Source organism: Micromonospora sp. CPCC 205539 (assembly GCF_036906815.1).
In the GTDB taxonomy this organism is placed as follows: domain Bacteria; phylum Actinomycetota; class Actinomycetes; order Mycobacteriales; family Micromonosporaceae; genus Micromonospora.
The window spans coordinates 56,754-110,188 of sequence record NZ_JBAKHW010000020.1 but is presented as its reverse complement, the minus strand read 5'-3'; the positions used below and the strand labels follow the sequence as shown (position 1 = coordinate 110,188).

Below are 53,435 nucleotides of genomic sequence, written 5' to 3'. Positions count from 1 at the left end.
CACCCTGATGACCCCCGCCAGCACGTCGGCGCGGCCGGATGGCCGTCCGCAGGGTCTGCTGGCGCGCGCCGACGAACGGTCCTACGTCCGGGTCCTGGTGGTACTGGACACCACCGTCCTCATCCTCGCGTTGCTCGTCGGCTACGTCGCTCGGTTCGGTGACGACGAGCCGACCGGCTCGGAGATCCCGTACGTGCTGGTGGCCCCGGGGCTGGTGCTGGCCTGGCTGATCTCGCTCAAGGCGCTCGGCTGCTACGACGACCGGGTGGTCGGCTACGGCGCGGACGAGTACCGGCGGGTCACCACGGCCAGTCTCCGGCTGGCCGGCGCGATCGCCATCGCCGGTTACATCGCGGACGTGGGGGTCTCCCGGGGCTTCCTGGGCATCACCTTCGGGGTGGGCACCATCGGCCTGGTGGTGGCCCGCTTCGCGGCCCGCAAGCGCCTGCACCGGGCCCGCTCGCGGGGCGCCGGCTGGTCCCGCAAGGTACTCGTGGTCGGCGACACGGCACACGTGCTCGAGTTGGTGCACACGCTGCGCCGCGAGCCGTACGCCGGCTACCAGGTGGTCGGGGCCTGCATTCCGGACGCGTTGCTGGCGCCGGTGGCGCAGCGGCTCGGCGACGTGCCGGTGGTGGGGTCGTTCCGTGGCATCCCGGACGCCGCCACCGCCATCGGCGCGGACACAGTCGCGGTGACCGCCTCTGGCGAGCTGACCGCGGCCCGGCTGCGGCGGCTCGGCTGGCAACTGGAAGGCACCGGCGTCGACCTCGTCGTGGCACCCGCGCTGACCGACGTGGCCGGTCCCCGGATCCACACCCGCCCGGTCGCGGGGCTGCCGCTGATCCACGTCGAGGCACCCGAGTTCCGTGGCGCGCGCAAGCTGGTCAAGGGCTTCGTCGACCGGTCCGCCTCGTCGTTGGCGCTGGCGCTGCTGTTCCCGCTGATCGTGTTCATCTCGCTGGCCATCAAGCTGGACAGCCGGGGTCCGGTGCTCTTCCGACAGGTCCGGGTCGGCCGGGGCGGGCAGGAGTTCGGCGTCTTCAAGTTCCGCACGATGGTGGTCAACGCCGACGCGCTGCTCGCCGAGCTGGCCGCCCGTAACGAGACCGACGGCCTGATGTTCAAGATGCGCGACGACCCCCGGGTCACCCGGGTCGGTCGGCTGTTGCGCAAGTGGTCGCTCGACGAGCTGCCGCAGCTGGTCAATGTGCTGTTGGGCCAGATGAGCATGGTCGGGCCCCGTCCACCGCTGCCGTCGGAGGTGGCCCGCTACGACGGCGACGTGGCCCGCCGGCTGCTGGTCAAGCCCGGCATGACCGGTCTGTGGCAGGTCAGCGGCCGGTCCGACCTGAGCTGGGAGGACGGCATCCGGCTCGACCTCTACTACGTGGAGAACTGGTCGCTGGCCGCCGACCTGACCATCCTCTGGAAGACCTTCGGTGCCGTGCTGAACAGCCGCGGCGCGTACTGACGGTCAGTGCTGCGGCCCGGTCCAGTCCAGGCAGACCACCACCGCGTCGTCGACCAGATCGCCGGCCACGAACGCGCGCAGGTCGCCGATCAGTGAGCGGACGGCGTCCAGCGGCTCCATCGGGCCGGTTCGCCGGACGAACCGGTCCAGCGCCGTCTCCCCGTACCGCACGTTCCTCCCGGTGGCATCGACCACCCCGTCGCTGACCACGAAGAGCCGGTCGTCGCGCTCCAGCGTGAACCGCTGGTCCTGGTAGTCGGTCGCCTCGAACATGCCAAGGGGGAACTGCGCCTCCAGCGGCTGCTCGGTGACCTCTCCGCCGCGCAGCAGGACCAGGCGGGGCGAGCCGGCGTCGACCACCGTCATCACCCCGGAACGCAGGTCCAGCTCCATCAGCAGCGCGGAGAGGTGTTGCTTCCCTCGGTACAGGTCGAAGATGGCCTGGTCGGCGAGAGCGGCCTGATCGGCCAGGCCCAGCCCGGCCCGCCGGGCGTTGCGCAACGCGTGGGTGGCCAGCGAGGTGAGCAGGGACGCGGCGACCCCCTCGCCGGTGCCGTTGATGGTGGAGAGCCAGAGCCGGTCCCCGTCGTCGGACCAGTCGAAGCTGTCGCCGCGCACCGTGTACGCCGGCTCCAGTTGCCCGGCGAGGCTGAACGAGGGCCGGATCCGGCTGCGGCCGGGCAGGAGGTCCCACTGCATCTCCGCGGCCAGCGTGAGCCGCTGGCTGCGGCCCGCCGTGCGGTAGACGTCGGTGCCGGCGGCGACGGCGTTCAGCTCGTGGGCGAGTGCGGTGGCGATCTCGGCGAGGTCCCCGAGGAGGGCCGGGTCGTCCGGGACCGGCGCGAGTCGCAGCACCCCCCGGCGTTCGCCGCGCATGCTCACCGGAAACCAGCCGACGCCGTCAGCGAGTATCGGCGACTGGTGGTCGAAGGAGCGCCAGGCGGGATGTCCGGGGCCGGTGATGGCCTCACCCTGGGTGAGCGGCAGCAGCTCGGAGAGTCGGTAGTCGACCTGGAACAGCTCGGCGTCGGTGATCTGGTACGCCTCGTCGAGAACGTCGTTCACGCCGTTGACGAGCAGGTCGGCGGGTGTCTCATTGAGGGCACGTCGTGCCCGGTTGACCGGTTCGCTCATGGCCACTCCCTTGATCAAATCTCGACCACCAGCGGGTTCGGAGTAGTCTCGGGCCACCATGGCCGAACTGCACGGTCCGCCGGACCCTGAGCCGAGTATGGCTGCCGCGTTGGATACCGCGGCGGTCGCCCTGCTGGGCGTGTGGGAGTCCGCTCGGGAGGGCACTGCCAGCCGCGTCTCCGGCGCCCAGCTACGGGCCGTGACGGTGGTGGAGCAACACGACGGGATCAACCTGCGCGGGCTCGCCAGCCGGCTCGACATGCTGCTCAGCTCCGCCAGTCGGCTCTGCGACCGGTTGGTCGCCGCGGGGATGCTGGAGCGCGAGCCGGGTCGCTTCGACCGGCGGGAGATCTCCCTGCACCTCACCCCGGATGCCCGTCGGCTCCTCGCCGAGCTGCGAGCCGACCGCCTGGCGCAGCTGTCCGCCGTCCTGGCCGGGATGAGCCCGGCGGGGCGTACGGCCCTGCTGCGCGGGATGCGGGAGTTCGACGAGACCGCCCGCCAGCAGCAGGGGCAGAGCGCGTCGACCGGCGCGGATGACCCGAATCACCCGACCGGGCAAGCGCGGGACCGGTCGGTCGAGCCGGGCCGGGCGTGGCCCGGTGGTCCGGAGCGCCCGGTGGGCACGCCCCGCGAGCGGCCGGCCGGCGACTCCCCGGTGGCACGGACCGCCTGACCCCCGCGCGGCCCGTTGGGATCGCCGGTTGCGACCGGGCCGGCCTGGATCGGGTCAGCCGGAACGGGCCAGCCACCCGGCGGGTTGGGCGACGATCCGACGGACCACCGAACCGGCAGCGCCCACCGTGGCGGCCTCCGCGCCGAGCGTCGCCGGGCGGACCGTGACCGGCGACCAGGCGGCGGTGAGCACCCGGCTGGAGATCTCGGCGAGCACCGGCGGGCACAGCCAGGGCGCGAGCGGGGCGTATCCGCCGCCGAGCACGACGGTGTCCAGGTCCAGCAGGTTGACCACGCTGGCCACGGCGACACCGAGTGCGGTCCCGGCGTCCCGCAGTGCCCGTAGGGCGTCGGCGTCGCCCGCTTCGGCCAGCTCGGCCAGTCGTACCGTCGCGGTGTCCGCGGGAAGCTCGGCCCGTGCCAGCCCGGCGGCGGCGACGATCGCCTCCTGGCCGGCGTACTGCTCGAGACAACCCCGTCCGCCGCAGCGGCACGGGCGGCCTTGCGGGTGGACCGGAAGGTGCCCGATCTCGCCGCTCCACCCCCGGACGCCGCGGAACAGCGCCCCGTCCAGCACGATCCCGGCACCGATGCCGACCTCGCCGGAGATGTGCAGGAAACTGGCCGGGCCGGGTGGCCGGGAGTGCAGCTCGCCGAGCGCCGCGAGGTTGGCCTCGTTGTCCACCACCAGGGCCGGTACGCCGGTCACCTGCTCGGTGAGCGGCGGGTGCCCGGCGAGCAGCGCGGGCACCGGCACGTCCCGCCAGCCGAGGTTCGGCGCGAGCCGGACCAGCCCGGCGTCGTCCACCAGGCCGGGTACGGCGAGCGCGGCCCCGGCCAGGGTGAGGCCCTGTCGGGCGGCGTCGGCGCGGGCTCGGCCGGCCAGCTCGACGAGCCGGGCGATGGCGTCGGCGGGGGCGACCGGGCGCAGGTCGGCTCGCTGCACGGTGCGGTGCCGGATCTGGCCGGCGAGGTCGACCACGCAGACCGTCAGGTAGTCGACGTTGACCTCCAGACCGAGCCCGGCCGGGCCCTGGTCGGCCAGCACCAGCCCGCGGGCCGGACGGCCGGCGCCGGCCCGAGGTGCGGGGTCGGCCTCGCTGACCAGCCTTCCGGCGAGCAGGTCCTCGACCACCGCGGAGACGGTGGCCCGGGTCAGGCCGGTCGCTGCGGCCAGGTCGGCCCGGGAGGGGGGTCGGTCGGCGGCGGCGATCCGGCCGAGCACCAGTGCGAGGTTGAGCTCGCGCAGGCTGCCCTGACGGACGGCGCCGGGGGCGTTGGTGAGGCTCACCTCTTGACAGTGCCACAGGCCACACAAATAATTCAATCGTTGAACAAATAGTGGCCACACCACCCTCGGAGGTCCCTCATGGCACCCCGTCCCACCCCCGCCGACAAGTTCTCCTTCGGGCTCTGGACCGTGGGCTGGCAGGCCCGCGACCCGTTCGGTGACGCGACCCGCCCCGAGCTGGACCCGGTCGAGGCGGTGCACCGGCTCGCCGAGCTGGGCGCGTACGGGATCACCTTCCACGACGACGACCTGGTTCCGTTCGGCGTCGACGCCGCCACCCGCGACCAGCACATCGCCCGGTTCCGTAAGGCCCTCGACGAGACCGGCCTGGTGGTGCCGATGGTCACCACCAACCTCTTCACCCACCCGATCTTCAAGGACGGCGGCTTCACCAGCAACGACCGCGACGTCCGCCGCTACGCGCTGCGCAAGGTGCTGCGTCAGGTCGACCTGGCCGCCGAGCTGGGCGCGAGCACCTTCGTCATGTGGGGTGGCCGCGAGGGCTCCGAATACGACCTCGCCAAGGACGTCCGCGCCGCGCTGGACCGCTACCGCGAGGCTGTCGACCTGCTCACCCAGTACTCGATCGACAAGGGCTACAACCTGCGGTTCGCGCTGGAGCCCAAGCCCAACGAGCCGCGCGGCGACATCCTGCTGCCGACCATCGGGCACGCGCTCGGCTTCATCTCCCAGCTCGCCCACCCGGAGCTGGTCGGCCTCAACCCGGAGGTCGGCCACGAGCAGATGGCGGGGCTCAACTACGCCCACGGCATCGCCCAGGCGCTCTGGCAGGGCAAGCTGTTCCACCTGGACCTCAACGGCCAGCGCGGCATCAAGTACGACCAGGACCTGGTCTTCGGTCACGGTGACCTGATGAACGCGTTCGCCCTGGTGGACCTCCTGGAGAACGGCGGCCCCAACGGCGGGCCGGCCTACGACGGGCCGCGGCACTTCGACTACAAGCCCTCCCGCACCGAGGACATGGCCGGCGTGTGGGCCTCGGCGGCGGCCAACATGAGCACCTACCTGCTGCTCAAGGAGCGGGCCGCGGCGTTCCGTGCCGACCCCGAGGTGGTCGAGGCGCTGGCCGCCAGCAAGGTCGGTGAGCTGGGCGCTCCGACGCTGAACGCGGGCGAGGGGTACGACGACCTGCTCGCCGACCGGTCCGCCTTCGAGGAGTTCGACGTCGACGCGGTGGCCGCCCGGGGCTTCGGCTTCGTCCGGCTCAACCAGCTCGCCGTCGAGCACCTGCTCGGCGCCCGCTGAGGCCCGCCATGCCGCTGGTCGCAGGCGTTGACTCGTCCACCCAGTCCTGCAAGGTGGTGATCCGCGACGCGGAGTCCGGTGCCCTGCTCCGGCAGGGCCGGGCACCGCATCCGGACGGCACCGAGGTCGACCCGGAAGCCTGGTGGCAGGCGCTGCGGGCGGCCGTCGACCAGGCCGGTGGGCTGGCCGACGTGGCGGCGGTCTCCGTCGCCGGCCAGCAGCACGGCATGGTCTGCCTCGACGAGGGCGGCCGGGTGGTCCGCCCGGCGCTGCTCTGGAATGACACCCGCTCCGCCGACGCCGCCGTCGACCTCATCGAGGAGGCCGGCGGCGGCGCGGTCGGACGCCGGTTCTGGGCCGAGGCCGCCGGCAGCGTGCCGGTGGCCAGCTTCACCATCACCAAGCTGCGCTGGCTGGCCCGGCACGAGCCGGAGCTGGCGGCGCGGGTGGCCGCCGTCTGCCTGCCGCACGACTGGCTGACCTGGCGGCTGGCCGGGGCGGCGGGTCTGGCCGCGCTGCGCACCGACCGGGGCGACGCCAGCGGCACCGGCTACTGGTCCCCGGCCACCGGTGACTACCGGCTGGATCTGTTGGAGCGGGCCTTCGGCCGCCGGCTGGTGGTGCCCGAGGTCCTCGGTCCGGCCGAGTCGGCCGGCATGCTGAGCGCCGAGGCGTTGGGCGGTCCCGGCGGCGCGCTGCTGGGTGCGGGCACCGGGGACAACGCGGCCGCCGCGCTCGGGGTCGGCGCCGGTCCGGGCGACGTGGTCGTCTCGATCGGCACCTCCGGCACGGTGTTCAGCGTCGCCGACGTGGCGGCGGCCGACGAGAGTGGCGCGGTCGCCGGCTTCGCCGATGCGGCCGGCCGGTTCCTGCCGCTGGTCTGCACCCTCAACGCCGCACGGGTGCTGGACGCCGCCGCCGCCCTGCTCGGGGTCGGCCTGGACGAGCTGGCCGAGCTGGCGCTCTCCGCGCCGGCGGGGGCGGACGGGTTGGTCATGGTGCCCTACCTCGAGGGGGAGCGGACGCCGAACCGGCCGCTGGCCACCGGCGCGGTACACGGGCTGACCCTGCGTACCTCGACCCCCGCGCACCTGGCCCGGGCCGCCGTGGAGGGAATGCTCTGCGCGCTCGCCGACGGCCTGGACGCGCTGACCGCGCAGGGTGCCACCGTCCGCCGGGTCATCCTGGTCGGCGGCGGAGCCCGGTCGGCCGCGGTCCGCCGGATCGCTCCGCAGGTCTTCGGCTGCCCGGTGGTCGTCCCACCGGTCGGAGAGTACGTCGCCGACGGGGCCGCACGGCAGGCCGCCTGGGTCGCCCTCGGCGGGGACGCGGCGCCGGAGTGGACGCTCCAGGGCACCGAGGAGTACGCGGCCGAGCCCGTCCCCGCCGTCCGAGAGCGGTACGCCACGGCGCGTGACCTGGTCGTCGACCGCAAGTGACCGGAGCTGCCATCCATCGTCACTCATCGAATCGTGATCTGTCCGTTATGGACACCGTGGGCGACGCCCGACCCGCGCGCGATCGGTCGGGGCGTCCGGGTGAGCAGGGCCGCGCCCGGGCGGATGAGGCGCTGGCCGAGACGGTGCGACTGCGGGTCACCGTCCGCTAGGAAGCGGACGGTGACCGGGGCTCCAACATCGACATCCGCCAGTTAGCGTTCGGGCTCCGCTTCTCCCGAGGAGGATGTGTGGCACCTGTATCGCGTACCAGAAGGACGGTCGCCCTGGTCGGCTCGGCGGCGCTGGTCGGCTCGCTGCTCACGGTCGGGTTCACCGCCGGCCCGGCCCAGGCCAAGTGCGTCGAGTCTCCCCAGCAGCAGCAGATCAGCATCGGTGGCCGGGTGGTCGGCATCGAGGAGGCCCAGTCGTCCGAGACCTGCGAGGGCAACGGCGTCTACTACGGGCGGATCCGGGACACCTACAGCGACGGCTCGTGCGTCGCGGTGCTCTACTACGACCCCTCGCTGATCGGCACGTTCGCCACCAGCTGTGACTCGGCCGGCTACCGGTACACCTACCGGGACACCCACGGCAGCCGCTACTCCTCCTACTTCCGCGGCAAGCTCACCGCCACCGGCGCGTTGAGCGGTGAGTACCTGAACGTCGGCTACTGACGGGCCGGCCCGCCGCCGTGACCACGTCGGTCGCGGCGGCGGGCGCCGAGCGAGTTGCGGATAGCGAGGTGCCGATGACGCGCAGACCCCTGCTGCTCCTGGCCGCCGTGGTGCTGGCCCTCGCCGGCTGCGGCGACGAGCCGACCCGGCAGCCCGACTCCGCCGAGGTGGCTCGGCAGATGACGCTCACCCTGGAGCGCGGCGACGACGACTACGGCGAGGCGCTGGCCTACTGGGGTCGGGTCAATGACGCCCTCGTCCGGTGCATGGCCGATGGCGGCCAGACCTACCAGCCGTACGTCGACCAGTGGGCGGTGGACCGCCGGATCGCGCTCGGCGTGAGCCGCGAAGAGTTCGTCGAGCGGTACGGCTACGGTCTCACCACTCTGATCGACTACCTGCCGCCCGGCGTTCGCCGGGTCGATCCCAATCTGGCGACGCTGCGGCGGATGACGCCGGAGCAACGCGAGACCCACCAGTCCCGGCTGACGTCCTGCCGGCGGGAGGCCCGGCAGGAGTTCGGCCCCGCGCCGCACGTCGACACCAGCGCGATGACCGCCGAGGAGGGCCACCGGAGGGACGAGATCCTCGCCGCGGTGGACAAGGATCCCCGGCTCGTGCGGGCCTCAGCCGACCGCGCCCGGTGCATCGAGGCGAAGGGGTTCGCCAGCGCGGACAGCCGGTCGTTGGCGCTCTCCGGTGCCGCCGAGCGCTACCGTGACGGCTTCCAACGGGCCGCCCTCGCCGCGGAGGAGGCCGGACGGGACAGCTCCGCGCTTCGGCTGACGGACGTCTTCGGCGTGGCGGACCTCGCCGAGCTGAAGCAGTTGCAGCAGCGCGAGATCGCCGAGGCTCGGCAGGTCGAACCGTGCCAATGGACCTACGACGACACCTACCAGGTGGTCTACCGGGAACATCTGGACCGGGTACGTGAGGGTCGGAACTGATCGGCGACGCCCACCCGCGTGACGCCCCCGTCACCGGAGTCTGGTTGGCTGCCGGACATGACCGTGACCAGTGGCGAGCCCCGGCGGACCCGGGGTGGCGGCCGAACGCACCGGCTGTACAGCGTCGTGGTGTTCGTGCTGCTCGCCTCACTGGACAACGTGGCGATCGGGCTCGTGCCACCGCTGTACGGGCCGATCTCCGACGCGTTCGCCGTGTCGGGGCGGCTGCTCGGCCTGGTCACCGCCGTCAGCTTCCTGGTCAGCGCGGTGGCCGCCGTCGGCTGGGCGTACGTCGGCGACCGGACCAACCGTAAGCCGCTGCTCATGGTGGGCACGCTCCTCTGGGCGGCGGGCACCGGCGGCAGCGCACTCGCCGGCAGCTACCTGACCTTCGTGGTGGCGCAGATGGTCGCGGCGGTCGGTCTCGGCGCGGTCGGCTCGGTGGGCTTCTCGGTGGTCACCGATCTGATCTCGCCGGGCCGGCGAGGGTTGGTGATGAGCTTCTGGGGGCTCTCCCAGGGGGTCGGCACGCTGGCCGGCACGCTGGTCGGTGGGCTGCTCGGAGCGTCCGACTGGCGACGGCCGTTCCTGGTGCTGACCGGCGTCGGCCTGCTCGCCACCGTGGCCTACCTGTTCACCTACGACATCCGGCGTGGCCAGAGCGAACCGGAGCTGGCCGACGCGCTGGACGCCGGCGGCGAGTACGACTACCGGATCAGCCGGGCGGATCTGCCGCGAATCCTGGGGAGACGGACCAATCGCTGGCTGATCCTGCAGGGCCTGACCGCGCAGGCGGCTTTCGGCTCGCTGGTCTGGCTGCCGTTCCTCTTCGCCGAACGGGCCGAGGCCCAGGGCTACTCGGAGTCGACCGCGGTGGTGGTGGGCAGCGTCTTCGCCACCCTGTTCCAGCTCGGCGGGGTGCTCTCCATCGTGGGAGGGCTGATCGGCGATGCGGTGCAGCGGCGTACCCCACGGGGCCGGGCGTTGGTCGCCGCGGTCGGCATCCTGGCCGCGCTGCCGTTCTACCTGGTGTTGTTCTTCGTCCCGGTGACCATCGACGTGCCGGACGGCGGCGGTGCCGGCGCGGTGGCCGGCGCGGTGCTGGCCAGCGTGTTCACCGAGCCGTCGGTGGGGCTGAGCCTGCTCACCGCGGTGGTGGCGCTCGCGCTGACCTCGGCCAACTCCCCGAACTGGTTCGCGCTGATCGCCGACGTCAACCCGCCGGAGCACCGGGGCACCGTGTACAGCCTGGGCAACCTGGTCAACGGGGTCGGCCGGGCGGCCGGGAACGGGCTGGTCGCGGCGGCCTTCCAGGGCCTGCGCGCGGCGTTCCCGCCGCCGTTGAACTTCGCCGTCGGCCTGGCCGCGTTCCAGCTCTTCTTCATCCCCACCGGCGTCATGTACTGGCTCGCCTCGCGGACCTCACCGGCGGACATCGACAACGTGAACGACCTCCTGCACAAGCGCGCCAACCGCCTCTGACCGCGCTCACCCGCGGCTCGCGCCCGCCGACGCGGCAAGATCCGCGCAACATCCTGGAGAGAGTGGTCTCACAGCAGCGTGAGGGGACTACATCCCTGATGTTGCGCGGATCTTGTGCCCGGCGGGCGGTGCGGGTGAGGTCAGGCGTGCAGCCAGACCGTCACGTCGGTGGGGACCGCGCCGTCGTCGGTCAGCGGCGCACTGGCGGCGAGCACCTCGGCGCCGGCCGGAACCGGTACCGGGGCGTCGCCGAAGTTGGTCAGCACGGTCAGCTCGCCGTTGCGGAAGGTCAACACCTCGTCGCCCGAGGACAGCCACTCCAGCGTGCCGCGGCCCAACCCGTGGGCGCGGCGCAGCCGCAGCGCCGTGCGGTACAGCTCGTACGTCGAGCCGGGCACGTCGCGCTGCCGGTCGAGCGCGTACTCCGCCCACAGCGAGGGCTGCGGCAGCCAACTGGCGTCGGTCGGCCCGAAGCCGTACGACGGGGCGTCAGCTTCCCACGGGATCGGCACCCGGCAGCCGTCCCGGCCACGCTGGGTGTGCCCGCTACGCGCCCAGGTCGGGTCCTGCCGGGCCTCGTCGGGCAGCGTGGTGTGCTCGGGAAGCCCCAGCTCCTCACCCTGGTACAGGTAGGCCGAGCCGGGCAGGGCGAGCATCAGCAGGGTCGCCGCCCGGGCCCGGCGCAGGCCGAGGGCGGCGTCCGGCTGCGGGTCGCCGATCCCGATGCCGTTGGGCCGGACGGTGCCGATCGGCAGGCCGAGCCGGGAGGCGTGGCGCACCACGTCGTGGTTGGACAGCACCCAGGTCGTCGGCGCGCCGACCGCGTCGGTCGCCTCCAACGAGCGGGTGATCACCGCGTACTGGGCCGGTGCCGTCCAGGCGGCGAGCAGGTACTCGAAGTTGAACGCCTGGTGCATCTCGTCCGGGCGGACGTAGCGGGCCAGCCGCTCGGCGGGCTCCACCCACGCCTCGGCGACCAGCACCCGCTCGCCGGGGTAGCCGTCCAGGATCTGCCGCCACTGCCGGTAGATCTCGTGCACGCCCTCCTGGTCCCACATCGGCGGGCGCGGCTTGTCGACCTCGTTGCCGGAGAGGATCTCCTGTGGCTCCTGCCAGTCGGCCAGATCCGCCTGCTTCACCAGGCCGTGTGCCACGTCGACCCGGAAGCCGTCCACCCCACGGTCCAACCAGAACCGCAGCACGTCCAGGAACTCGGCGTGCACCTCCGGGTTGTCCCAGTTGAGGTCCGGCTGGGCCGTGTCGAACAGGTGCAGGTACCACTGGCCGGGCCGCCCGTCCGGGTCGACCGTCCGGGTCCAGGCCGGGCCGCCGAAGACGCTCTGCCAGTCGTTCGGTGGCTGCTCGCCGGCCGGGCCCTTGCCGTCCCGGAAGATGTACCGGGCCCGCTCCGGGCTGCCGGGCGCGGCGGTGAGCGCGGCCTGGAACCAACGGTGCGCCGAGGACGTGTGGTTCGGCACCAGGTCGACGATCACCCGCAGGCCGCGGGAGTGCGCCTCGCCGATCAGCTTGTCCGCGTCGGCCAGGGTGCCGAACAGCGGCTCGACGTCCCGGTAGTCGGCCACGTCGTAACCGGCGTCGGCCTGCGGGGACGGGTAGAACGGCGACAGCCACACCGCGTCCACACCGAGCTCCGCCAGGTGGTCGAGGCGGGCCGTGATGCCCGGCAGGTCGCCGATGCCGTCGGAGCCCGAGTCGGCGAACGAGCGGGGGTAGATCTGGTAGATGGTGGCTTCGGTCCACCAGCCGGTGATCGGCTGACCGGAGGTGGTCTGCTGCGTCGAATCGGTGTTCAGGGTCGTCTCCCGTGTCGAGCCGTGGGGTCGGGTGGTTCCGTTCAGTGTGCCCGGGGTGGTGCGGTCGAGTCCCGGACGACCAGCCGAGTGGGCAGGATCACCGGCGTGTCGGGACCGGGGGGCCGTTGACCGACGATCGGCCCCAGGCCCCGGGCCCCGAGCGGGTCGAGCAGCATCCGGGCGGCCAGCCGGCCCTGCTCGGCGGCGGGCTGGGCGATGGTGCTGAGCCCGAGCACACCGGCCAGGTCATGATCGTCGATGCCGATCACGCTGACATCCTGGGGTACGCGCAGCCCGGCGTCGCGCAACGCCGTCATCGCGCCCATCGCCATCTCGTCGCAGGCCGCGAGGATCGCGGTCGGCGGCTCACCCCGGGCCAGCAACTCCGCGGCGGCCCGGTTGCCGCCGTCGATGGTGAACGAGGACTCGATGTCCAGGCTCGGATCGGGACGCAGGCCCGCGGCCCGAAGCGCCGCCTGGTAGCCCCGGCGCCGGTCCAGGTGGGTGGTGAAGGCCAGCTCGTCGTCGGGGTCGCCGGAGATGTGCGCGATCCGGCAGTGGCCGAGGTCGATCAAATGCTCGGTGGCGGTACGGGCGGCGGCCACGTCGTCGATGCGTACGCAGGGCCAGTTGGGCACTCTGGTGCCGGAGCTGATCGTCACGCCGGGCAGCTCCAGGGTGGCCAGCGCGTCCAGGTCGGCCGGCCGCAGCGGCGTGGCGACCAGCATGATGGCGTCCGCACGTTTGTGCAGGTTGGCGGTGCGCAGCACCCGCTGGCGAACCTGCTCCCGGCCACCCAGGTTGTAGAGCAGCAGGTCGTAACCGGACTGGTGGAGGAACTCCTCGACCGCTTCCACGACCGTGCTGAAGAACCAACGGGTGATCCGCGGGACCACCACCGCGACCGTGCCGGTCCGGCCGCCAGCGAGGCGGGACGCACTCGGCGAGACCTCGTAGTCGAGCTGCTCGGCGGCGGCGAGTACCCGGCGTCGGGTGGCGGCCGAGACGGTCGGCAGCCCGCGTAGGGCCCGCGAGACGGTGGCCGTGGAGACTCCGGCCAACCGGGCGACATCATCAATCCTCGTCACGGTTCCCCCGCTCGGTGCCCGGCGTGCGCCGCCGCCCGAAAGGCCGGGCGGCAGCGCACGCGGGTCAGCCCTTGACGCTGCCGGCGAGCAGGCCTCGCACGAAGAAGCGCTGGAGAGAAAGGAACACGATGAGCGGTACGACGATCGAGACGAACGCGCCCGCGGTGAGCCGCTGCCACTCGTTGCCCCGGGTGCCGGCCATCTCGGCCAGCCGGACGGTGAGCGGGGCGGTCTCGTCCCCGCCGCCGGCGAAGATCAGCGCGACCAGCAGGTCGTTCCAGACCCAGAGGAACTGGAAGATGCCGATCGCGGCCAACGCCGGGGTGATCAGCGGCAGCACGATGGTGCGGAAGATCTTCGGGTGGGTGGCCCCGTCGACGCGGGCCGCCTCCATGAGATCCCCGGGCAGTTGCGAGATGAAGTTGTGCAGCAGGTAGACGGCGAACGGGAGCGCGAAGCAGGTGTGCGCGAACCACACCTGGGCGAACTTCTGTTCGTCGACCAGGTCCCAGGCCGGCATCAGGGTGACGCCACCGAGGGAGACGCCGGTGGAGAAGAACTTCAGCAGCGGCACCAGGGCCATCTGCAACGGCACGATCTGCAACGCGAAGATCGCGATGTAGAGCCAGTCCCGGCCGCGGAAGTTGATCCAGGCCAGCGCGTACGCCGCCAGGGACGCGAAGGCGAGCGGGAAGAGCACCGACGGGATGGTGATCGCCACTGAGTTGACGAAGAAGCTGGCGAGCTGCCCGTTCGACGACGACCGCCCGAACAGGACCTGCTGGTAGTTCTCCAGGGTGAACTGCGGGTCGGTGAAAGCCGTCCACCAACCGGTGGTCTTGATCTCGTTCTCCGGCCGGAGCGACGAGATGAACAGGCCGAAGGTCGGGATGGTCCAGACCACCGCGATGACGATCGAGACGAGCGTCGCGACGCGGCTGTTCAACCGCTTGCGGACTCGTCCGGCGGTGCTGGACGGGGTGCCGGCGGTCTGCTGGGTTCCGGCGGCGACGGTGGGCGTTGCGGTCGTCATCTCAGCCCTCCCGCTGTTGACGGAGGTTGCGGATCTGGTAGATCACGATGGGGATGACCAGGATGAAGAGGAAGACCGCCAGCGCGGAGCCCTGGCCGCTCTCGCCGTACCGGAAGGCCTGGTTGTACATCTCGTTGGCGATCACGCTGGTGTCGTAGTTGCCGTTGGTCGCGGTCCGGACGATGTCGAAGACCTTGAGCGTGCCGATCGAGAGGGTCACGACCACCACGATCAGCGCCGGTCGAATGGTCGGCATGGTGATCCGCCAGAACATCTGCCACGGGCTGACCCCGTCGAGCCGGGCGGCCTCCACGATGTCGCCGGGGATGGCCTTGATCGCGGCGGAGAGCACCACCATGGCGAAACCGGCCTGGATCCAGATCAGGATGACGATCAGGAGCAGCGTGTTCATGGGTGCTTCCAGCAGCCACTGCCGGGGCTCACCGCCGAGGCTGACCACGATCTGGTTGAGCAGACCGATCTGGTCGCCTTCGCCACGGTAGGCGTAGACGAACTTCCAGATGATGCTGGCGCCGACGAAGGAGATGGCCATCGGCAGGAAGATCAGTGACTTGGCCACCGCCTCGAAACGGACCTTGTCCACCAGTACGGCGTAGATCAGACCGAACGCGGCCGCCACCAGCGGGACCAGGAGCACCCAGATCAGGCTGTTGATCAGGACCCGGATGATCGAGTCGTCGGAGAACATCCAGCTGTAGTTGCGAAGCCCCACCCAGTTGGTGCTGCTCCGGTCCATCAGGGAGAGCAGCAGAGTGCGGATGGCCGGCACGACCAGGCCGATGATGAGCAGCAGCAGCGTCGGCAGCAGGAAGAAGAGGGCGAAGAGGCCCTCGCCCCGCTTGGGCCGCCGGGGGAGCGGGGCTCCACTGGCGGAGGCGGCGACGAGCTGCGCCTCGCGTCGCCGGGCGAACCAGGCCGGTACGACGTCGAGCAGCAGGAGCAGACCGCCCACCACCACCACGAAGGCGATCAGCCCGTACAACAGCATGAGGAGCTTCGGCTGCTCATCAGCGAAGTCGAACTCCATCAACCCTCCCTTTCCGGGTCCGAGCGGCAGGTGGCCCGGCCCGCGAACGCGGACCGGGCCACCGCCGGGATCACTTAGGCCAGCTGCTCTCGATGCCCTGGAGCACCGGAGCGGTTGCCTTGCCGTTCAACCACTCGACCATGCCCTTCCAGAACGTTCCCGCGCCGACGCCGGCCGGCATCAGGTCGGAACCGTCGAAGCGGAAGACGCCGCTCTTGTCCTGGAGGATCTGGACGGAGAGCTTGTCGATCGGGCTGGCGACGTTGGCGATGTCCAGCTTGTTGTTCGCCGTGACCCAGTTGCCCAGCTTGGCGCGGCTGTTGACGTACTCCGCCGAGGCGAGGTAGGTCTGCACCGCCTGCACCTCCGGGCGGTCGGTGTAGGCGACGACGAACTCGCCCGCGCCCAGCACCGGCTTGCCCTTGGCCGGGTCGATGGCCGGGAAGTAGAAGGCGAACGCGTCGCCGTCCTCGGCCACCTTGGTGCCCGCCGGGAACTGGTTGGCGTAGAACGAGGCCTGCCGGTGCATCGCGCACTTGCCGGTGGTGACCGGCACGCCCGCCTCCTGGAAGGAGGTGGTGGTGATGCTCTTGACGCCGCCGAACCCGCCGTTGACGTACTTGTCGTTCTTGAGGATGGTGCCGGCGCGGTCGACCGCCTCGGCGACCCGCGGGTCGTTGAACGGGATGGCGTGGGTGGTCCACTGGTCGTAGACCTCGGCGCCCTGCGTACGCAGCATCAGGTCTTCGATCCAGTCGGTCGCCGGCCAGCCGGTGGCGTCACCGGACTCGACGCCCGCGCACCACGGCTTCATGCCGCTGGCCGCGATCTTGTCGCTCAGGGCGATGAGCTGGTCCCAGGTGGTCGGGACCTCCCAGCCCTTGTCCTTGAACGTCTTCGGCGAGTACCAGACGAAGGACTTGACGTTCGCGCCGAGCGGCACGCCGTAGAGCGTCCCGTTCACGGTGCCGTACTTCAGCCAGTCGGCCGGCATGTTCTGCTCGGCCAGGGCCTTGGTGTCGGCACCGAGGGACTTCAGTTTGCCGGCGTCCGCGAAGCGCTTGACCAGGCCTGGCTGGGGCACGAAGGCGATGTCGGGCGCGTTGCCGCCGTCGACCCGGACGGGCAGCTGCGCCTCGAACTCGCCGCTGCCCTCGTAGTCGATCTCAATGCCGGTGCAGTCCTCGAACGACTTCCAAGAGTCCCTGAGCAGGTCGGCCTCGGCGTCACGGATGGACGCGTAGATGGAGACCTTCTTGCCGTCGTGGCCCTCGTACTTGTCGTATGCGGCGCACTCCGCGGAGCCCGCGTTGCTGCTCTTCTTGTCGTCGCCGGTACCGCAAGCGGTGGCGCTGAGCGCCAGCCCGAGTACACCGGCGATCACGAAGGCCTGGCGTGGTCTGGTAAAGACCGCCATGCCGTCCTCCTTCCTAGCCGGCGCGGTCGTGCTGTTGACCCGTCGCCGGTCCGATTGGGCGTGCACACATGTAAGCGCTTGCATCCGGTCCGGTCCACCCCCTGGCAGACACGAGCGAGTAACAATCCAGAAACCTCCGGGCCGCCTCGTGGGCGCGCTCCCGGGAACGATCGCTGACTCTTTCGAAGATTGACGATATCTGTCAGGCTATGGGCTCCACATCGAAGGTTTTCGACATAGGAGGAACTGCATGCGTAAGCGGTGGATCAGCCTGTTGGTGACCGGTCTGCTCGTCGGGGGAGTCCTCGCGCCGGCGAGCCCGGCGCTGGCTGCGCCGACCTTCAAGGTGCCGTTCCCGTGCGGCCAGGCCTGGTCGGGCCAGACCCGGTCGGACCACAGTCCGGCGTACGCCGTCGACTTCAACCGCACCGACGACAACGGCGACCCGGTCGTCGCCAGCGCTCCGGGCACCGTCGACCGGGTTACCGACCTCGGCGGGACCAGCTACGGCAAGTACGTCCGGATCAACCATGGCGGTGGCTACAGCACCTACTACGCCCACCTCAGTGGCTTCAACGTCTCCGTCGGGCAGAACGTCGCCTACGGCAAGGTCCTCGGATGGGTCGGCAGCACCGGCGGGTCGACCGGCCCACACCTGCACTACGAGCAGCGCCTCAACGGCAGTGACATCCAGGTCCGCTTCAACGGCACGCTGGGCTACTACTGGGGCACCAAGAGCTACACCAGTGACAACGGGTGCTCCTCGGGCTCCGGCAACGCCACGGTCGACACCAGTGGTACGCCGCTGACCGTCCGCTCCGGCCCGGGCACCGGGTACTCCTCGGTGGGCACCGTCGCCGACGGCACCCGGGTGACCATTGCCTGCCAGACCAGCGGCACCACGGTCACCGGCACCTACGGCACCAGCTCGATCTGGGACCGGATCGGCAGCGGTCGCTACATCGCCGACGCGTACGTCTACACCGGTTACGACGGCTACATCCCCGGCGTCCCCCGCTGCTGACGCGAAGCGGACCGGTCTCCGGCGGGCACCTGCCTGCCGGAGACTCCGGTCCGGAGACCGGGGAGCCCGTCAGGAGTTCAGCTGCCAAATGGACAGGTTCAGTGCGGCAGCGAAGGTGACCCACGCCCAGTAGGGCAGCAGCAGCGCCGCCGCGGCCCGGGATACCCGGGCGAACAGCACGACGGTCAGCCCGATCGCCAGCCACATCACCACGATCTCGGCGAAGGCCAGCCCGTACCGCCCGGCACCGAAGAACAGCGGCGTCCAGATCGCGTTGAGCACCAGCTGGGCGGTCCACGCCCAGAGCGTCGGCCCGAAGCCCACCCGGCGCCAGACCAGCCAGCCGGCCACCGCGATCAGCGCGTACAGCACCGTCCACACCGGGCCGAACAGCCACGACGGCGGTGCCCAACCGGGCTGCCGCAGGCTCGCGTACTCCTCGGTGGTGCCCTGCACCCCGAGCACTCCGATCGCGGCCGCGACGAAGACCGCCGCCGCGAAACCGGCCAGCGCCCAGCGGGACCGTCGCCCGGAAATCGGCGATCCGTCCTGCGACTTCTCCATGGTCGAGATACTTTCCGCCCGATCGAGCAGTCAAACCAGCGGACAGCACAGCGCCGGGGCCGCTGCGGTCGGTGCTCCTGTCGGGAGGACGGAGCTCCGGTCGCGGCGACCCCGGCGGGTCCCGGTGTTATGCGATACGAACGTCAATTGAAGATGCTGACACCACCCGGGCCGACCAACAGCCCGACAACGATGAGGACGACGCCCCAGAGGATCTGCCGGCGGAACAGCGCGAGGATGCCGGCGACGACGAGTACGACTGCGAGAATCCAGAGAATCAGCTCCATGACCTTTGAATACCCGACCCACCGATCGGGGAAACCTGGTCGGTGTCGAGTTGATCGCCAACGTGAAAGACGCTGTACGCCTGCTTGATCACGGGGTGCGCGACGTTGCGGACCCGTACCCCGCCGGGGGTGGTGCCGCGCTCGGTGCCGGCGTGCGCGTGCCCGTGCAGGGCCAGCGCGGTCGGTGCCGAGTCGATCGCCTGCCCCAACTGGTAGGAGCCGAGGAACGGGTAGATCTCCAGCGGCTCACCGGCCAGCGTGTCCGGCACCGGCGAGTAGTGGGTGAGCGCGACCAGCATGTCGCAGTCGAGCGAGCGCAGCGCCGCACCGAGGCGGTCCGCGCTGTCGTTGGTGGTCCGGACGAACGCCTTCATCTCCGGTTCGCCGAAGTCGCTCGCGCACCGCCCGGCGAAGCCACCGCCAAAGCCCTTCGCGCCAGCGATGCCGAGCCGGCCACCCGCGCAGTCCAGCACCACGCCGTTCCCCTCCAGCACGGTGATCCCGGCGTCTTCCAGCACCTTGACCACCTGTGGCACCTGGTCGCACTGGTGGTCGTGGTTGCCGAGCACGGTCACGACCGGTACGCCCAGCCCGCCGAACTCCTGCGCCACGCAGCGCGCCTCGGCCTCGGTGCCGTGCCGGGTCAGGTCCCCGGCCAGCAGTAGTACGTCGGCGCAGTCCGGTAGCTCCTCCAGCGCGGGGCGGAAGCGGCCGACCACGTCCTCGTCCAGATGTACGTCGCCCACGGCGGCGATCCGGATCACCATGGAACCTCCCTCAGGGCAGTTGCTCGATCTCCGTGGGCGCCTGGGCGCGGATCACCCCGATGTCGCTGGTGATCGGCACGTCCGGGAAGCGCTCGGCCACCCGGCGCAGGATCTCCTCGCGCCGGTGCGGGCTCTCCACCTCGCCGTAGAGCACGAGGGCGCGTTCCCGCCAGACGACGGTGATCCCCTGTTCGGCGACGGCGGGATCCTCGGCGAGGAGCCGGTGGATCTCCGCCTCGACGTACTCGTCCGGGGGCCCGGCGCCGCTGCCGCGTTGCTGAGTCACGGTGTCCCCTTTCCTTCCGGGGTGCCGGCCTCCGGCACCACCTCCAGCCGGTCCAGCAGCACCAGGAACGCCTCGGCGTACGGCGAGTGCTGCGTCTCCTTGCGTACCCGTTCCCAGTCGATCTGCTCCCGCAGCGACCGGGCCAGCGGCAGGCCGCGGGCGAAGTCGCAGTAGTGCTGGGAGAAGCTGAGCAGCTTGTGCACCATGAGCTGGGTGGCGGACAGCACCGGCATGTGGATCGCGTCCACCGGCCGGACCACCGTGTCGGCGAACGTCTCCTCGGTCACCGGGGTCTCGATCGGCCGGTGGATCAGATCCACCATCCGCCCGTCGTCGAAGACCTTGACCAGCCAGTCCTCGGGTGGACGGTGCGCGTCGAAGCCGGCGGCCACCAGGGCTTCCAGGGACCGCTCGACGTCGGCCTCCCGGATCAGGAAGTCGACGTCGTGATCACTGGAGTGGCCACCGTGGGCGTAGACGGCGAAGCTGCCGCCGAGCGCGAACGGGATCTCGGACTGCTTGAGCACGGCGGCGACCTTCTTGAGGGTGTGCACCAGACTCTCGTCTCCGCGCTCAGCCATCTGGATCTCCCGTCGGTCAGGTAGGTGGACAGGCGGTTGGATTCGAACTCCCGTACCCGGCATTCCGGTCGTCCACACCTGGCCAGGTCGCGGGCGGGTGCGAACAGGGATCAAACGCCACAAACCTCGCGGAGTAGAAGCGCGGGTCGGATATCCTGTCGAGGGTGGCCAGATCATCGGGGATGCGACGCGGCAGAGCCCGACTGCGCACCGTTGCCCTGATCGGCATCGACGGCTCGGGCAAGACCACCCAGGCGCACCGGCTGGCCGACGCGCTGAACGCCGCCGGCAGCCCGGCCACGTACCGCCGCAATGCCAGCGGGCGCCGCTGGCTCGGTCGACTCGCCCAACGGCTCGGCCGCCCGGACGCCCAGCGACTCGTCGGGCGCGACGGCGTCCTGGCGGTGGAGTCCGTGCTGCGCTGGCTCGCTATCGCCGCCGCCCTGCTCAGCTGCCTGGTCACCGGCCGTACGGCGGTCATGGACCGCTACTCGGCCTGCCAGTACGCCAGCATCCGGGCGCATGGCGGGCACCGTTGGGAGCGGCTGGCCCGAGCCGGCTACCGGGTCTTTCCGACGCCGCAGGTGACCTTCCTGCTGGCCGTCGACCCGGCGGAGGCGTACCGGCGGATCGAGCAGCGGGGCACCGACCACGAGACGATGGGCTGGCTGACCGCGGCCGACACCGCCTATCGGGCCCTGCCTGAATACCCGACCTTCGTGCTGGTGGATGCCGGCCGCCCGGCCGAGGAGGTGACCGAGCAGATCCAGGCGCACCTGGCGACCTGGTCGCCGGTGGCTCAGGCCCGTCCGTAGACCGGGACGGTGGCGCCACTGGTCGGCGCGGACTCCGCCGACGCGAGGAAGTGGATCACCGAGGCGATCTCGGCCGGGGCCACCCAGCGGGAGTGGTCCGCGTCGGGCTGGGCGGCTCGGTTCGCCGGAGTGTCGATGACGCTGGGCAGCACGGTGTTGCAGCGTACGTTGCGGGACCGGTACTCGACGGCCACGGCGTTGGCGAAGGCCAGCACCGCGGCCTTGGCCGTGACGTACCCGGCTGCGCCGGGGAACGGGGCGACCGCCGCGCGGGCCGAGACGCAGACCACCCCGCCGCCGCCGGCCGCCACCAGGTGCGGCAGTGCGGCCTGGGTGACCAGATAGGTCGGGCGCAGGTTCGTGGTGAGCATCCGCTCGAACTCGTCGACCGGCGTCTCGTGCACCAGCCCGCCGCTGGCGTACCCGCCGACCAGGTTCACCACGGCCCGCAAGGGCGCCGACGGATCACCGGCGGCGGTCTCGACCGCCCGGGCCGCCCCGGCCGGATCGGCCAGGTCCGCGGTCAGCCGGACCAGACCGTCCGGCGCCGGCTCCGACCCGGGTCGGGCCCCTCGCTCCGGTACGACCACCCGCCAGCCAGCCGCCAGGAACGTCGAGGTGACCGCTCCGCCCAGACCGCCGGTGCCCCCGGTGACCAGCACACTGCGCTCCGCCATGGGGCACACGCTAGCGCCACGCTGCGCCGTCTGGTTGCTCGGAGCGTCGCCGGCCCTGCCTGGCGCGCCGGTCGGGGACGCCGTACGGTCGACTCGGACCCGCGGTTCCGGACGGCCGACGCCTGCCGGCAGGCCGACCCGACCCGGAGGGGGAGGTGACGGGCCTCCGACGGTGGCACGCTGGGTCGGGACGGGATCGCCCGATCGGCGGTATTTTCACCAACACGTGGAGTCATGGTTGACGCTCACGCCTCATGAAAGTAAGTTTCATCCGTGGCGAAGAGTCCGAAGATTTCTGCGAGTCAGGAGCCCGGTGGGCTGATCGTCCACATCAGCGGGCTTCTGCCGTCGCTGTCGCCCGCCGAGCAGCGGGTCGCCCGGTTGGTCGTCGCCGACCCGGCGGACGCAGCCCGCAAGACGATCACCGACCTCGCCACCGCAGCCGAGACATCCGAGGCGACCGTGATCCGGTTCTGCCGGTCGGTCGGGATGGACGGCTACCCGCAGCTGCGCATCCGGCTCGCCGCCGAGGCAGCCCGCCGGATCGAGCCACCGGATGCCCGGGTGGTCGGCGGTGACATCCCGCCCGGTGCCGACCTCGCCCAGATTATCGCCACCATCGCCTTCAACGACGCCCGCGCGGTCGAGGAGACCGCCGAGCAGCTCGACCCGGCCGTCTGTGAGCAGGTCGTCGAGGCGATCGCGAACGCGGGCCGGATCGACATCTACGGCGCCGGGGCGAGCGGGTTCGTCGCCTCCGACTTCCAACAGAAGCTGCACCGCATCGGCCGGATCGCGTTCTACTTCCCGGACGTGCACACCGCACTGACCTCGGCTGCCCTGCTCGGCCGGGGCGACGTGGCCGTCGGCATCTCGCACACCGGCACCACCTCCGACGTGATCGAGGTGCTGGAGCAGGCCCGGGCGCGGGGCGCGGCCACGGTGGCGCTCACCAATTTCCCGCGTTCGCCGATCACCGACGTGGCCGACTTCGTGCTGACCACCGCGGCTCGCGAGACCACCTACCGCTCCGGCGCGACGGCCAGCCGCCTGGCCCAGCTCACCGTGGTCGACTGCCTCTTCGTCGGGGTGGCCGCGCGCAACCGGACACGGGCGCGCAAGGCCCTCGAGGTGACCGCCGAGGCGGTCCAGTCGCACCGGGTGGGTGCCAACCGGAGGCGGGGATGACGGCCGGTTCGGTGGAGCCGGACGCGGACATGTCAGCACCGTTGGAACGCCCGATCGTCCGGGTGGGTGCCCCCACCGAGCAGCGCAACCCGCTGAGCGCCGACCTCGACCTGATGTCGACCCGGGACGTGCTCACCGTCATCAACGAGGCCGACCGCCGGGTGCCGGCAGCGGTCGCCGCGGTGCTCGACGAGATCGCCGCCACGGTCGACCTGGCGGTCGCGGCGCTGCGCGGCGGGCATCGGGTGCACTACTTCGGCGCCGGCACCTCGGGTCGACTGGGCGTGCTCGACGCGGCCGAGTTGGCGCCCACCTTCAACTCGCCCCGGCATTGGTTCTGCTCCCACCTCGCCGGTGGACCGGACGCCATGTGGCGGGCCGTGGAGGACGCCGAGGACGACGATCGGGGCGGTGCGGCCGATGCGGCCGGCTGCGTGCACGCCGGTGACCTCGTGGTCGGTCTGGCCGCCAGTGGACGTACCCCGTACGTCCTCGGGGCGCTCGCCGCGTCCCGCGCGAAGGGCGCCTCGACGGTGCTGCTCTGCGCCAATCCGGAGGCCGAGGCGGCCCGGTCGGTCGACGTGTTCATCGGGGTGGACACCGGACCCGAGGTGGTCACCGGGTCGACCCGGATGAAGGCGGGCACGGCGCAGAAGTTGGTGCTGAACACGTTCTCGACCGCCGTCATGGTGCGCCTGGGTCGGGTCTACTCGAACCTCATGATCGATATGGTCGCCACCAACGCCAAGCTTCGGGGACGAATGATCTCGATCCTGGTCGAGGCCACCGGCTGCTCGGAGGAAATCTCCCGGCGAGCCCTCAACGAAGCTGGCGGCGATCTCAAGACCGCGCTGGTCTCGCTGGTCTCCGGCGCCGAGGTCGCGGCCGCGCGGGCTGCGCTGGCCCGCTCCGCCGACCAGGTCCGGGGCGCTCTCGCACTGCTCGCCTCCTAGCCCGCGGCCCCTCCGCCTCGGCGTCGGGAAGCGAACGCGCCCCCGGATTGTTCACTGAGGCGGGGGGTAATCACACCCCGTGGATGAACCGACCGGTCCGCCCGCGCGTATCTGGCAGTGACCAGGATCGCAGCGCGGTGGTGACCCGGGTCGCTGTGCCCCCGCGGCGGGCGGTGTTGCCATAGTTGCGGGCGTTCGGCGATTCGTCGACCCGCCAACCCGTACGTGGTGCCCAGCGGCGAGCCACCCGGCGGGGGTGCTGACAGCAAACATGGACCGTGCTCTCAGCTACTACTCAGGCATTCGTGACACTTTCGACTCACGACATGGAATCCCCGACACGTCTCATCTGTTGTGTAGGTGTCAGCACCGGTGGGCACAGCAGAAGTTACCGGGGGGCTGACGGACGTGGGGATGGCAAGGAACCGGGCAACCGGCGCGAGCGAGGGGACCGTGGGCAACGTGGACAAGAACATCGGCATGCGCACCGATCAGGTGGCCGAGGAGCGCGACCTGGTCGGCGTCTACCTGCACGAGATCTCCCGGACGCCACTGCTGGACGCCGCCCGGGAGGTCGAGCTCTCCAAGTCGATCGAGGCCGGCCTCTACGCCGAGCACCTGCTCGGTGAGGATGCAGTCCCCGGCGGTGTCGACCGGGCCGACCTGGAGTGGCTGGTCGTCGAGGGGGATCGCGCCAAGGACCTCTTCATCCGCGCCAACCTCCGACTGGTCGTGTCGATCGCCCGCCGTTACGTGCGGTCGGGCATGCCCATGCTGGACCTGATCCAGGAGGGCAACACCGGCCTGGTCCGGGCGGTCGAGAAGTTCGACTACGAGCGTGGTTACAAGTTCTCCACCTACGCCACCTGGTGGATCCGGCAGGCGATCAGCCGGGCGATCGCCCAGCAGGAGCGCACCGTCCGTCTGCCGGTGCACCTGGTGGAGGACGTCAACCGGATGCGCAACGTGGCCCGGCAATTGACTCGTGAGCTGGGCGCCGACCCGGAGCCGGAGCAGATCGCGGCATCCCTTGGCGTCACCGTCGAGCGGGTCAACGAGCTGCGTCGCTGGTCGCAGGACACTGTGTCGCTGGACACGCCGGTCGGCGACGACGGCGACACCAGCCTCGGCGACCTGGTCGCCGACAGCGACGCGCCGTCGCCGGAGGACATCGTCCTCAGCGGCCTGGAGCGGCAGCGGATCGAAGGGCTGCTCAACCACCTCGACGACCGGTCCGCCGGCATCATGCGGGCCCGGTACGGGCTGGAGGACGGCCGGGAGCACTCGCTCACCGAGGTCGCGTCCCGGTTCTCGCTGTCCCGTGAGCGGATCCGGCAGCTGGAGATCCAGGCCCTCGGCCGGCTCCGTGAGCTGGCGCGGGCCGAGGGGTTGCAGGCAGCCTGAGCTGGTAACAATGACGGCGAACGGCCGGCGTCCGATAGGGGGACGCCGGCCGTTGCGCATATCCGGGCGCGGCTAGCGGACCCGGCCGTACCCCTGAATGGGCATCATGTTCATGCCGCGCTTGAGCACGTTGCGGCCGGCGCTCGGGGCGTCGATCACCTGGTTGCCGCCGACATAGAGCCCGACGTGCCCGAGGCCGCGGTAGAAGACCAGGTCACCCGGGCGTAGCTCACTCCTGCCGATGTGGGCGACCACACCCCACTGCATCCGGGTGTTGTGTGGCAGCGACTTGCCGGCCGCCCGCCAGGCCGCCGAGGTCAGCCCGGAGCAGTCGTAGCCGTCCGGCCCGTCGGCCGCCCACCGGTACGGCTTGCCCAGCGCACCGTAGGCGTAGCGCACCGCCGCACCGGCGTCACCGGCCACCGCGGGTGCCTTCTCGGTGGGTGCCGCCTTGGGCGCGGCCCGTTCGGTGGCCGCCCCGTACGCCTGTCGGCGCAGCTCGTACAGCTCGGCCAGGTCGCTCTCGATCCGCCTCTTGCCCGCTGCGAGCTCGCGGGCCTGTGCGGCCTGCCGGGCCAGCGTGGCGTCGAGGCGTGCCTTCTCGTCGAGCAGACGCCGCTGATTGGCGGTGAAACCGGAGATGCTCTCCTGTCGCTGCCGGGTCAGCTGGTCGAGCGTGCCGAGCCGGTCCAGCAGTGCGGCCGAGCCGCCGGCACGCAGCAGCGCGTCCGCGGTCTGCAGGCCACCGCTCTTGTACGCGGTCGTCGCCAACGCGGCGACGTCGGCACGGCTCTGCTCGGTCTGCTGTTCGAGTGGGCCGATGCGGGCCTGTAATCGGGCCACCGCGGTCTTGTTTGTCTTGATCTCCTCGCTGAGTTTGTTGTACGACTCGACGATCCCCTCCAACTCGGCCGAGGACGTCTCGATCCGGCGGGTCAGGTCGGCGGGGGACGGCTCGGCGTGGGCCGCCGCCGTCGGGGCGATCAGCGCGGCCGACATGCCGACCAACGCCACGGTGCGCAGCAGGGTTCTCAGGGATGACAAGAGCGGAATGCCCCTCTCCCACGGCCGCCACGGGCTGCTGACGCCCCGGCGACACCGGCCGGGACCATCCGGGTGGATGGCACTGGGCCGGACCGGCCCGCCCAACCTAACCCGGGACGGTTGTCACCCGCAGTTGAAGCAGGGGCGAATGTTGGCGAAGTGGCGAGAAGGGCCGGTGACGCCGCCGTGGCTTGAGGCGCGACGTGAGCCCGGCGATGGGCAGGCCGTGCCCGAAATGATCCTTATACGGCTTTCGTCGTTCCGGGCGCATGCCGCCGGTTACCTACGCGCGATAACCGATAAAGCGGGAAATGGATGCTGTTTCCCGGCGATGTCCCTCGGACGGGTGGGCGGACGCTGCGCGGTAAATGCCCCGAAGTGCTGGCGGTGCCGCAACACAATGAAGGCCGCAGCCGGGATTCCCGTCGACAGGCAGCGGTGTCTGTCGACGGTGGGCCAGCCCGGCGGATCGCACCGCGGGAGGAACCGTGGATCGTGAAGGCGCACCAACACGACCGCCGCGTACGGTGCCCGGCGCCAGGTCGACTCTGCTGTACGCGCGACCCGGCATCGTCGTCACCGTCGACCGGCTCACCGTCTGTAGCACCAGTTACCGGGTCGCCGACCTGACCCACCTGCGCACCACCCGGGGGCCGCACGATCGGGTCGCCGTCCGCGCCGTCGCGGTCACCGTCGCCATGATCGGCGGGGTCGGGCTGCTGCTCGGCTTCACCGGCGGCCTGCAACGCTTGACCGCCGAGGCGTACCTCATCCTCGGGGCGGTGTTCCTGCTGCCGGCGGCTCTGGCCCTGATCGGCGACCGTTGGCGGCCACCACCGTACGAGTTGTGGGGCTGGCACCGGGGCGCGGAGATGCTGCTCTTCAGCACCGACGACGAACGGCAGTTCGGCCAGGTCACCCGAGCGCTGCTGCGGGCCCGGGAAGTGAACCGGTACGGGGCCTGGGTGGACCCGCTCGCCTCGGCCCAGCCGTGGCGCCCCCGGCGCTGATCCGGCCCGGCCCCGAACCACCGCTCAGCTGGCGACCGGCTCCGGCGCCCGCTCCGCGGGGCGGGCCAGCCACCCGGTGACCCGGCGCTCGGCGTAGAACGAGACGAACGGCACGGTGCCGGCCAGCATCACCGCGAGCATCCGCTTCAGCGGCCAGTCGGCGCGGCGGCTCAGGTCGAACGCGGCCACCAGATAGATCATGTAGAGGAAGCCGTGGGCCGGGCCCACCGTCTCCACCACGACCGGGTTGTCGAACGCGTACTTCAGCGGCATCCCGATCACGACCAGCACGATCAGCACCACGCCCACGATCCAGGCGATCACGCGGTACCGGGTAAGGGCAGCGCCCACCGTCGTCCGTCCTTCCAAAGCCCGGCTTAGCCGGGATAGTCACCGGGCCGGGCGCCCGGATTGGCGTTCAACCATGACAGGTAGCGGTTGTAGGCGACCAGGTCCGCGTCCTCGGCGACCACGCCGGCGGCCGGCACCCGGGAGACCCGCACCGGTCGGCGTACCGCCGGTCGGGAGCCGGTGGTCACGGCCGGCGTCGGCCCGGCGGCGGCATCGCCCGACGGCTCGCCGGTCTCCGCCGGGGGTCGGCGGGCCAGCCGCACCTCACGCCACCAGACGTAGACCACGAAGCCGGCGAAGATCGGCCACTCGACCGCGTACCCCCAGCTCAGGCTGTTGCCGGCGGTGGCCCGGCTGATCTGCCACCAGCCCAGCCCGAGGAAACCCACGACCAGCACGACCATGGCCACGTGACGCGCGATCCACGCCGGGGTCCAGAGCCGCTTCATGGCATCGAGGGTACCGGGGAGCCTGCCGCTCTCCGACACCGTGTCGTAGTTGTCGCGTGGCCGGGAGGGTTTGGCACCACCGGGTGTGGGCATCCGTCTAGACGCCAGCCCAAACGAGACCAGGGGGGCGACGATGACCGGATCGGTACGCGAGGACGGGTTCCCGTCCAGCGGCGGCACGGAGATGAGCCCGGAGCAGCGGGTGCCCGAGTGGAGCGGCGATGATCAGCTCGCCGATCCGGCGGGCGCCGGTACGGACCTCGACGGCGACATGCTCGGCGTCGACCCGACCGAGCTGAGCGACGAAGATCTGATCCGCGAGGTGCACAGCCTGCACCGCACCCGGCTGGACACCCTCCGACACGCGGCGGACTCCGCGCTCGCCAACCACCTGCGGCGCACGGCCGAACTCGAGACCGAGTACCTGGCCCGCCACCCGGGTCGGGAGGTCGACCCGAGCCGCCTGCGGGGCGCGTGATGCCCGCGCGTGCCGTACGCGGCATGTCCGCGCCGCCCGAGGTCGTCTTCAACACCGCCACCGACCCCAACCGGGCGTCGGCCTGGCTGCCGGAGCCGCTGCGTGCCGACGGCAGCCCCGCCGCCGAGATCAGCGATGCCGAGTTGTGGGCCCGTTGGGGTGACGTCGACGCCGCCGAATGGTCCGCCGAGATCCGCGTGGAGCCGGCCGACGCCGGTGGCGCCCGGGTCCAGCTCGACCTCGCCGACCCCTCCGGCGGGCCGGAGCCGGATGCGCTGGCCGACGAGGCGCTGGCCAACCTGGTACGCGAGGTCGCCGACAACCTTCAGGCCGGCTGAGTACGCGGCCGGCCCGCACCCCCACCCCGACATTCGAGGAGACCGGGTTGACCGACTCTGGCCTGCGACAGAAGGTGGCGCGGCTGCGCCGGGCGTACGCGCCACACGAGCATCGGCCGCTCGACGGCTATCTGGTGGCGATGGGCACCTGGGCCGGCGTGGCCGGGGTGCTCGCCGGCCTGGTCAAGGCCACCAACCGGCCGGTGCCCGAGCGCCCCTCCCCGGCCGACGTGGTGCTGCTCTCCATCGCCACCCACAAGCTCAGCCGACTGCTGTCCAAGGACGCGGTGACCAGCCCACTCCGGGCGCCGTTCACCAGCTACGACCGGCCGATCGGCAGCGGCGAGGTGATGGAGCAGGTCCGTGACTCGGGCAGCTCCACCCGGCACGCCATCGGTGAGCTGCTGAGCTGCCCGTTCTGCCTGGCGGTCTGGGTGGCCACCGGGCTGACCGGGGGTCTGGTGCTCGCACCCCGGCTGACCCGGCTGGTGGCCACCGCGCTGACCGCGGTCGCCGCGTCCGACTTCCTGCAGATGGCGTACGCGACGGCGCAGCAGGCCGCCGAGGGCGGGCACGACGACTGATCCGAGGACGAGAACAGCGGGGGCCGGCGGTTGCCGACCCCCGCTGCCGTACGCGTCAGCGCTCCTCGCCGGACCAGCCGTGCGGTGACTCCGGTTCCCGCTCGTGCTCGTCGGCGCCGGTGATGATGTCCCGGTCCACGGCGGTGCGGTCGTGTTCGTTGGCGAAGTCCGGCTCGGGCGTGGTGTCCCTGCCCTTGGGCGGTTGGGCCAGCGCCGGCACCTTCTCGTGGTGCTCCTCGTGGTGCGTCATGTCGGTGTCCCTTTCTCGCGGCGGGTGCGGCGCACATGCGGCGGCCGCGACGTGGATGCGGTGGCCGTGCCTAGCCGATGGAACCGCCCAGCAGGTCGCTGGCCTCGTCGACGGCGTACTCGCCCTCGGGCAGCGCGTCGATGCGGGCGAGCAGGTCCGGCGGAAGCTCGGCGGCCACCGCCTGGCGGTAGATCTCCGCCTGGGTGACCCGTTCCTGGGCCCGGAAGATGTCGTCGAGCAGGTCGTCGAGGCGCCGGGTGTCCGGCTCGCCGGCCACGGATGCGTCGTCGGTCACGCTGATCAGCTACCCGGGCCGGAATCGGGCAAACGTCGCGCAGCGCGGGCTGGCGCTCCCATGATCGTCACGAGATCGCTGACGTCGGGGTGTCGCCGACGGCGGGACACCGCGACACCCCCGACACCGTGTCGGTCTGGGGTCGGCGGCGGCGTCGGGCCGGGACACAGACAGCGCCGCCCCCGGCCGTTGGGCCGGGGGCGGCGCTGGTGTCGGTGTGCAGGTCGCCTCTCGGCGAGTGGCACGACGCGGCTCCAGCCGAACGGTATTCCGCGAGGGCAATTTAGGTGAGGCCCGGGGACACTGGACACACCGACACCCTTGTCAACGGGCCGACCCCCGTCGGTGTTCCGGCCACTGCGGTGGCCGCCGTCACACCCGTTCGGCGGCTCTCAGGCCGGGGTCGGCAGGGTGGCCCGGCGGGCCCGGACGGCCAGAGCCAGGCGGTCGAGCACCTCGGCGGTGTCGTCCCAACCGAGGCAGGCGTCGGTGACCGAGCGGCCGTACTCCAGCTCCCGGGTCGGGTCGAGCTCCTGCCGCCCGGCCTGGAGGAACGACTCCAGCATCACACCGGTGATCCCGCGCTGGCCGGCGGCGAGCTGGGCGGCCACGTCCGCGGCGACCAGCGGCTGATTGCGGTGGTCCTTGCCGCTGTTGGCGTGGCTGGCGTCGATCACCAGCCGCTCCGGGAGCCCGGCCGCGCGGAGCAGGTCGAGCGCGCCGGCCACCGACTCGGCGTCGTAGTTGGGCCGACCGCCCCCGCCGCGCAGCACCAGGTGCCCGTCGGTGTTGCCCCGAGTGTGCATGACCGCCGGGGTGCCGGAGAAGTCGATGCCGGGGAAGACGTGCGGCACCCCGGCGGCGCGGATCGCGTCCACGGCGGTGCCGATGCTGCCGTCCGGGCGGTTCTTCATGCCGATCGGCATGGACAGGCCCGAGGCGAGCTGCCGGTGCACCTGGCTCTCCACGGTGCGGGCTCCGATCGCGCCCCAGGCCACGGTGTCCGCGATGTACTGCGGGGTGATCGGGTCGAGGAACTCGCAGCCCACCGGCAGGCCCAGGCGGAGCACGTCGAGCAGGAGCGCACGGGCCAGCCGGAGGCCGGTGTTGACGTCCCCGCTGCCGTCCAGCCCCGGGTCCATGATCAGGCCCTTCCAGCCCACCGTCGACCGCGGCTTCTCGAAGTAGACCCGCATGACGATCAACAGGTCGTCGGCGACCCGGTCGGCGGCGACCCGCAGCCGCTGGGCGTACTCGAGGGCGGCGGCCGGGTCGTGCACCGAGCAGGGGCCAACCACCACCAGCAGGCGGTCGTCGGCGCGATCCAGCACCCGGCCGACCGCGCGTCGGCCGGTCAGCACGGCCGAGGCGAGCGGGGCGTCCAGGGGCAGTTCGTGGTGCAACAGTGCGGGGGTGGTCAGCGGCACGACACGGTCGATCCGCTGATCGCTGACCCGATCGGTCTCCGGGGTCGTCACGGTGGGCATCCTTCCGCCGACCGTGCCCAGGGCCGGTGCCCGGGACGAGCCGGCTGCTCGTACGCAAAAGGGCAGGAACGACAGCTCCTGCCCGGCCGGCTCGGTTCGCGGTGACGTCAGATCATGGTGAGGTCACCGGCTTGCGAGCCGGCTGCCTAAACCATCGATACGTTCGGGTCACGGGCCCAGCGTACCCGACCCGCACGCCGACGCTCACCGGGTCGCGGCAAGAGGTGTGGCGAACGCCGCGTGCCGTGCCCGGCCCCGGGGTAACAGGGGTGCCATGACTGACGAGCAGAGCGAACACGACCGGGTGGAGTCCCGCGCACACCTCCTGCCCGAGGAGGTGGCGGTCGGCAGCGACGACCCGGAGGCGCAGGCGGAGGCCATCCTCACCGAGTCCGACATCCGCGAGGCCGACCAGAACGCGGCTCCGGACACGGTGCTCGAGCACCGTACGTCCGATCAGACGGTGGTCGCGGTCGAGCCGCCGGACTGACCGGTCGCCCCACGCGCCCGACGCGACCCCCGGTAGGTCTGGTCCCGCAGCCAGGCCAGCACGCCGGCCACCCGCAGATCCGGTGGCAGGTTGCCCAGCGGATCGAAGGCGAGCGCGGCGTCGTCCCGGGCGCTGAGCTGGGCGCCGAGGCTGACCTCGCCGAACGGCCGCCACGGCCCCACGGCGGAGGCGACCGCGAGCACCAGGCGCGGCGCGTCCGTCCGGGTCGCGGCGGCCACCGCGGCCAGGCTGCGGCCGAGGTCGACCGCGTCCGGGTCGGCCAGCGCGGCCAGCCAGAGCCGGCGGTGGCGTGTGCGGTAACACATGATCGTGCTGTACGTCCCGCTGAAGCGGCGCCGGGGCAGCGGCAGATGCCGCAGCCCCGGCGCCGCACCGCTGGAACTGACCAGCAGGTCGAACGGTCGGCCGGTGTCGGTGTCGGTGTGCACGCGCACCGCCAGGCCGAGCACGTCGGGCCAGCCACCGGGCGTGGGCACCCCCTTGGACAGCCGGACGGTGGCCGGGTACCGGCCGGGGCTGTCCAGCAGGGCGACGCCGGTGGGGGGTCCGGGCGTACCCCAGATCTGCACCTCGCCCGTGAACGAGCGACCGGCCGGATGCACCAGCCGGCCGCGGCGCAGCCGGGTGAGCGCGGCGGCGGCGCGTACGACGGCGGTGGCGGCGCGGCCGGCGGTGCGGGACGCGGGCGGGTTGGCGGTCGGCGCGGGCATGCCCCCTCCGTACCCCGACTGGCCGGCTCGATGCCGGCGAGGCCGGCTCGCCGAGGGGCCACACGTCACCTTTCCGCCTCCGAGATCGGATAGCGTCGTGCCATGCCCGACAGCGGTTACCCCTGGCCCATCGAGACGACCCGACTGGACAACGGCCTGCGTGTGGTGGTGAGCGAGGACCGCACCGCGCCGGCGGTGGCCGTCAACCTCTGGTACGACGTCGGCTCCCGACACGAGCCGACGGGGCAGACCGGCTTCGCCCACCTCTTCGAGCACCTGATGTTCGAGGGCTCGGTGAACGTCGCGAAGACCGAGCACATGAAGCTGATCCAGGGCTCGGGTGGCTCGCTCAACGCGACCACGAACCCGGACCGGACCAACTACTTCGAGACGGTCCCGGCCGAGCACCTGGAGTTGGCGCTCTGGCTCGAGGCCGACCGGATGGGCGGCCTGGTCCCCGCGCTCACCCAGGACACCCTGGACAACCAGCGTGACGTGGTGAAGAACGAGCGCCGGCAGCGCTACGAGAACGTCCCGTACGGCGACGCCTGGCTGCGGCTGCTGCCGCTGCTCTATCCGCCGGGGCACCCCTACCACCACTCGACGATCGGCTCGATGGCCGACCTGAACGCCGCCGACCTGGCCACCTTCCAGGCGTTCCACGAGACGTACTACGCGCCGAACAACGCGGTGCTCACCGTGGTCGGCGACACCGTCGCCGCCGACGTGTTCGCGCTGGCCGACAAGTACTTCGGCGCGCTGTCCGCCCGCGACGACATCCCGCCGGCTCCGGACGGCCGGAAGGTCCCGGCGACCGGTCGGCCGGCCGTCGAGTCGGTGACCGCCGAGGTGCCGGCCCCCCGGGTGTACGTCGCGCACCGCACGCACCCGTTCGGCAGCCCGGGGTACGACGTCATCACCGTGCTCGCCACCGTGCTCGGCAGCGGCCGGGGCAGCCGCCTCTACCAGCGGCTCGCCGACGGTGAGCGGATCGCCCAACCCGACCTGGTCGGGGCGTACGGCGTGGACCTCGCGCACGCACCGGCACCGCTGATCGCCACCGCCACCGCCCGCCCCGGTGTGAGCGCCGAGCGGCTGGCCGAGGGGCTGACCGAGGTCATCGACGAGCTGGTCACCGTGCCCGTCACCACCGCCGAGCTGGACCGGGCCAAGGCGATGCTCAGCACCGCCTGGTGGCGGCAGTTGTCCACCGTGGATGGCCGAGCGGACCTCCTCGGGCGGTACGCCACGCAGTTCGGCGACCCGGCCCGCGTAGCCGACCAACTGCCGGGCCTGCTCGCGGTGACCGCCGAGCAGATCGCCGAGGCCGCCGCCGAGGTGCTCGGTGCCGACGACCGGGTGACCCTGACCTACCTGCCCGAGGAGACCGCATGACGCTGATCGCCGACCGTCCCGGCCCGGGGGCCGCCCGCCCGTACCGGTTCCCGCCGGTGGTGCACCGTACCGTGGCCGGTGGTCAGGTGGTCGCCGCGCACCTGCCCGGGCAGAACCTCGCCGTGGCGCTGCTGCTGCTCGACGTGGGCGCGGGCCGCGAGCCGATCGGCAAGGAGGGCCTGTCCGGGGTGCTGGCCAAGGCACTCGAGGAGGGCACCGCCCAGCGGGACGCCGCCGCGTACGCGCTCGCCGTCGAGGGGCTCGGCACCGCGTTGGTGACCGGGCTGGACTGGGACTCGTTCCAGGCCAGCGTGGTGATCCCGGTCGACCGGCTGAGCGCCGCCGTGGAGCTGCTCGCCGAGGCCGTCCGGACGCCCAAGCTGGATGCCGCCGACGTGCGCCGGGTCCGTGACGACGAGGCCACCGCGCTCCGGATGGACTGGGCGAACCCGGGCCCACGCGCCGACGCGGCGCTGCGTGCCGACCTGTTCGGCGCGGAGAACCGCTGGGGGCGCCCGATGTACGGCGACCCGGAGTCGGTTGCCGGCCTGGACGTGGAGGACGTCACCGTCTTCCACTCGGAGTGGTTCCTGCGGCCCGGCACCCTGATCGTCGCCGGTGACCTGGACCGGATCGACCTGGACGCCTTGGCCGCGTCGGCGTTCGCCGGCACCGGCGGCGGTCCGGCCGACCGGGGCGGCCCGATCGCGGTGCCGGTCCGCGCCGAGCGGCGGATCATCCTGGTGGACCGGCCCGGCTCGGTGCAGTCCACGTTGCGCCTGGGCCACCCGTCGCCGCACCGGGCGCACCCGGACCACGTGCCGATGACGCTCGCCGGCACGGTGCTCGGTGGGGCGTTCACCTCCCGGTTGAACCATTTGATCCGCGAGGTCCGCGGCTACACGTACGGCATCCGCGGCGACTTCGCCTCGTCCCGGCGGTTCGGCCGGTTCGCGGTCAGCTCCGGCGTGCAGACCGGGGTGACCGCGCCGGCCCTCGTCGAGGCGGTGGGCGAGATCACCCGTACCCAGGCCACCGGGGTGACCGAGGAGGAGCTGGCGGTGGCCCGTTCCTGGCGGGCCGGGCAGCTCTCGGTCGAGCTGCAGAGCCCTCGGGCGATCGCCTCGGCGCTGACCACGCTGGTGGTGCACGATCTGCCGGACGACTACCACGCCCGGCTACGCGAGGAGCTGCTCGCCGCGGACGTGTCCCAGGTCTCGGCGGCGGCAGCCACCCACCTGCACCCGGACGCGCTGACCCTGGTCATCGAGGGCGACGCGGCCGTGATCCGCGACGACCTGGAGGCAACCAACCTGGGCGAGGTAGTAACCACCCCCTGACCACCAAATCCGCCGACGCCGGTCCCCACGCCCACGCCCGCGCCCGCGCCCGCGCCCGCCGCGCCCGCGCCCGCGCCGACGCCCGCGCCGATCTAGGGCATATCGCCGTGACTCGAGATCAACTCACTGTGATGTGCCCTAGATCGGCGTGCCGGGGGTGGGAAGAGTTCCCGGTTGTGGGGGTGGGCTGGGTAGCCTCGCGGGCATGAGGATCGGGATTGTGGGCGCCACCGGTCAGGTTGGTGGCGTGATGCGGCAGGTGCTGGCGGAACGGCAGTTCCCGGCGGAGCAGGTGCGGTTGTTCGCCTCGGCGCGGTCCGCCGGGCGTACTCTGCCGTGGCGGGACGGCGAAGTGACCGTCGAGGACGCCGCCACCGCGGACTACTCCGGGCTGGACATCGCGCTCTTCTCGGCGGGTAAGGGCACTGCCCGGGAGTTGGCTCCCCGGGTCGCCGCCGCCGGCGCCGTGGTGATCGACAACTCGTCGGCGTTCCGGATGGACCCGCAGGTGCCGCTGGTCGTGGCCGAGGTCAACCCGCACGCCGCCGCCGATCGTCCCAAGGGCATCATCGCCAACCCCAACTGCACCACGATGGCCGCGATGCCGGTGCTGCGCCCGCTGCACGCCGAGGCCGGTCTGATCGGTCTGGTCGTCTCGACCTACCAGGCGGTCTCCGGCGCCGGGCTGGCCGGCGTCGCCGAGCTCGACGAGCAGGTCCGCAAGGTCGTCGAACATGCCGCCGGGCTCGCGTTCGACGGGTCGGCCGTGGAGTTCCCCGCGCCGCGCTCGTTCGCCCAGCCGATCGCCTTCAACGTGCTCCCACTGGCCGGCTCGATCGTCGACGACGGCTCGTTCGAGACCGACGAGGAGCAGAAGCTGCGCAACGAGAGCCGCAAGATCCTGGAGATCCCCGACCTGAGGGTCTCCGGCACCTGCGTGCGGGTGCCCGTCTTCACCGGCCACTCGTTGCAGATCAACGCCCGGTTCGCCCGGCCGATCACCCCGCAGCGGGCCCGGGAGCTGCTCGCCGGCGCGCCCGGCGTGGCGCTGACCGACGTGCCGACGCCGTTGCAGGCGGCCGGGCAGGACCCGTCGTACGTGGGTCGGATCCGGGCCGACGAGACCGTCGAGCACGGGCTCGCGCTGTTCTGCTCCAACGACAACCTGCGCAAGGGCGCCGCGCTCAACGCGGTGCAGATCGCCGAGCTGGTCGCCGCCGAGCAGCGCTGACCGTCGCCGTCACTCCGAGGCCCCTGCCGGTAGCCGGCGGGGGCCTCGGCCTGCTCGGGCTCGGGCCGCTCGCTCGGCGCTGGCGCCGGGCTGCCGTGCTTGGATGGGGAGAGCCGCGACCCCTGCCAGCTTGGAGGAACCCGTGCCGGATGACCACACCCAGCAGGCGTTGACCGATCTGATCGCCGACCGCTCGATGGGCGTACTGGCGACGACCAAGCGGGACGGGCGGCCGCAACTGTCCACCGTGATCTACGCCTTCGACCGGGAACCGGGCCTGATCCGGATCTCGGTCACCGACGGTCGGGCCAAGACCGCCAACCTGCGCCGGGACCCGCGGGCCAGCTTCCACGTGGGCAGCGCGGACGGCTGGGCGTACGCGGTGGCCGAGGCACGCGCCGAGCTGACCGCGCCCTCCACGGAGCCTGACGACGCGACCGTCGAGGAGCTGGTGGGGCTCTACCGGGCGCTGCGCGGTGAGCACCCGGACTGGGCCGACTACCGCCGAGCCATGGTCGCCGAGGGGCGTCTGGTGCTGCGCCTGCACGTGGAGCGGATCTACGGCATGCCACCGCGCGGCTGAGTAGCGGCTCGGTCGCGGCCGACCGTCGTCGGTCAGCCCGGGTCGACCACGCTCACCCCCGGCCAGTGTTGGCGGGTGTGCCGCCCGGCCGGCGGGTATACCGGCCTCGGTGCGGGCACCGCCATCGCGGGGATCCCGGGGGAGGGGTGGAATGGTCGCCGACCAGGGCAGCGACGACGCCGGGTCCGCGGTCGCCCCGACCCTGCGCTCGGAGACCTCCCGGCTCTTCTCGTTCAGCGACGGGGTCTTCGCCATCATCATCACGCTGCTGGTGCTCGACCTTCAGCCGCCCGAGGTGCCCCGCGGCGAGTTGCTGCACGCGCTGGTCGAGCGCTGGCCGGTCTACCTGGCCTACGTCACGTCGTACCTGTTCGTGGCGGTGAGTTGGTTGAACCACCGCTCCGCCTTCCACCGGGTGGGCAGCAGCGGAAAGGGTCTGCAGTGGTGGAATCTGAGCGTGCTGTTCAGCACGGCGCTGGTGCCGTTCGCCACCTCGGTCGTCTCGAGCAGCGTGCAGCAGGGCGACCGGGCGGATGAGCGGGCCGCCGTGGCCCTCTACGGCCTGGTCGGCGTGTTGCTCACGGCGAGCTGGCTCGGTCTGTACCACCACCTCGCCCGGCATCCTGATCTGCTGAACGCGGCGGTGCCGCGCGGGTTCTTCCCGGCGGAACGGACGCGGGCCGTGGTCGGCATCCTGGGGTACGCGCTGGCAGCCCTGGTCGGGTTCCTCGCCAGCCCGCCGATCGCGCTGGTGATCTTCCTGCTCCTGCCGATCTTCTACGCCTTGACCAGCAGCGGCCTGTACGAGCTGCGACGCCTGCGGCGGGCTCACGGCTAGCCGCCGGGCCGCCCGCAATACCTCGCCGGGCCGCCCGCGTTACCCGGCCTGGGCGTCGGGTAGACGAGTCGTGCCGACACCGAGAGGGGAGCACCATGACAACGGTCGGAGAGTTCATGACGACCCGGTTGGTGACGATGGACGGCAACGACACGCTTATCGCGGCCGCGCAGGAGATGCGGGACAGCGCGATTGGTGACGTGGTGGTGACCGACGGCGACAGTGTGGTCGGCATCGTCACGGACCGGGACATCGCGGTCCGCGGTGTTGCGGAGAACATGGACCCGGGGTCGACCCGGCTGAACCAGATCACCACCCGCGACGTGATCACCGTGAGCCAGTACGACGACGCGGTGGCCGCCGCGGACCTGATGCGCACCTACGCCGTACGCCGGCTGCCGGTGATCGACGACGGGCGCCTGGTCGGCCTGGTGTCGATGGGTGACCTCGCGGTCGAGCGTGAACCGCAGTCGGTGCTGGCGGACATCAGCGCCGACGATCCGAACAACTGACCGTCCGCCGCGGGCGTGCCGGCTCTCCCGGACGGGAGGGCCGGCACCGCGCCGTGGTCAGGTCGATTCGATGTGGACCTGCACGTCGGTCGCGGCCCGGGCGACGGCCACCGTCGCGCCCTCGGCCTCGACCTCCCGCACGACCCGGGCCGGCAGCGCCCAAAACGGGCTGACGGTCAGCTCCAGCCGACGCTTCCCGCCCTGCCGCGCCCGCCAGGTGCCGGCAACCTCGCCGTCCACCAGCAGTGCGCCGGGATTACCGATCATCCGCCACAGCTGTTGCTGGTGCTCCCGCGCGGGCACCAGCAGGTCGCGGTCTCGACCGGCGAGGAACGGGTCACCCGGCGGCAGCAGCCGCACCAGCCGGGGCGAGGGTGCGCCGGTCAGGGCGTCGAGGGCGTCGGCCGGCAGCCAGGCCGCTCGGCCATCGACCCGCACCTCGGCCAGCCCCGCCGGCCACACCTGGCGCAGCTCCTTCGCGCTGGTGCCGAGGAAGCCGGCGGCGTCGGCGGGGGTGGCCGGGCCGAGCAGCCGCAGATAGGTCGACACCAGCTCGGCCGTGTGCGCCGCGGTGGCGGGCGGACCGGGCCACTCGGGCAGCGGGGCGAGCTGGGCGGCTCGGCCGGACACCACCAGACGCACCCCGCCGGCGAGCCCGGCCTGCTGGAACACCGACCCGGAGATGTGCCGCGACGCGCAGGCCCGGCAGTCGTAGGACAGCTCGGCGGGCACCCGGTCGGAGACCGCGCGGCTCACCACGCCGCGCGCCAACTCGGCGGTCACCACCGCCCGGAACGCCTCGGCCGTGGCGCGGAAGGCGGCCAGCCCGAGCCGGGCGCCGGCGCCGATCTGCCCGGGGATCCGCCGGGTGGCGTCCGTGTCGCTGAGCGGCCAGAGCGCTGCCGCCAGGGTCGGCAACTCGGCGCGTCGGTGCAGGTGCGGCGCGCCCCGCATCGACCAGACCAGCTCCAGCCGGTCGTCCGACTCGGTCGCGCCCCGCGCCGCCAGAGCCTGCCGGGCAGCCCCGTACGGCGTGTCCTGCACGCCGATCCTCAGCACTGCCAGATCGCCTGGAAGACGGGTGTCGACGCGGTCGAGCTGCTGCACCGCCACGCGATAGGCGAGCACCTGCCGCCGGTCGACCTCTGGTGTCTGCCCCGCCATGTGCCGCTCCGTTCCGGACGTCCCGTCGCCGCCACCCCGGTGCTCGCACGCTACCGGTCCGGCCCGACATCGCCCGGCGGCTCACCCGATCCGGGCGAGGTTGGCCGGAACATCGGCGGGGACCCCGTGCGAGGACGTTCAAGAGCCGACCGGAGCGCGTCGGGGGATCCCTGGGCCCGGCGAACCGGGGGAGGAGTGGACCCGATGGTGGACGCGACCACGAGGTTCTTCGAGGACCTGGACCGGCGGGGGTACGAGCCCCTGCTGGCGAAGACCTCCGGGACATTGCGCATCGACCTGCAGGAGGGTGCGCAGACCCGGCACTGGCTGCTGCGCATCGACCACGGTCGGCTGAACGTGAGTCAGGAGGACCAGGAGGCCGACACGGTCATCGGGACCAGCCCGGCGCTCTTCGAGGACATCGCCACGGGCCGGGAGCACGGCCTCGCCGCCCTGCTGCGGGGGGACATGACGGTGCTGGGTGACGCCCGGCTCGTGGTGCAGCTGGAGCGCATCTTCCCGGGTTCCCCGGACGCGCAGGGACCGCGCCGGCGCTTCGCGGGGGAGGTGCACTGATGGGCCAGAGCAACACGGTCCGGATCCTCGACGGCAACACGTTCGTCGTCTCCGAGGACACCGGTGACATCGAGGCGACGCCGACCGAGCCGACCGGGCTGTTCTCCCTCGACACCCGGTTCCTGTCCACCTGGGTGCTGACCGTCAACGGCGAGCGGCTCAACTCGCTCTCCTTCGACGACCTCCAGTACTTCGAGTCGCGCTTCTTCCTGGTGCCCGGGATGGCGACGCACTACATCGACGCGAAGCTGTCGATCATCCGGGAACGCGCCGTCGGGGGGAGTTTCCGGGAGCAGCTCACCATCCTCAACCACGACGAGAACCCGGTCGATCTGGAGATCCGGATGGACGCGGCGTCGGACTTCGCCGACCTGTTCCAGGTCAAGGACGAGATCCTGAACAAGAAGGGCGAGCTGTTCACCGAGGTCGAGGCGGACCGGCTGCGGTTGGGTTACCGCCGGGGCAACTTTCGGCGGGAGACGCTCATCTCCTCGTCCATGGCGGCCCGTTACGACAACAAGGGGTTCGCGTACACGATCCACCTGGAGCCCAACGAGCAGTGGCACACCGAGATCAACGTCGAGACGCATGCCGTCGGACCCGGTGGCCGGGATCTGCGGTTGGGGCTGCGGGTGCACGGCACCGAGCGGCTCGCCCTCCAGAGCGATCTGGAGAAGTGGATCGCGGACGCCCCCAAGGTCAACAGCGAGCACGGCCGAGTCGCCAGCACGTACCGGCGCAGCCTCATCGACCTCGCCGCGCTGCGCTTCTCGCCGCTGTCACTCGGCGGCGCCACTCTGCCGGCCGCCGGCCTGCCCTGGTTCATGACCATGTTCGGCCGGGACAGCATCCTCACCTGCCTGCAGACGCTGCCGTTCACCCCGCAGCTTTCCAAGACCACGCTGCGCATCCTGGCCTCCCTGCAGGGCAGCCGGTTCGACGACTTCCGGGACGAGGATCCGGGGCGGATCCTGCACGAGATGCGCTACGGCGAGACCGCCGCGTTCGAGGAGCAGCCACACTCGCCGTACTACGGCTCGGTGGACGCGACGCCGCTGTTCGTCGTCCTGCTCGACGAGTACGAACGCTGGACCGGGGACGTCGCGCTGGTCCGCGAGTTGGAGCAGGAGTCCCGGGCGGCCCTGAGGTGGATCGACAGCTACGCGGACCTGGTCGGCAGCGGCTACATCTGGTACGAGCGGCGCAACACCGACACCGGCCTGGAGAACCAGTGCTGGAAGGACTCCTGGGACTCGATCTCCTACTCCGACGGCACCCTGCCGCCGTTTCCTCGGGCCACCTGCGAGGTGCAGGGGTACGCGTACGACGCGAAGATCCGTGCGGCCCGGCTGGCCCGGGAGTTCTGGGGTGACCCGGAGTTCGCCGACCGGTTGGAGCGGGAGGCCGCGGAGCTGAAGAAGCGGTTCAACCGGGACTGGTGGGTGGCCGACGGCGAGTACTACGCGCTCGCCCTGGACCCGGACGGCCGCCAGTGCGACATCCTCAGCTCGAACATCGGCCACCTGCTGTGGAGCGGGATCGTCGAACCCGAACGGGCAGAGAAGATCGCGCAGCATCTGGTGGGGCCGCGGCTGTTCTCCGGCTGGGGAGTGCGGACCCTCGCCGAGGGTGAGGTCCGGTACAACCCGATCGGCTACCACAACGGCACGATCTGGCCGTTCGACAACTCCTTCATCGCCTGGGGCCTGCGGCGGTACGGCTTCGCCGAGGAGGCCGCCACCATCGCGAGCGGCATCCTCGACGCCGCCACCTACTTCGACGGCCGGTTGCCGGAGGCGTTCGGCGGCTACCCACGGGAGCTGACGAAGTTTCCCGTGGAGTATCCGACCGCGTGCAGCCCGCAGGCCTGGTCGACCGGTACGCCGTTGCTGCTGCTGCGCACCATGCTCGGGCTCGAGCCGCACGAGGGGCACCTCGCCGTCGAACCACGGCTGCCGGTGGGGATGGGCCGAATCGAGGTTCTGGACATTCCGGGCCGCTGGGGTCGGGTGGACGCCTTCGCCCGGGGCCGGCTCGACCTCGACAACCTGTCCGACTGACCGGGCCGGCGAACCGGTCGACGGCGCGCAGCCATCGACCGGTTCGCCACCCAGGCGATCTCCAGCCGGGCACGGTAGATTCTGCGGATGCCGGAGCTCGTGTACCCGCCCGTGATCGCCACCGCCAAGACGATGTTCCGGGTCCTCGACCTGAAAATCACCATCGAGGGCGCTCACCACGTACCCCGCACCGGCGGGGCCGTGCTGGCCAGCAACCACGTCAGCTACCTCGATTTCATCTTCTGCGGGCTGGGCGCGCACGAGTCGAAGCGGCTGGTCCGGTTCATGGCCAAGCAGTCGGTCTTCGCACACCGGATCTCCGGCCCGCTCATGCGCGGTATGCGGCACATCCCCGTGGATCGGCAGGCCGGTGCGGCCTCGTTCCGCGCGGCCGTGGACGCGCTGAAGCGTGGCGAGGTGGTGGGCGTCTTCCCCGAGGCGACGATCAGCCAGTCGTTCACCGTCAAGGAGCTCAAGAGCGGCACCGTGCGGATGGCCCGCTCGGCGAAGGTGCCGGTGCTGCCGGTCGCCGTCTGGGGCACCCAGCGGCTCTGGACGAAGGGGCGCCCCCGCACCCTCACCCGCCGGCACACGCCGATCAGCATCCTGATCGGCGAGCCGATCAGCCCGGCCGACTTCCCGGACCCGAACGTGCTGGCTGCCGAGCTGACCACCCGGCTCAGCGCGCTCGTCGACCGGGCCCAGCGGGAGTACCCGGACTCGCCGGCCGGCCCCGAGGACACCTGGTGGCAGCCGGCGCACCTGGGCGGCACCGCCCCGACGCCGGAGCAGGCCGCTGCCCTGGAAGCCGCCGCGGAGGAGGAGCGCGCTCCGACCGCGTGAGTGGCCGGATCGTTCCGCATCCAGGCGTGATGGTGTCTGCCGTCGAGGCCGCCAGGCAGCCAGGATCGAATCCATGAGCAGAGCAGCACTCGTCGTGATCGACGCCCAAGAGTCCTTCCGTCAGCGCCCGATCTGGGCGTACGGTTCCAACCCCGACCTGGTCCGGCAGGTCGACCGGCTGGTCGCCGCCGCCCGACAGCGCGGCGATCTGGTGGTCTGGGTCCTGCACGCCGAGCCCGACACCGGCACCCTCTTCGACCCGGCGCTCGGGCACGTGCGCCTGCTCGACGGGCTGGTGCCGGTCGAGGGCGAGCCGACTCTGGTCAAGACCGCGCACAACGCGTTCACCACCACCAACCTCCAGCAGATCCTCACCCTGGCCGGCGTGCTCGACCTCACCGTGTGCGGCATTCGCACCGAGCAGTGCGTCGAGACCACCACCCGGGTCGGCGCCGACCTCGGGTACCGGATGACCTTCGTGAGCGACGCCACGCTCACGTTCCCCATCCCGCACTGGGACCTGCCGGCGACCGCCACGGTCGAGGAGATCCTCGCCGACCCGCGCACCCTGTCCAACGAAGCGATCGTCAGCCGCACCGAGTACGCGTTGGCCGGCCGCTTCGCGACCATCAGCACGGTGGACGAGCTGACCGGCGCGACCCTCGCCGGCGCCCGGGGCTGAGCCGGTGACCCGGGTCGTCTTCCTGCTCGTCCCGCAGGTGCACCTGCTGGATCTCGCCGGGCCGGCCCAGGTCTTCTCCAGCGCCGCCGACCTCGGCTACGACTATCAGCTGCACTACGTCGCCGAGCGGGAGCAGGTGCCCACCGTGCAGGGCGTACCGCTGGTCGCCGACACCCGGTGGCCCGCGTTGACCCCGGCCGACCTGGTGCTGGTGCCCGGTTGGCGGCCGTCGGCGCACGGGCCGGAGGGGCCGGTCTCGCCCACGGACCTGCGGCGGCTGGCCGATCACCACGCGGCCGGGGGCACCGTGGCGAGCGTCTGCGCCGGCGCGTACGCCCTCGGTCGGGCCGGGCTGCTCGACGGCCGGCGCTGCACCACCCACCACGAGGTGCAGGACGACCTGGCCCGCCGGCACCCGGCGGCCCGGGTGACCCGCGACGTCCTGTACGTGGTCGACGACCGGGTGGTCACCTCGGCCGGCATCGCCAGCGGCATCGACGTGGCGCTGCACCTGGTGGCCACCCGGCACGGCCCGGCGGTCGCCGCTCAGATCGCCCGCACGCTGGTCGTCTATGCCCGGCGCAACGGGCACGAGCAGCAGGCCAGCGCGATGATGCGGCACCGCTCGCACCTGTCCGAGGCGGTGCACCGGGTGCAGGATCTCATCGACAGCCGGTACGCCGACTCACTGCCGCTGGCCGAGTTGGCCGCGGCCGGCGGCGTGGCGGAGCGGACACTGACCCGGCTGTTCCGCGCGATGACCGGGCTCACCCCGCTCGGCTACCAGCAGCTGCTCCGGGTGGAACGCGCCGAGCACCTCATCGGGCACGGCGCGACCGTGGAGGCCGCCGGGCGGACGGTCGGTTTCACCGACGCCCGGATGCTGCGCCGCCTGCGAGCCCGGGCCACGGGGTCGGCTCCGGCCCCGCGCGGTAGTAGTCGTCCCGGGACCGGAACTCCACCGGAAGCGAGCCGGGCAGCGTGATCCGGGCGTCCCCGGCGAGCAACCCGGGGCCGGCCCGCAGCAGCAGCACGTCGCGCTCCTGAGCCGAGAGGTCGACCAACTGTGGGCGGGTGAGCCGGAACGTGGCCACCGCGCGGCGGACCTGTCGGGCCAGCGCGGCGACCTCCGCCGCCTGCCCACCGATGGCCAGCGCCGGCTGCTGAATGGTGCGCAGCGCGTCACAGACGATCAGCAGTTGCGCCGGATCGCCGGGGTCGACCGTCGGCAGCTCCAGCCGGGACGGCCACTGCCAGCGGATCTGGCCGCTCATCAGGCCGGCCAGCCGACCCGCCGGCCGGTGTCGCGCCTGGCCGTCGCCGACCAGCGACAGGTGCGAGCCGGTGCCCACCCAGCAGATCCGCTGGTCGGTGACGGTCACCGACACCAGGCCGGGCAGCCGCCAGCCGCGCTGGGCCTCCGTCGGCCCGAGCAGGTAGCCCGCGACCAGCAGTTGGTGTCGGCCGAGCACCCGTTCGCCGACCACCGGGCGCAGAGTGTGGCGGCGGTCCAGGGTCGGCCCCTCATCGTCGTCGTGCGTGTCGAACCGGTGTGGACCGATGAAGAAGGGGGACGTGTCGCCGTACATCGTCACGACCTTCCGGTCAGCTGGCTGTGCCGTCGAGCCTCGCCGATCACCGGGGTGCTGTCATGACGCCCGTTAGGGGGTCGGCCGGTCGTGCGCCGCCTGTGACCGGTAGATGCCGATCTCCTCCGGCCGGACGAGGCCATCCTCGATCGCCCGGGCGAGCAACGCCGCCTTCGTGGCGGCTGGCCGCCCCGCTCGGGTGTACTTGATCCGCGCACGGTCGACGTACTGCTTCACTGTGTGCTCGCTGATCTGCATCCGACGGGCCACCGACGCCTTGGACATCGACTGAAACCAGAGCAGCAGCGCCTCGCGCTCCTTGTCCGACAACATCGGACGGTCCGGACGCGGGTCACCGACCATCGCGCCGGCCAGCGCCGGCGGCACGTACGGGCGGTCGCTCGCCGCGGCCAGCACGGTCGCCACGCAGTGCTCCCGGCCCTCGTGCTTGGCCAGGAACGCCACCGCGCCAGCGTCCAGCGCGGCGAGCATCGTCTCCGCGTCGGTGTGCTCCGAGTAGACCACCACCCGCCGCCCGGCGGCGCTCAGCTCGGCCAGCTTGTCCAGCGCCATGTGGCCGTGCAGCCGCAGGTCGAGCAGGACCACGTCGGCGTCCGGTGCCGCCCGCAGCACCTCGTCCGGATCATCGCCGGTGGCCAGTACGGTCAGCCGGGGCTCGGTGGACAGCCAAGCACGGACCCCGTCGACGACGACCGGGTGGTCGTCGACGATCGCCACTCCGATCGGCTGGTCGCCGGTCATCGCAGCCACCGGGTCTGCGCCCATCTGATGTCCCCGTCCCGCTCGTAGAGGTGCTGTACCGGCCCGTCGTCGTACGTCCCTGGTGGTGGGCCGGTCGCCTCCGGCCCCTCCCGGTCCGGAGTGACGAGACTGACCACCACCTCGTCCGGGCCGGAGACCACGGTCAACCGGGCCCAGCCTCGGGCGTCGGCGAGGATGGCGGTGAGCGGGTCGGCCAGCCGGCGGCGGATCTCCACCGGCAGCGGCGGCGGGTTGCCGACGGTCACCAGGTCGATCGGCAGACCGTTGCGTTCGGCCAGGTCAGCGGCGGCCCGTAGCTCGTGCAGCAGCGGGTCGGGCACGTCGTCGGATTCGGCGATCAGGCGGCGTAGCCGGGCCGCGGCCAGCACGCAGAGGCGCTGCACCTCCGGGTCGCCCGGATCGGCCCGCCCGGCTGCCAGCTCCCCGAGCACCCGGCCGGCCGCCGCGCTGACCAGGGTCAGCCGTTCGCGTCGGTCCTGAAGGCCCCGCTCGGCGGCGGCCCGCTCGGCGGCCATGGTGTGCGCGGCGGCGGCGACGGCAGCGCGCTCCCGGGCCAGACCGACGATCGCCGTGCTGCCCACGAAGACCGCCACCGGCAGGGTGAAGGTGCCGTAGACGTACATCACGTAGCGGGCCAGGTCGGCCGGATCGTGGCCGTGCCAGAGCACGGCGGCCTGAGCGATCAGCGCGTGCGTGGCCAGCAGCGCGACCAGTCCGCCCACCCGTCGGCCCCAGAGCGCCAGCACGAAGAACCAGCCGAGCGTGCCCCACACCCAGTTGGCGGCGGTGAACAACTGCTGCTCGCCGACCGCCGCGAAGACCGCCGCGTCGACGGCGAGCAGCAGCCCGGCGAGTGGCCACGGCGGCAGGGGAGTGCCGCGCAGCAGCCGTACCCCGGCCACCGCGCCGGCCACCGCGACCAGCGCCCAGCCGCCGAGCACCACCACCGGCGCGGCGAACTCCGCCCGCGCGGCCAGCACCGCCGGCAGCCCGATGGCGGTGTGCCAGGCCAGCGCGATGGCGACGGCGACGATCCGGGCGCCCCGGTCGGAGGCGTGTGCCACGGCGGCCGGCGGGGCGAGCGCCACCGTGCTCGGGCCTCGGGGCGCCGGCACCCCGGCCAGGCCCGCCATCGCTCTCCGGACCGGCCCCGCCGGTGTCGCGGTGCGGTCCGTCGGGGCGCCGAGGTCAGCCGACACCGGGCCACTCCAACCGGATCAGGGTGCCCGCGCCGGGTGCCGAGCGCACCTCGGCCCGCCCGCCGACCGCCGACATCCGGCCGCGGACCGACTCGCGTAGCCCGTACCGATGGGTCGGGACGGTGGCCGGGTCGAAGCCAGGGCCGTCGTCGGCCACCTCGACCACGACGGCGATCGCGTCACGGGTCAGCCGCAGCGTGGCCTGCGCGCCCGGCGCGTGACGGACCACGTTGGACAATGCCGCGTAGGCGCTCTCGGTGATCGCGTCGGCCACCCCGGCGGGCACCGCGCACGACGCCAGCTCAAGGTGCACCCGCAGCTCGGGCAGTCGGTCGGGCACCGCCCGCAGCCGCCCGTCGAGCGGCACCGGGCCGTCGCCGGGCGCCGGGCCGGCGTCGGTCAACGCGATGAGGGTACGCAGGTCAGCCGCGCACCGCTCGCGCATCGAGACCGAGGGCCCGGGCACCGCGCCGAGCCCCACCATGGTCAGGGTGCCGAGCACCGTGTCGTGCAGGTCGCGGTTCTGCCGGCGCTCGGCCTCCCGGGCGGTCCGGGCGACCAACGCCTCCCGGGTCAGCCGGTGGTGCTCGGCGAACGCCTGGTCCGCCCGCCCGATCCGACGACGCATCACCGCGGTCATCATGGCCGTACAGGCCGTCTGCACCAGCAGGGTCGCCGCGTGGGCCTGGGCTTCGGCGGGATTGCCGGCCGCCTGCGCCCCCACGACGTAGGCGGCGATGACCAGGAGCCCGGCCGGGACCGACCAGCGCGCCGGGGCGGTGGCCTGCGTATTGATCACCGTGGTGCTGGCCAGCACCGCGATCCAACTGCCCTCGCCGGGCAGCACCTCGGGCGCGACCAGGAGGGGGATGAGCAGGCAGGCCGCCGTGGTGACCGCGACGTCACCGATGACCAGGGCCGGCGTGATCCCGTGGCGCAGCGCGCGGGCGGCGTACCAGAGCGACCAACCGGTCAGCGCGGCCACGCCGGGCAGCAGCAGCGCCGGCTCGACCGGCGGGGTACGCACCCACAGCGCGACCACCGCGCCGACCAGCCCGCAGGTCAGCCGCAGCAGCGCCGGCATCGTGGTGAAGATGAGGCTGAACGCGCCACCGGCCGGATTGTCCAGCGCTGGTGGCGGCGCGGTCGGGGTGGCAACGGCCGGCATCGGGAGGTGTCCTTCCGACAACGACCCGGAACCGGGCCCGCACGGCGGAGATCGACATCGGAGAATAGCACGGCCGATCGTCGGCGATTACCAACCGTGCGCGGGGTGTCGCTACCGCGTCATGGTGTGCTGCAGGGCTCGAGCAGGTCCCACCGGTTGCCGTAGAGGTCGGCGAAGACCGCGACCGACCCGTACGCCTCGTGTCGAGGCTCCTCCAGGAACCGCACCCCGGCCGCGGCCATCCGGGCGTGGTCCCGGGCGAAGTCCTCGGTGTAGAGGAACAGCCCGACCCGACCGCCGGTCTGGTCGCCGACGCGGGCCTGCTGCTCGGGGTTGCTCGGCCGTGCCAGCAGCAGAGCGGTCTCCCGGGCACCCGGCGGGCGCACCACGACCCAGCGTGAGCCGTCCGGTCGGGCGGTGTCCTCGACCAACTCGAAGCCGAGGCCGCCGACGTAGAAGTCGATCGCCTCGTCGTACTCCCGTACCAGCAGCGCGACCAGTCCCAGATGTGCCATTCGGTCATTCTGCCGGCGGTTGCCGGGGCGTCGGCCGGCGGCGTCGTTCCTGGTCGGCCGCGTCACGCTGGGCGAGGTCAGGCAAAGCCGATTGGGGTGGACTGGATGCGCCAACTCAGGTGGCGGCCACCCTGGCCCGGCTCGTTCCAGTAGTCGATCACGGCGTACTGCCGGCCCGTCCCGGGCATGCTGAAGGTCTCCTGTTTCTCGGCTCCCGTCCCCGACCGCACGTGCACCACGTGTCGACCCGATGGAACCTGGAGGGGAAACAGGATCCAGTTGTGCTGGCCCCGCACCTCGAAGGGTTGAGCGATGACCTCGGTGCCGTCGATGCTGACGGTCAACACGATCGGGTCATCGTCGAACGACTGGTTGCTCACCCAGAGGTGCAGATCAGCCAGTTGCTCGTCGACGATCTGGATGGCGGGTGGCGCGGTCTTCGGGGGCGGGGTCGGGGGTGGGGTAGGGGTAGGGGTAGGGGTCCGCGCCGGTCCGGCGCACCCCGCCGCAGCCAGCAGCGTCGCCACGGCGAAGACGGCGGTACGCATCGCACTGCTTCGGGCCATCCCACTGCGACGTCCTCCGGCCAGCAATGGTTCCCCGCGCCAGCGAACCGGGCCCGCCCTAGTTGATCGGCAGCACCTTCGAGCCGCCGCCGGCGATGGACCGCTTGATCTTGTCGCCGCTCGAGTAGAAGTAGCAGCGCACGCCGCGGTCACCGCGTTCCCACAGCTGGCGGGAAGGGAAGACGTAGGTGCTGCCGGTGCGGTAGCGCAGGTTGGCATCGACCGGCACCTTGGCGTAGCGGGCGATCACCGTGCGGCACTTGGCGTGGATCGCGTCCTCGTCCCGAGTGGCGTCCTCGAAGGAGCGGTCGGGAGCGTTCCAGATGCCGGCGTACTCGTACTGGTGGACGGCGGTGCAGGCGGCCGCCCGCAGGAATTCCCACTTGTCCCTGGTCATGCAGCCATGTAGCAGCGGTGAGCCGTTCTTTGCCGCGCCGCGCAGCGTGCCGGTCCGCTCCATCGCCCGATCGCCCCTGTTGTTGACGCCGTCTTCCTCGTTCAGTTCGAAGATGTCGCACCGGTACCACCGGCCGCCACCGTTCCAACCATGCGGCGAGGCGGGCGTGACCTGCAGGGACAGCCGGGCGTTCCGCCAGTCGCCACCGACGAACTGCTTCGCCTGTTTGTCGCAGTCGGCGAAGGCGCCGCGCATCGCCGTCGACCCGCTGGCCGGCGGGGAGGTCCGCGCCGCGTTGGTGCCGGTGAAGGTGCCGATGTGGAATGTCTCCACCAGGTGGATCTTCGCGCAGTCCACCGGCGCATAGCTGGTGAGGTATCCGGAATCCTCGGGAACGACGTGGCACTCGCCGGCCTTGGGCGTGAACTGCTGCGCCTGGGCCATCGGCTGCCAGTCGTCGGCGACGTCGCCGTCCGTGCCGGCCGGCGTGCCGCAGCCGGCCAACGCGACCACGATGAACGCAGCGGTGACCGCTGCCCAGGTCTGGCGTCGCATGTGGTTCTCCCGTTGCCCCCGAAACAAACGCGGGCAGCATATGGCACAGGGTTGACGGGCGCGCATCGGATTCGGTGTCGAAGGTATATCGCTCAACGGCTAGCGCGTCCCTGGTGCCGGCTGTCGGGGGTGCGCAGTACGGTCCCTGCCATGGCAGCCAGGTTTAGTCTGACCTTCGACTCCGTGGACGCGCCGGTGCTTGGCGCGTTCTGGAAGACGGCACTGGGCTACGTCGACGAGCTACCGCCGGCACCCTCCGCGACGCGCGCCGAGGGGCTCGCCCAGTTCGACCTACCGGAGGACGACCTGCCGGAGCACGGCGTGTGGCTGTGCGATCCGGACGGCGTCGGCCCGCACCTGTCCATCCTCAACGTGCCCGAGCCCAAGACGGCCAAGAACCGGCTGCACATCGACGTCCGGGTGCCGGGGCACGGCAGCCCCGACGAGCGTTGGGCGCGGATCCGGGCAGAGTCCGATCGGCTGGTGCGGGCGGGCGCAAGCATCGTGGACGAGGTCGACGGCCAGCACGTGGTCATGGCCGACCCGGAAGGCAACGAGTTCTGCGTGGCCGCGACCTCAGCCTGAGGGGGCGCGCCAGAGGCGATGGCGCCCCACCCAGCCGTGCGGCAGCGCGTGCTTCAGCAGGCGGCGAGCAGTGTGCGGAGCAGCCCGGCCAGTTGCGTGCGTTGCGCGGCCGGTAGCTGGTTCAGTGCCGCCGCCTGCTCGGCGAGCCCGGCGGTGACCGCCTCGTCCACGACCTGTCGCCCCTTGGCGGTCAACTGGGCGCGGAGCGCACGCCGGTCCGTCGGATCGGGGATGCGCTGCACCAACTCGGCCCGCTCCAGCTTGTCCAGCCGACCGGTCATGCCACCGGTGGTGAGCATCAGGGTCGCCGACAACTGGCTCGGCGACAGCGTGTACGGCTCGCCGGCCCGGCGCAGGGTGGCGAGCACGTCGAACTCGCCGCGCCCGATGCCGAACGGCGCGTACGCGCGCTCGACACGGTCGCCCATCAGCCGGGCGATCCGGTAGATCCGACCGAAGACCTCCATCGGGAGGGCCTCGAGGTCGGGCCGCTCGACCGCCCACTGTCCGACGATCACGTCGACCCCGTCGCCGGTCCCCGTTGCTCTCTCCTGCCGCATGACTCGATTGTGGCACATCTCATGCTGCCCTCAGATACTCGACACTAAGCTTCTTAGCGGTAAGCTATCGCCAAGCTAAACGGAAGGCGGCACGATGACCAGACGGAACCCCGGCGAGCGGGCCCTCATCACCGGCATGACGATCGACGCGCTGGGCTCGGGGATGTACGTCCCGTTCTCGCTCGTCTTCTTCCAGCGGGTCACCGGCCTACCGCTCACCGCCATCGGCGCGGTACTGACCATCGCCGGCCTCGTCGGCATGACGTTGCTGCCGTTGGCCGGTGCCGCCGTCGACCGGTTCGGCGCCCGCCGGATGCAGTTGGTCGGCTACACCGTGCGCGGGCTGGGCTTTGCCGCGTACCCCCTCGCGGGCAGCCTGCCGGCGTTCGCGGCCGTCGCCTTGTTCACCGCCGCCGGCGACCGGGCCTTCCCGGCGATCCAGCAGGCAACCATCGGTGACATCGCCGAGGGCGCGGACCGGGACCGGCTCAACGCCCTGTCCCGCAGCCTGCGCAACGCGGGTCTCGGCGCCGGCGGCCTGATCGCCGGACTGATCATCGGGCTGGCCGGCGACACGGGATTCACCGTCACCGCCTGGCTCAACGCGGCGAGCTTCCTGATCGCGGCGATGTTCGCCCGTCGAGTTCCGCGTCGGACGCCGACAGCCCGGACGCGCGCCCAGATCGGCTACCGCGAGGTGCTCTCCGACCGGCCCTTCCTCGGCCTGACCGGGGCGAACTTCCTGATCGCGCTCGGCTACTCGGCGCTGTCGCTGCTCCTGCCGGCGTACGCGATCACCGTTCTGCACGCCCCGGCGGCCACCGTCGGCGCGCTGTTCGCGGTCAACACCGCGCTCTGCGCGCTCGCTGGCGTACCCGTGACCCGGCTCGCTGTTCGGATGGGCCGGCGGACCCGCGTGGCCGCCACCGGCGCGGCCGTGTTCGCACTGGCGTTCCTCGGCTTCATCCTGCTGGGCACCGCCCGCCCCGGCGGCACCGCGGTGCTGCTGGTCGTGCTGGTCGGCACCACGGTCCTCTACACCGTCGGCGAACTGCTCCACAGCCCGGCCGCGAGCACCCTGGCGATCGCCGCCGCGCCCGACGACGCCCGAGGTCGATACCTGGCCGCCTACCAGCTGTCCTGGTCACTGGCGGCCACCGTCGCGCCCTCACTGTTCACCGCGCTGCTGGCGGTCGACGGCCGACTGCCCTGGCTCTTCCTCACCGGAACCGTGCTGGCCGGCGCCGCGCTGCTCATCCATCTTGAACGGCGACTGCCGGCGGCGGCGCTCCACAGCGCCGACACCCGCACCGTCAGCCGGAACCGACCCGACGACTCGGCTGCACCGTGCCGCACCGAGCCGTGCCACAACCGACCGGCCAAGGTCCTCGCGACCGCCGCCGCCTGACAAGGGGAGACTGCGATGAACCCGATGCTGGTCAGCACCGCCATCACACCG

60 protein-coding genes (1 of these 60 only partly in view) are annotated in these 53,435 nt (G+C 72.0%); 31 read left to right on the top strand and 29 right to left on the bottom strand.

The annotated features are described in order from the left end of the window. Positions 1–7: 7 nt before the first annotated feature. Positions 8–1,474, top strand: coding sequence for a sugar transferase (locus V6V47_RS19340; RefSeq protein WP_442934264.1), 1,467 nt, complete (start codon positions 8–10; stop codon positions 1,472–1,474). A 3-nt stretch (positions 1,475–1,477) separates the two neighbouring features. Here the strand turns inward: V6V47_RS19340 and V6V47_RS19335 are convergent, their stop codons facing one another. Then, positions 1,478–2,608, bottom strand: coding sequence for a PP2C family protein-serine/threonine phosphatase (locus V6V47_RS19335; protein WP_334629672.1), 1,131 nt, complete (start codon positions 2,606–2,608; stop codon positions 1,478–1,480). 58 nt (positions 2,609–2,666) lie between these two features. Between V6V47_RS19335 and V6V47_RS19330 the strand changes: the two genes are divergently transcribed. Further along, positions 2,667–3,284, top strand: coding sequence for a MarR family winged helix-turn-helix transcriptional regulator (locus V6V47_RS19330; RefSeq protein WP_334629671.1), 618 nt, complete (start codon positions 2,667–2,669; stop codon positions 3,282–3,284). Positions 3,285–3,338: 54 nt separating this feature from the next. Here the strand turns inward: V6V47_RS19330 and V6V47_RS19325 are convergent, their stop codons facing one another. Further along, a complete protein-coding gene (locus V6V47_RS19325) occupies positions 3,339–4,574 on the bottom strand; it encodes an ROK family transcriptional regulator (RefSeq protein ID WP_334629670.1) in 1,236 nt (411 codons plus the stop codon). 78 nt (positions 4,575–4,652) lie between these two features. On the opposite strand from V6V47_RS19325, the gene xylA reads away from it, so the two are divergent. From xylA to V6V47_RS19300, 5 genes are all read left to right on the top strand, one after another. After that, entirely contained in the window at positions 4,653–5,840 is a 1,188-nt protein-coding gene (gene xylA / locus V6V47_RS19320) for a xylose isomerase (protein WP_334629669.1), read from the top strand. Positions 5,841–5,848: 8 nt separating this feature from the next. After that, the gene (xylB, locus tag V6V47_RS19315; protein WP_334629668.1) at positions 5,849–7,279 is read left to right on the top strand and encodes a xylulokinase; all 1,431 of its coding nucleotides are present in this window, start codon (positions 5,849–5,851) and stop codon (positions 7,277–7,279) included. A gap of 248 nt (positions 7,280–7,527) precedes the next feature. Continuing rightward, entirely contained in the window at positions 7,528–7,953 is a 426-nt protein-coding gene (locus V6V47_RS19310) for a hypothetical protein (RefSeq protein WP_334629667.1), read from the top strand. Between the two features lie 74 nt (positions 7,954–8,027). Beyond that, entirely contained in the window at positions 8,028–8,900 is an 873-nt protein-coding gene (locus tag V6V47_RS19305) for a hypothetical protein (protein ID WP_334629666.1), read from the top strand. Between the two features lie 57 nt (positions 8,901–8,957). Beyond that, the gene (locus tag V6V47_RS19300) at positions 8,958–10,382 is read left to right on the top strand and encodes an MFS transporter (RefSeq protein WP_334629665.1); all 1,425 of its coding nucleotides are present in this window, start codon (positions 8,958–8,960) and stop codon (positions 10,380–10,382) included. Positions 10,383–10,522: 140 nt separating this feature from the next. On the opposite strand, the gene V6V47_RS19295 is transcribed toward V6V47_RS19300, so the two are convergent. The 5 genes from V6V47_RS19295 to V6V47_RS19275 all read right to left on the bottom strand — a co-directional run bounded on the left by V6V47_RS19295 (position 10,523) and on the right by V6V47_RS19275 (position 16,782). Continuing rightward, complete coding sequence (locus tag V6V47_RS19295) at positions 10,523–12,196, bottom strand: glycoside hydrolase family 13 protein (protein ID WP_334629708.1); 1,674 nt, start codon at positions 12,194–12,196, stop codon at positions 10,523–10,525. A gap of 41 nt (positions 12,197–12,237) precedes the next feature. Then, on the bottom strand, positions 12,238–13,284 hold the full coding sequence (locus tag V6V47_RS19290; RefSeq protein WP_334629664.1) for a LacI family DNA-binding transcriptional regulator: 1,047 nt from the start codon (positions 13,282–13,284) through the stop codon (positions 12,238–12,240). A gap of 64 nt (positions 13,285–13,348) precedes the next feature. Continuing rightward, entirely contained in the window at positions 13,349–14,317 is a 969-nt protein-coding gene (locus V6V47_RS19285) for a carbohydrate ABC transporter permease (protein WP_334629663.1), read from the bottom strand. 1 nt (position 14,318) lies between these two features. Beyond that, a complete protein-coding gene (locus V6V47_RS19280) occupies positions 14,319–15,365 on the bottom strand; it encodes a carbohydrate ABC transporter permease (RefSeq protein ID WP_334629662.1) in 1,047 nt (348 codons plus the stop codon). 70 nt (positions 15,366–15,435) lie between these two features. Next, positions 15,436–16,782 carry an ABC transporter substrate-binding protein gene (locus V6V47_RS19275; protein ID WP_334629661.1) on the bottom strand — a complete coding sequence of 449 codons (1,347 nt, stop codon included), beginning with the start codon at positions 16,780–16,782 and terminating at the stop codon, positions 15,436–15,438. 250 nt (positions 16,783–17,032) lie between these two features. Between V6V47_RS19275 and V6V47_RS19270 the strand changes: the two genes are divergently transcribed. Beyond that, positions 17,033–17,806 carry a peptidoglycan DD-metalloendopeptidase family protein gene (locus V6V47_RS19270; protein ID WP_334629660.1) on the top strand — a complete coding sequence of 258 codons (774 nt, stop codon included), beginning with the start codon at positions 17,033–17,035 and terminating at the stop codon, positions 17,804–17,806. Positions 17,807–17,875: 69 nt separating this feature from the next. On the opposite strand, the gene V6V47_RS19265 is transcribed toward V6V47_RS19270, so the two are convergent. The 5 genes from V6V47_RS19265 to V6V47_RS19245 form a co-directional block, all read right to left on the bottom strand. After that, positions 17,876–18,370 (bottom strand): TspO/MBR family protein, encoded by a 495-nt coding sequence (locus tag V6V47_RS19265; RefSeq protein WP_334629659.1) that lies wholly within the window; start codon positions 18,368–18,370, stop codon positions 17,876–17,878. Between the two features lie 143 nt (positions 18,371–18,513). Then, a complete protein-coding gene (locus V6V47_RS19260; protein WP_165947907.1) occupies positions 18,514–18,657 on the bottom strand; it encodes a GPGG-motif small membrane protein in 144 nt (47 codons plus the stop codon). Continuing rightward, on the bottom strand, positions 18,648–19,424 hold the full coding sequence (locus V6V47_RS19255; RefSeq protein ID WP_334629658.1) for a metallophosphoesterase family protein: 777 nt from the start codon (positions 19,422–19,424) through the stop codon (positions 18,648–18,650). The genes V6V47_RS19260 and V6V47_RS19255 overlap by 10 nt, the downstream gene beginning before the upstream one ends. A 10-nt stretch (positions 19,425–19,434) precedes the next feature. Further along, complete coding sequence (locus V6V47_RS19250) at positions 19,435–19,710, bottom strand: hypothetical protein (protein ID WP_334629657.1); 276 nt, start codon at positions 19,708–19,710, stop codon at positions 19,435–19,437. Further along, positions 19,707–20,354, bottom strand: coding sequence for a nucleotidyltransferase (locus tag V6V47_RS19245; RefSeq protein WP_334629656.1), 648 nt, complete (start codon positions 20,352–20,354; stop codon positions 19,707–19,709). Before V6V47_RS19245 ends, V6V47_RS19250 begins: the two co-directional genes overlap by 4 nt. Positions 20,355–20,473: 119 nt before the next feature. Between V6V47_RS19245 and V6V47_RS19240 the strand changes: the two genes are divergently transcribed. Beyond that, positions 20,474–21,106, top strand: a complete 633-nt coding sequence (locus V6V47_RS19240) for a thymidylate kinase (RefSeq protein WP_334629655.1) — start codon at positions 20,474–20,476, stop codon at positions 21,104–21,106. On the opposite strand, the gene V6V47_RS19235 is transcribed toward V6V47_RS19240, so the two are convergent. Beyond that, entirely contained in the window at positions 21,091–21,783 is a 693-nt protein-coding gene (locus tag V6V47_RS19235) for an SDR family NAD(P)-dependent oxidoreductase (protein WP_334629654.1), read from the bottom strand. The genes V6V47_RS19240 and V6V47_RS19235 overlap by 16 nt on opposite strands. 273 nt (positions 21,784–22,056) lie before the next feature. On the opposite strand from V6V47_RS19235, the gene V6V47_RS19230 reads away from it, so the two are divergent. The 3 genes from V6V47_RS19230 to V6V47_RS19220 all read left to right on the top strand — a co-directional run bounded on the left by V6V47_RS19230 (position 22,057) and on the right by V6V47_RS19220 (position 25,328). Further along, entirely contained in the window at positions 22,057–22,971 is a 915-nt protein-coding gene (locus V6V47_RS19230) for a MurR/RpiR family transcriptional regulator (RefSeq protein ID WP_334629653.1), read from the top strand. Further along, positions 22,968–23,924, top strand: coding sequence for an N-acetylmuramic acid 6-phosphate etherase (gene murQ / locus V6V47_RS19225; protein ID WP_334629652.1), 957 nt, complete (start codon positions 22,968–22,970; stop codon positions 23,922–23,924). Before V6V47_RS19230 ends, murQ begins: the two co-directional genes overlap by 4 nt. A gap of 414 nt (positions 23,925–24,338) precedes the next feature. Continuing rightward, entirely contained in the window at positions 24,339–25,328 is a 990-nt protein-coding gene (locus V6V47_RS19220) for a sigma-70 family RNA polymerase sigma factor (RefSeq protein ID WP_334629651.1), read from the top strand. 72 nt (positions 25,329–25,400) lie between these two features. Here the strand turns inward: V6V47_RS19220 and V6V47_RS19215 are convergent, their stop codons facing one another. Then, entirely contained in the window at positions 25,401–26,372 is a 972-nt protein-coding gene (locus tag V6V47_RS19215; protein ID WP_334629650.1) for a C40 family peptidase, read from the bottom strand. Between the two features lie 488 nt (positions 26,373–26,860). On the opposite strand from V6V47_RS19215, the gene V6V47_RS19210 reads away from it, so the two are divergent. Continuing rightward, complete coding sequence (locus V6V47_RS19210) at positions 26,861–27,382, top strand: DUF6232 family protein (protein WP_334629649.1); 522 nt, start codon at positions 26,861–26,863, stop codon at positions 27,380–27,382. A gap of 24 nt (positions 27,383–27,406) precedes the next feature. Here the strand turns inward: V6V47_RS19210 and V6V47_RS19205 are convergent, their stop codons facing one another. Then, complete coding sequence (locus tag V6V47_RS19205; protein ID WP_334629648.1) at positions 27,407–27,733, bottom strand: DUF3817 domain-containing protein; 327 nt, start codon at positions 27,731–27,733, stop codon at positions 27,407–27,409. 26 nt (positions 27,734–27,759) lie between these two features. Further along, positions 27,760–28,182, bottom strand: coding sequence for a hypothetical protein (locus V6V47_RS19200; protein WP_334629647.1), 423 nt, complete (start codon positions 28,180–28,182; stop codon positions 27,760–27,762). 133 nt (positions 28,183–28,315) lie between these two features. Here V6V47_RS19200 and V6V47_RS19195 point away from each other — a divergent pair, with 133 nt between their 5' ends. From V6V47_RS19195 to V6V47_RS19185, 3 genes are read left to right on the top strand one after another with little or no spacing between them, the layout of a single operon-like run. Beyond that, a complete protein-coding gene (locus tag V6V47_RS19195) occupies positions 28,316–28,660 on the top strand; it encodes a DUF6158 family protein (RefSeq protein ID WP_334629646.1) in 345 nt (114 codons plus the stop codon). Continuing rightward, positions 28,660–28,998 carry a hypothetical protein gene (locus tag V6V47_RS19190; RefSeq protein ID WP_334629645.1) on the top strand — a complete coding sequence of 113 codons (339 nt, stop codon included), beginning with the start codon at positions 28,660–28,662 and terminating at the stop codon, positions 28,996–28,998. The genes V6V47_RS19195 and V6V47_RS19190 overlap by 1 nt, the downstream gene beginning before the upstream one ends. 47 nt (positions 28,999–29,045) lie before the next feature. Further along, entirely contained in the window at positions 29,046–29,582 is a 537-nt protein-coding gene (locus tag V6V47_RS19185; protein ID WP_334629644.1) for a DUF1360 domain-containing protein, read from the top strand. 55 nt (positions 29,583–29,637) lie between these two features. Here V6V47_RS19185 and V6V47_RS19180 read toward each other — a convergent pair whose 3' ends face one another. The 3 genes from V6V47_RS19180 to V6V47_RS19170 all read right to left on the bottom strand — a co-directional run bounded on the left by V6V47_RS19180 (position 29,638) and on the right by V6V47_RS19170 (position 31,614). Next, positions 29,638–29,832 carry a hypothetical protein gene (locus V6V47_RS19180; RefSeq protein WP_334629643.1) on the bottom strand — a complete coding sequence of 65 codons (195 nt, stop codon included), beginning with the start codon at positions 29,830–29,832 and terminating at the stop codon, positions 29,638–29,640. Positions 29,833–29,902: 70 nt separating this feature from the next. Further along, positions 29,903–30,127 carry a hypothetical protein gene (locus V6V47_RS19175; RefSeq protein WP_334629642.1) on the bottom strand — a complete coding sequence of 75 codons (225 nt, stop codon included), beginning with the start codon at positions 30,125–30,127 and terminating at the stop codon, positions 29,903–29,905. Positions 30,128–30,519: 392 nt separating this feature from the next. Continuing rightward, the gene (locus V6V47_RS19170) at positions 30,520–31,614 is read right to left on the bottom strand and encodes a 3-deoxy-7-phosphoheptulonate synthase (protein WP_334629641.1); all 1,095 of its coding nucleotides are present in this window, start codon (positions 31,612–31,614) and stop codon (positions 30,520–30,522) included. Positions 31,615–31,888: 274 nt separating this feature from the next. Here V6V47_RS19170 and V6V47_RS19165 point away from each other — a divergent pair, with 274 nt between their 5' ends. Next, entirely contained in the window at positions 31,889–32,104 is a 216-nt protein-coding gene (locus V6V47_RS19165; RefSeq protein ID WP_334629640.1) for a hypothetical protein, read from the top strand. Here the strand turns inward: V6V47_RS19165 and V6V47_RS19160 are convergent. Further along, complete coding sequence (locus V6V47_RS19160) at positions 32,071–32,835, bottom strand: phosphodiesterase (RefSeq protein ID WP_334629639.1); 765 nt, start codon at positions 32,833–32,835, stop codon at positions 32,071–32,073. The two genes, V6V47_RS19165 and V6V47_RS19160, sit on opposite strands and share 34 nt — an antisense overlap. A 102-nt stretch (positions 32,836–32,937) precedes the next feature. Here V6V47_RS19160 and V6V47_RS19155 point away from each other — a divergent pair, with 102 nt between their 5' ends. From V6V47_RS19155 to V6V47_RS19130, 6 genes are all read left to right on the top strand, one after another. Further along, on the top strand, positions 32,938–34,230 hold the full coding sequence (locus V6V47_RS19155; protein WP_334629638.1) for a M16 family metallopeptidase: 1,293 nt from the start codon (positions 32,938–32,940) through the stop codon (positions 34,228–34,230). Continuing rightward, positions 34,227–35,570: a M16 family metallopeptidase gene (locus V6V47_RS19150; RefSeq protein WP_334629637.1), complete on the top strand. Its 1,344-nt coding sequence runs from the start codon at positions 34,227–34,229 to the stop codon at positions 35,568–35,570. The genes V6V47_RS19155 and V6V47_RS19150 overlap by 4 nt, the downstream gene beginning before the upstream one ends. A 205-nt stretch (positions 35,571–35,775) precedes the next feature. Further along, positions 35,776–36,801 carry an aspartate-semialdehyde dehydrogenase gene (locus V6V47_RS19145; protein WP_334629636.1) on the top strand — a complete coding sequence of 342 codons (1,026 nt, stop codon included), beginning with the start codon at positions 35,776–35,778 and terminating at the stop codon, positions 36,799–36,801. A gap of 142 nt (positions 36,802–36,943) precedes the next feature. Continuing rightward, positions 36,944–37,384, top strand: coding sequence for a PPOX class F420-dependent oxidoreductase (locus V6V47_RS19140; protein ID WP_334629635.1), 441 nt, complete (start codon positions 36,944–36,946; stop codon positions 37,382–37,384). Positions 37,385–37,535: 151 nt separating this feature from the next. Continuing rightward, entirely contained in the window at positions 37,536–38,222 is a 687-nt protein-coding gene (locus V6V47_RS19135; RefSeq protein ID WP_334629634.1) for a TMEM175 family protein, read from the top strand. 95 nt (positions 38,223–38,317) lie between these two features. Next, complete coding sequence (locus tag V6V47_RS19130; RefSeq protein ID WP_334629633.1) at positions 38,318–38,734, top strand: CBS domain-containing protein; 417 nt, start codon at positions 38,318–38,320, stop codon at positions 38,732–38,734. 57 nt (positions 38,735–38,791) lie between these two features. On the opposite strand, the gene V6V47_RS19125 is transcribed toward V6V47_RS19130, so the two are convergent. Beyond that, a complete protein-coding gene (locus V6V47_RS19125; protein WP_334629632.1) occupies positions 38,792–39,898 on the bottom strand; it encodes a DNA glycosylase AlkZ-like family protein in 1,107 nt (368 codons plus the stop codon). A 204-nt stretch (positions 39,899–40,102) separates the two neighbouring features. Between V6V47_RS19125 and V6V47_RS19120 the strand changes: the two genes are divergently transcribed. The 5 genes from V6V47_RS19120 to V6V47_RS19100 all read left to right on the top strand — a co-directional run bounded on the left by V6V47_RS19120 (position 40,103) and on the right by V6V47_RS19100 (position 45,044). Continuing rightward, complete coding sequence (locus V6V47_RS19120) at positions 40,103–40,474, top strand: SCP2 sterol-binding domain-containing protein (RefSeq protein ID WP_334629631.1); 372 nt, start codon at positions 40,103–40,105, stop codon at positions 40,472–40,474. After that, the gene (locus V6V47_RS19115; protein ID WP_334629630.1) at positions 40,474–42,534 is read left to right on the top strand and encodes an amylo-alpha-1,6-glucosidase; all 2,061 of its coding nucleotides are present in this window, start codon (positions 40,474–40,476) and stop codon (positions 42,532–42,534) included. The genes V6V47_RS19120 and V6V47_RS19115 overlap by 1 nt, the downstream gene beginning before the upstream one ends. Positions 42,535–42,621: 87 nt before the next feature. Continuing rightward, positions 42,622–43,377, top strand: coding sequence for a lysophospholipid acyltransferase family protein (locus tag V6V47_RS19110; protein ID WP_334629629.1), 756 nt, complete (start codon positions 42,622–42,624; stop codon positions 43,375–43,377). 73 nt (positions 43,378–43,450) lie between these two features. Next, positions 43,451–44,059 carry an isochorismatase family protein gene (locus tag V6V47_RS19105; protein WP_334629627.1) on the top strand — a complete coding sequence of 203 codons (609 nt, stop codon included), beginning with the start codon at positions 43,451–43,453 and terminating at the stop codon, positions 44,057–44,059. 4 nt (positions 44,060–44,063) lie between these two features. Further along, positions 44,064–45,044 (top strand): GlxA family transcriptional regulator, encoded by a 981-nt coding sequence (locus tag V6V47_RS19100; protein WP_334629626.1) that lies wholly within the window; start codon positions 44,064–44,066, stop codon positions 45,042–45,044. On the opposite strand, the gene V6V47_RS19095 is transcribed toward V6V47_RS19100, so the two are convergent. From V6V47_RS19095 to V6V47_RS19065, 7 genes are all read right to left on the bottom strand, one after another. Continuing rightward, on the bottom strand, positions 44,926–45,648 hold the full coding sequence (locus V6V47_RS19095) for a hypothetical protein (RefSeq protein WP_334629625.1): 723 nt from the start codon (positions 45,646–45,648) through the stop codon (positions 44,926–44,928). The two genes, V6V47_RS19100 and V6V47_RS19095, sit on opposite strands and share 119 nt — an antisense overlap. 72 nt (positions 45,649–45,720) lie before the next feature. After that, positions 45,721–46,434 carry a response regulator transcription factor gene (locus V6V47_RS19090; protein WP_334629624.1) on the bottom strand — a complete coding sequence of 238 codons (714 nt, stop codon included), beginning with the start codon at positions 46,432–46,434 and terminating at the stop codon, positions 45,721–45,723. Further along, on the bottom strand, positions 46,407–47,564 hold the full coding sequence (locus tag V6V47_RS19085) for a hypothetical protein (protein ID WP_442934263.1): 1,158 nt from the start codon (positions 47,562–47,564) through the stop codon (positions 46,407–46,409). The genes V6V47_RS19090 and V6V47_RS19085 overlap by 28 nt, the downstream gene beginning before the upstream one ends. A 55-nt stretch (positions 47,565–47,619) precedes the next feature. Beyond that, positions 47,620–48,798 (bottom strand): sensor histidine kinase, encoded by a 1,179-nt coding sequence (locus tag V6V47_RS19080; protein ID WP_334629622.1) that lies wholly within the window; start codon positions 48,796–48,798, stop codon positions 47,620–47,622. Positions 48,799–48,917: 119 nt separating this feature from the next. Continuing rightward, the gene (locus tag V6V47_RS19075) at positions 48,918–49,313 is read right to left on the bottom strand and encodes a VOC family protein (RefSeq protein WP_334629621.1); all 396 of its coding nucleotides are present in this window, start codon (positions 49,311–49,313) and stop codon (positions 48,918–48,920) included. A 77-nt stretch (positions 49,314–49,390) separates the two neighbouring features. Then, positions 49,391–49,879, bottom strand: a complete 489-nt coding sequence (locus V6V47_RS19070; RefSeq protein ID WP_334629620.1) for a hypothetical protein — start codon at positions 49,877–49,879, stop codon at positions 49,391–49,393. 58 nt (positions 49,880–49,937) lie between these two features. Further along, the gene (locus V6V47_RS19065) at positions 49,938–50,831 is read right to left on the bottom strand and encodes a septum formation family protein (RefSeq protein ID WP_334629619.1); all 894 of its coding nucleotides are present in this window, start codon (positions 50,829–50,831) and stop codon (positions 49,938–49,940) included. Between the two features lie 150 nt (positions 50,832–50,981). Between V6V47_RS19065 and V6V47_RS19060 the strand changes: the two genes are divergently transcribed. Further along, on the top strand, positions 50,982–51,416 hold the full coding sequence (locus V6V47_RS19060; RefSeq protein ID WP_334629618.1) for a VOC family protein: 435 nt from the start codon (positions 50,982–50,984) through the stop codon (positions 51,414–51,416). A 53-nt stretch (positions 51,417–51,469) separates the two neighbouring features. On the opposite strand, the gene V6V47_RS19055 is transcribed toward V6V47_RS19060, so the two are convergent. Beyond that, a complete protein-coding gene (locus V6V47_RS19055) occupies positions 51,470–51,976 on the bottom strand; it encodes a MarR family winged helix-turn-helix transcriptional regulator (RefSeq protein ID WP_334629617.1) in 507 nt (168 codons plus the stop codon). Positions 51,977–52,070: 94 nt separating this feature from the next. Between V6V47_RS19055 and V6V47_RS19050 the strand changes: the two genes are divergently transcribed. Continuing rightward, the gene (locus V6V47_RS19050) at positions 52,071–53,384 is read left to right on the top strand and encodes an MFS transporter (RefSeq protein ID WP_334629616.1); all 1,314 of its coding nucleotides are present in this window, start codon (positions 52,071–52,073) and stop codon (positions 53,382–53,384) included. 15 nt (positions 53,385–53,399) lie between these two features. Next, positions 53,400–53,435 carry the 5' portion of an EamA family transporter gene (locus V6V47_RS19045; protein ID WP_334629615.1) on the top strand. Its footprint extends 903 nt past the window's final position, so 36 of the gene's 939 nt are visible here — the first part of the coding sequence; it begins with the start codon at positions 53,400–53,402; the stop codon falls past the right edge of the window.

What these genes read in the sequence shown, in the direction of transcription:
- V6V47_RS19340 (WP_442934264.1), top strand. Translation starts at nt 8, where the DNA reads ATGACCCCCGCCAGCACGTCGGCGCGGCCGGATGGCCGTCCGCAGGGT.
- V6V47_RS19335 (WP_334629672.1), bottom strand. Translation starts at nt 2,608, where the DNA reads ATGAGCGAACCGGTCAACCGGGCACGACGTGCCCTCAATGAGACACCC.
- V6V47_RS19330 (WP_334629671.1), top strand. Translation starts at nt 2,667, where the DNA reads ATGGCCGAACTGCACGGTCCGCCGGACCCTGAGCCGAGTATGGCTGCC.
- xylA (WP_334629669.1), top strand. Translation starts at nt 4,653, where the DNA reads ATGGCACCCCGTCCCACCCCCGCCGACAAGTTCTCCTTCGGGCTCTGG.
- xylB (WP_334629668.1), top strand. Translation starts at nt 5,849, where the DNA reads ATGCCGCTGGTCGCAGGCGTTGACTCGTCCACCCAGTCCTGCAAGGTG.
- V6V47_RS19305 (WP_334629666.1), top strand. Translation starts at nt 8,028, where the DNA reads ATGACGCGCAGACCCCTGCTGCTCCTGGCCGCCGTGGTGCTGGCCCTC.
- V6V47_RS19300 (WP_334629665.1), top strand. Translation starts at nt 8,958, where the DNA reads ATGACCGTGACCAGTGGCGAGCCCCGGCGGACCCGGGGTGGCGGCCGA.
- V6V47_RS19285 (WP_334629663.1), bottom strand. Translation starts at nt 14,317, where the DNA reads ATGACGACCGCAACGCCCACCGTCGCCGCCGGAACCCAGCAGACCGCC.
- V6V47_RS19280 (WP_334629662.1), bottom strand. Translation starts at nt 15,365, where the DNA reads ATGGAGTTCGACTTCGCTGATGAGCAGCCGAAGCTCCTCATGCTGTTG.
- V6V47_RS19275 (WP_334629661.1), bottom strand. Translation starts at nt 16,782, where the DNA reads ATGGCGGTCTTTACCAGACCACGCCAGGCCTTCGTGATCGCCGGTGTA.
- V6V47_RS19270 (WP_334629660.1), top strand. Translation starts at nt 17,033, where the DNA reads ATGCGTAAGCGGTGGATCAGCCTGTTGGTGACCGGTCTGCTCGTCGGG.
- V6V47_RS19265 (WP_334629659.1), bottom strand. Translation starts at nt 18,370, where the DNA reads ATGGAGAAGTCGCAGGACGGATCGCCGATTTCCGGGCGACGGTCCCGC.
- V6V47_RS19260 (WP_165947907.1), bottom strand. Translation starts at nt 18,657, where the DNA reads ATGGAGCTGATTCTCTGGATTCTCGCAGTCGTACTCGTCGTCGCCGGC.
- V6V47_RS19255 (WP_334629658.1), bottom strand. Translation starts at nt 19,424, where the DNA reads ATGGTGATCCGGATCGCCGCCGTGGGCGACGTACATCTGGACGAGGAC.
- V6V47_RS19245 (WP_334629656.1), bottom strand. Translation starts at nt 20,354, where the DNA reads ATGCCGGGTACGGGAGTTCGAATCCAACCGCCTGTCCACCTACCTGAC.
- V6V47_RS19240 (WP_334629655.1), top strand. Translation starts at nt 20,474, where the DNA reads ATGCGACGCGGCAGAGCCCGACTGCGCACCGTTGCCCTGATCGGCATC.
- V6V47_RS19235 (WP_334629654.1), bottom strand. Translation starts at nt 21,783, where the DNA reads ATGGCGGAGCGCAGTGTGCTGGTCACCGGGGGCACCGGCGGTCTGGGC.
- murQ (WP_334629652.1), top strand. Translation starts at nt 22,968, where the DNA reads ATGACGGCCGGTTCGGTGGAGCCGGACGCGGACATGTCAGCACCGTTG.
- V6V47_RS19220 (WP_334629651.1), top strand. Translation starts at nt 24,339, where the DNA reads ATGGCAAGGAACCGGGCAACCGGCGCGAGCGAGGGGACCGTGGGCAAC.
- V6V47_RS19200 (WP_334629647.1), bottom strand. Translation starts at nt 28,182, where the DNA reads ATGAAGCGGCTCTGGACCCCGGCGTGGATCGCGCGTCACGTGGCCATG.
- V6V47_RS19195 (WP_334629646.1), top strand. Translation starts at nt 28,316, where the DNA reads ATGACCGGATCGGTACGCGAGGACGGGTTCCCGTCCAGCGGCGGCACG.
- V6V47_RS19190 (WP_334629645.1), top strand. Translation starts at nt 28,660, where the DNA reads ATGCCCGCGCGTGCCGTACGCGGCATGTCCGCGCCGCCCGAGGTCGTC.
- V6V47_RS19180 (WP_334629643.1), bottom strand. Translation starts at nt 29,832, where the DNA reads ATGACGCACCACGAGGAGCACCACGAGAAGGTGCCGGCGCTGGCCCAA.
- V6V47_RS19170 (WP_334629641.1), bottom strand. Translation starts at nt 31,614, where the DNA reads ATGCCCACCGTGACGACCCCGGAGACCGATCGGGTCAGCGATCAGCGG.
- V6V47_RS19165 (WP_334629640.1), top strand. Translation starts at nt 31,889, where the DNA reads ATGACTGACGAGCAGAGCGAACACGACCGGGTGGAGTCCCGCGCACAC.
- V6V47_RS19160 (WP_334629639.1), bottom strand. Translation starts at nt 32,835, where the DNA reads ATGCCCGCGCCGACCGCCAACCCGCCCGCGTCCCGCACCGCCGGCCGC.
- V6V47_RS19155 (WP_334629638.1), top strand. Translation starts at nt 32,938, where the DNA reads ATGCCCGACAGCGGTTACCCCTGGCCCATCGAGACGACCCGACTGGAC.
- V6V47_RS19150 (WP_334629637.1), top strand. Translation starts at nt 34,227, where the DNA reads ATGACGCTGATCGCCGACCGTCCCGGCCCGGGGGCCGCCCGCCCGTAC.
- V6V47_RS19145 (WP_334629636.1), top strand. Translation starts at nt 35,776, where the DNA reads ATGAGGATCGGGATTGTGGGCGCCACCGGTCAGGTTGGTGGCGTGATG.
- V6V47_RS19135 (WP_334629634.1), top strand. Translation starts at nt 37,536, where the DNA reads ATGGTCGCCGACCAGGGCAGCGACGACGCCGGGTCCGCGGTCGCCCCG.
- V6V47_RS19130 (WP_334629633.1), top strand. Translation starts at nt 38,318, where the DNA reads ATGACAACGGTCGGAGAGTTCATGACGACCCGGTTGGTGACGATGGAC.
- V6V47_RS19125 (WP_334629632.1), bottom strand. Translation starts at nt 39,898, where the DNA reads ATGGCGGGGCAGACACCAGAGGTCGACCGGCGGCAGGTGCTCGCCTAT.
- V6V47_RS19120 (WP_334629631.1), top strand. Translation starts at nt 40,103, where the DNA reads ATGGTGGACGCGACCACGAGGTTCTTCGAGGACCTGGACCGGCGGGGG.
- V6V47_RS19115 (WP_334629630.1), top strand. Translation starts at nt 40,474, where the DNA reads ATGGGCCAGAGCAACACGGTCCGGATCCTCGACGGCAACACGTTCGTC.
- V6V47_RS19110 (WP_334629629.1), top strand. Translation starts at nt 42,622, where the DNA reads ATGCCGGAGCTCGTGTACCCGCCCGTGATCGCCACCGCCAAGACGATG.
- V6V47_RS19105 (WP_334629627.1), top strand. Translation starts at nt 43,451, where the DNA reads ATGAGCAGAGCAGCACTCGTCGTGATCGACGCCCAAGAGTCCTTCCGT.
- V6V47_RS19095 (WP_334629625.1), bottom strand. Translation starts at nt 45,648, where the DNA reads ATGTACGGCGACACGTCCCCCTTCTTCATCGGTCCACACCGGTTCGAC.
- V6V47_RS19090 (WP_334629624.1), bottom strand. Translation starts at nt 46,434, where the DNA reads ATGGGCGCAGACCCGGTGGCTGCGATGACCGGCGACCAGCCGATCGGA.
- V6V47_RS19085 (WP_442934263.1), bottom strand. Translation starts at nt 47,564, where the DNA reads ATGGCGGGCCTGGCCGGGGTGCCGGCGCCCCGAGGCCCGAGCACGGTG.
- V6V47_RS19080 (WP_334629622.1), bottom strand. Translation starts at nt 48,798, where the DNA reads ATGCCGGCCGTTGCCACCCCGACCGCGCCGCCACCAGCGCTGGACAAT.
- V6V47_RS19075 (WP_334629621.1), bottom strand. Translation starts at nt 49,313, where the DNA reads ATGGCACATCTGGGACTGGTCGCGCTGCTGGTACGGGAGTACGACGAG.
- V6V47_RS19070 (WP_334629620.1), bottom strand. Translation starts at nt 49,879, where the DNA reads ATGGCCCGAAGCAGTGCGATGCGTACCGCCGTCTTCGCCGTGGCGACG.
- V6V47_RS19065 (WP_334629619.1), bottom strand. Translation starts at nt 50,831, where the DNA reads ATGCGACGCCAGACCTGGGCAGCGGTCACCGCTGCGTTCATCGTGGTC.
- V6V47_RS19060 (WP_334629618.1), top strand. Translation starts at nt 50,982, where the DNA reads ATGGCAGCCAGGTTTAGTCTGACCTTCGACTCCGTGGACGCGCCGGTG.
- V6V47_RS19055 (WP_334629617.1), bottom strand. Translation starts at nt 51,976, where the DNA reads ATGCGGCAGGAGAGAGCAACGGGGACCGGCGACGGGGTCGACGTGATC.
- V6V47_RS19050 (WP_334629616.1), top strand. Translation starts at nt 52,071, where the DNA reads ATGACCAGACGGAACCCCGGCGAGCGGGCCCTCATCACCGGCATGACG.